Origin of the sequence: Epilithonimonas caeni DSM 17710 (genome assembly GCF_000426465.1) — a bacterium.
Classification (GTDB): domain Bacteria; phylum Bacteroidota; class Bacteroidia; order Flavobacteriales; family Weeksellaceae; genus Epilithonimonas; species Epilithonimonas caeni.
The window spans coordinates 115,344-173,014 of the sequence record NZ_AUFK01000013.1; the positions used below are offsets into that span (position 1 = coordinate 115,344).

General features: G+C 37.0%; 56 protein-coding genes and 1 tRNA gene (2 of these 57 cut by a window edge). 25 read left to right on the forward strand and 32 right to left on the reverse strand.

What is annotated here, in order from left to right:
• Nucleotides 1-232, reverse strand: partial view of a LytR/AlgR family response regulator transcription factor gene (locus K319_RS0106005; RefSeq protein ID WP_027382826.1) — the 5' end (the start) only. Its footprint begins 599 nt before the window's first position; the window shows 232 of its 831 coding nt (coding positions 1-232); it begins with the start codon at nucleotides 230-232; the stop codon falls past the left edge of the window.
• A 144-nt stretch (nucleotides 233-376) separates the two neighbouring features.
• Between K319_RS0106005 and K319_RS21745 the strand changes: the two genes are divergently transcribed.
• Both K319_RS21745 and K319_RS0106025 read left to right on the forward strand, forming a co-directional pair.
• On the forward strand, nucleotides 377-2,380 hold the full coding sequence (locus K319_RS21745; protein WP_235696081.1) for an alpha/beta hydrolase: 2,004 nt from the start codon (nucleotides 377-379) through the stop codon (nucleotides 2,378-2,380).
• A gap of 152 nt (nucleotides 2,381-2,532) precedes the next feature.
• Nucleotides 2,533-2,877: a hypothetical protein gene (locus K319_RS0106025; protein ID WP_027382827.1), complete on the forward strand. Its 345-nt coding sequence runs from the start codon at nucleotides 2,533-2,535 to the stop codon at nucleotides 2,875-2,877.
• A gap of 95 nt (nucleotides 2,878-2,972) precedes the next feature.
• On the opposite strand, the gene K319_RS0106030 is transcribed toward K319_RS0106025, so the two are convergent.
• Nucleotides 2,973-3,455, reverse strand: coding sequence for an SRPBCC family protein (locus tag K319_RS0106030; protein WP_027382828.1), 483 nt, complete (start codon nucleotides 3,453-3,455; stop codon nucleotides 2,973-2,975).
• A 189-nt stretch (nucleotides 3,456-3,644) separates the two neighbouring features.
• Here K319_RS0106030 and K319_RS0106035 point away from each other — a divergent pair, with 189 nt between their 5' ends.
• Genes K319_RS0106035 through K319_RS0106045 form a run of 3 tightly spaced genes read left to right on the forward strand, consistent with a single transcriptional unit; the run spans nucleotide 3,645 to nucleotide 6,323 of the window.
• Nucleotides 3,645-5,186, forward strand: a complete 1,542-nt coding sequence (locus tag K319_RS0106035) for a sensor histidine kinase (protein ID WP_027382829.1) — start codon at nucleotides 3,645-3,647, stop codon at nucleotides 5,184-5,186.
• A 29-nt stretch (nucleotides 5,187-5,215) separates the two neighbouring features.
• Complete coding sequence (locus K319_RS0106040; RefSeq protein ID WP_235696082.1) at nucleotides 5,216-5,602, forward strand: four helix bundle protein; 387 nt, start codon at nucleotides 5,216-5,218, stop codon at nucleotides 5,600-5,602.
• Nucleotides 5,603-5,633: 31 nt separating this feature from the next.
• Complete coding sequence (locus K319_RS0106045; protein ID WP_027382831.1) at nucleotides 5,634-6,323, forward strand: response regulator transcription factor; 690 nt, start codon at nucleotides 5,634-5,636, stop codon at nucleotides 6,321-6,323.
• A gap of 52 nt (nucleotides 6,324-6,375) precedes the next feature.
• Here the strand turns inward: K319_RS0106045 and K319_RS19900 are convergent, their stop codons facing one another.
• Nucleotides 6,376-7,170: a murein L,D-transpeptidase catalytic domain family protein gene (locus K319_RS19900; RefSeq protein WP_051230484.1), complete on the reverse strand. Its 795-nt coding sequence runs from the start codon at nucleotides 7,168-7,170 to the stop codon at nucleotides 6,376-6,378.
• Between the two features lie 364 nt (nucleotides 7,171-7,534).
• Between K319_RS19900 and K319_RS0106055 the strand changes: the two genes are divergently transcribed.
• Together K319_RS0106055 and K319_RS0106060 are read left to right on the forward strand one after the other, a co-directional pair.
• Nucleotides 7,535-8,296: an amidohydrolase gene (locus K319_RS0106055; RefSeq protein WP_027382832.1), complete on the forward strand. Its 762-nt coding sequence runs from the start codon at nucleotides 7,535-7,537 to the stop codon at nucleotides 8,294-8,296.
• 22 nt (nucleotides 8,297-8,318) lie between these two features.
• Nucleotides 8,319-8,732, forward strand: a complete 414-nt coding sequence (locus tag K319_RS0106060; RefSeq protein ID WP_156907058.1) for a hypothetical protein — start codon at nucleotides 8,319-8,321, stop codon at nucleotides 8,730-8,732.
• Here the strand turns inward: K319_RS0106060 and K319_RS0106065 are convergent.
• The 3 genes from K319_RS0106065 to K319_RS0106075 form a co-directional block, all read right to left on the reverse strand.
• Nucleotides 8,722-9,027, reverse strand: a complete 306-nt coding sequence (locus K319_RS0106065) for a thioredoxin family protein (RefSeq protein WP_027382834.1) — start codon at nucleotides 9,025-9,027, stop codon at nucleotides 8,722-8,724. The genes K319_RS0106060 and K319_RS0106065 overlap by 11 nt on opposite strands.
• Before the next feature lie 123 nt (nucleotides 9,028-9,150).
• The gene (locus tag K319_RS0106070) at nucleotides 9,151-10,560 is read right to left on the reverse strand and encodes an MBL fold metallo-hydrolase (RefSeq protein ID WP_027382835.1); all 1,410 of its coding nucleotides are present in this window, start codon (nucleotides 10,558-10,560) and stop codon (nucleotides 9,151-9,153) included.
• Nucleotides 10,561-10,785: 225 nt separating this feature from the next.
• Nucleotides 10,786-11,286 carry a hypothetical protein gene (locus tag K319_RS0106075; RefSeq protein WP_027382836.1) on the reverse strand — a complete coding sequence of 167 codons (501 nt, stop codon included), beginning with the start codon at nucleotides 11,284-11,286 and terminating at the stop codon, nucleotides 10,786-10,788.
• Nucleotides 11,287-11,415: 129 nt separating this feature from the next.
• Between K319_RS0106075 and K319_RS0106080 the strand changes: the two genes are divergently transcribed.
• Both K319_RS0106080 and mutS read left to right on the forward strand, forming a co-directional pair.
• Nucleotides 11,416-12,288: a cupin-like domain-containing protein gene (locus K319_RS0106080; RefSeq protein WP_027382837.1), complete on the forward strand. Its 873-nt coding sequence runs from the start codon at nucleotides 11,416-11,418 to the stop codon at nucleotides 12,286-12,288.
• A 95-nt stretch (nucleotides 12,289-12,383) separates the two neighbouring features.
• Nucleotides 12,384-14,939 carry a DNA mismatch repair protein MutS gene (gene mutS / locus K319_RS0106085; protein WP_034671554.1) on the forward strand — a complete coding sequence of 852 codons (2,556 nt, stop codon included), beginning with the start codon at nucleotides 12,384-12,386 and terminating at the stop codon, nucleotides 14,937-14,939.
• On the opposite strand, the gene K319_RS21500 is transcribed toward mutS, so the two are convergent.
• Together K319_RS21500 and K319_RS19905 are read right to left on the reverse strand one after the other, a co-directional pair.
• Nucleotides 14,940-15,116, reverse strand: coding sequence for a hypothetical protein (locus tag K319_RS21500; protein ID WP_156907059.1), 177 nt, complete (start codon nucleotides 15,114-15,116; stop codon nucleotides 14,940-14,942).
• Nucleotides 15,117-15,183: 67 nt separating this feature from the next.
• A complete protein-coding gene (locus K319_RS19905; RefSeq protein ID WP_027382839.1) occupies nucleotides 15,184-15,567 on the reverse strand; it encodes an energy transducer TonB in 384 nt (127 codons plus the stop codon).
• A gap of 72 nt (nucleotides 15,568-15,639) precedes the next feature.
• Between K319_RS19905 and K319_RS0106100 the strand changes: the two genes are divergently transcribed.
• From K319_RS0106100 to K319_RS0106110, 3 genes are read left to right on the forward strand one after another with little or no spacing between them, the layout of a single operon-like run.
• Entirely contained in the window at nucleotides 15,640-16,131 is a 492-nt protein-coding gene (locus tag K319_RS0106100; RefSeq protein ID WP_027382840.1) for a TlpA family protein disulfide reductase, read from the forward strand.
• 12 nt (nucleotides 16,132-16,143) lie between these two features.
• Nucleotides 16,144-16,761: a thioredoxin family protein gene (locus K319_RS0106105; RefSeq protein WP_027382841.1), complete on the forward strand. Its 618-nt coding sequence runs from the start codon at nucleotides 16,144-16,146 to the stop codon at nucleotides 16,759-16,761.
• 56 nt (nucleotides 16,762-16,817) lie between these two features.
• Nucleotides 16,818-17,231 (forward strand): ribosomal maturation YjgA family protein, encoded by a 414-nt coding sequence (locus K319_RS0106110; protein ID WP_316930910.1) that lies wholly within the window; start codon nucleotides 16,818-16,820, stop codon nucleotides 17,229-17,231.
• On the opposite strand, the gene K319_RS0106115 is transcribed toward K319_RS0106110, so the two are convergent.
• The gene (locus tag K319_RS0106115) at nucleotides 17,184-17,510 is read right to left on the reverse strand and encodes a bacteriophage spanin2 family protein (RefSeq protein WP_027382843.1); all 327 of its coding nucleotides are present in this window, start codon (nucleotides 17,508-17,510) and stop codon (nucleotides 17,184-17,186) included. The two genes, K319_RS0106110 and K319_RS0106115, sit on opposite strands and share 48 nt — an antisense overlap.
• A 49-nt stretch (nucleotides 17,511-17,559) precedes the next feature.
• On the reverse strand, nucleotides 17,560-18,771 hold the full coding sequence (locus K319_RS0106120; RefSeq protein WP_027382844.1) for a BaiN/RdsA family NAD(P)/FAD-dependent oxidoreductase: 1,212 nt from the start codon (nucleotides 18,769-18,771) through the stop codon (nucleotides 17,560-17,562).
• A gap of 111 nt (nucleotides 18,772-18,882) precedes the next feature.
• Between K319_RS0106120 and K319_RS0106125 the strand changes: the two genes are divergently transcribed.
• From K319_RS0106125 to K319_RS0106140, 4 genes are read left to right on the forward strand one after another with little or no spacing between them, the layout of a single operon-like run.
• Nucleotides 18,883-19,386 carry an acyl-CoA thioesterase gene (locus tag K319_RS0106125; RefSeq protein ID WP_027382845.1) on the forward strand — a complete coding sequence of 168 codons (504 nt, stop codon included), beginning with the start codon at nucleotides 18,883-18,885 and terminating at the stop codon, nucleotides 19,384-19,386.
• Between the two features lie 8 nt (nucleotides 19,387-19,394).
• Nucleotides 19,395-20,450 carry a thiamine-phosphate kinase gene (thiL, locus tag K319_RS0106130; RefSeq protein WP_027382846.1) on the forward strand — a complete coding sequence of 352 codons (1,056 nt, stop codon included), beginning with the start codon at nucleotides 19,395-19,397 and terminating at the stop codon, nucleotides 20,448-20,450.
• A gap of 47 nt (nucleotides 20,451-20,497) precedes the next feature.
• Entirely contained in the window at nucleotides 20,498-21,304 is an 807-nt protein-coding gene (locus tag K319_RS0106135; RefSeq protein WP_027382847.1) for a M48 family metallopeptidase, read from the forward strand.
• A gap of 34 nt (nucleotides 21,305-21,338) precedes the next feature.
• Complete coding sequence (locus K319_RS0106140) at nucleotides 21,339-21,614, forward strand: DUF1049 domain-containing protein (RefSeq protein WP_084403407.1); 276 nt, start codon at nucleotides 21,339-21,341, stop codon at nucleotides 21,612-21,614.
• Here the strand turns inward: K319_RS0106140 and K319_RS0106145 are convergent, their stop codons facing one another.
• The 12 genes from K319_RS0106145 to K319_RS0106200 all read right to left on the reverse strand — a co-directional run bounded on the left by K319_RS0106145 (nucleotide 21,615) and on the right by K319_RS0106200 (nucleotide 38,950).
• Nucleotides 21,615-22,460 carry an AraC family transcriptional regulator gene (locus K319_RS0106145; RefSeq protein WP_027382849.1) on the reverse strand — a complete coding sequence of 282 codons (846 nt, stop codon included), beginning with the start codon at nucleotides 22,458-22,460 and terminating at the stop codon, nucleotides 21,615-21,617.
• A 218-nt stretch (nucleotides 22,461-22,678) separates the two neighbouring features.
• Nucleotides 22,679-23,302: an outer membrane beta-barrel protein gene (locus tag K319_RS0106150; RefSeq protein ID WP_034671556.1), complete on the reverse strand. Its 624-nt coding sequence runs from the start codon at nucleotides 23,300-23,302 to the stop codon at nucleotides 22,679-22,681.
• A 7-nt stretch (nucleotides 23,303-23,309) separates the two neighbouring features.
• A complete protein-coding gene (locus tag K319_RS0106155; protein ID WP_034671503.1) occupies nucleotides 23,310-24,137 on the reverse strand; it encodes an ABC transporter ATP-binding protein in 828 nt (275 codons plus the stop codon).
• On the reverse strand, nucleotides 24,137-24,889 hold the full coding sequence (locus K319_RS0106160; RefSeq protein ID WP_027382852.1) for an MlaE family ABC transporter permease: 753 nt from the start codon (nucleotides 24,887-24,889) through the stop codon (nucleotides 24,137-24,139). Before K319_RS0106160 ends, K319_RS0106155 begins: the two co-directional genes overlap by 1 nt.
• Nucleotides 24,890-24,982: 93 nt before the next feature.
• Nucleotides 24,983-25,615: a 7-carboxy-7-deazaguanine synthase QueE gene (locus tag K319_RS0106165; protein ID WP_027382853.1), complete on the reverse strand. Its 633-nt coding sequence runs from the start codon at nucleotides 25,613-25,615 to the stop codon at nucleotides 24,983-24,985.
• Nucleotides 25,608-26,576, reverse strand: coding sequence for a bifunctional 5,10-methylenetetrahydrofolate dehydrogenase/5,10-methenyltetrahydrofolate cyclohydrolase (locus K319_RS0106170; RefSeq protein ID WP_316930918.1), 969 nt, complete (start codon nucleotides 26,574-26,576; stop codon nucleotides 25,608-25,610). The genes K319_RS0106165 and K319_RS0106170 overlap by 8 nt, the downstream gene beginning before the upstream one ends.
• Nucleotides 26,564-28,207 (reverse strand): glucose-6-phosphate isomerase, encoded by a 1,644-nt coding sequence (pgi, locus tag K319_RS0106175; RefSeq protein WP_027382855.1) that lies wholly within the window; start codon nucleotides 28,205-28,207, stop codon nucleotides 26,564-26,566. Before pgi ends, K319_RS0106170 begins: the two co-directional genes overlap by 13 nt.
• Nucleotides 28,208-28,652: 445 nt before the next feature.
• A complete protein-coding gene (locus tag K319_RS0106180; RefSeq protein ID WP_027382856.1) occupies nucleotides 28,653-29,087 on the reverse strand; it encodes a hypothetical protein in 435 nt (144 codons plus the stop codon).
• A 2-nt stretch (nucleotides 29,088-29,089) separates the two neighbouring features.
• Complete coding sequence (locus K319_RS19910; protein WP_084403408.1) at nucleotides 29,090-32,914, reverse strand: DUF6443 domain-containing protein; 3,825 nt, start codon at nucleotides 32,912-32,914, stop codon at nucleotides 29,090-29,092.
• Between the two features lie 21 nt (nucleotides 32,915-32,935).
• Nucleotides 32,936-33,586 carry a hypothetical protein gene (locus K319_RS21750; protein ID WP_235696083.1) on the reverse strand — a complete coding sequence of 217 codons (651 nt, stop codon included), beginning with the start codon at nucleotides 33,584-33,586 and terminating at the stop codon, nucleotides 32,936-32,938.
• Nucleotides 33,587-33,812: 226 nt separating this feature from the next.
• On the reverse strand, nucleotides 33,813-37,295 hold the full coding sequence (locus K319_RS0106195) for a hypothetical protein (RefSeq protein WP_156907060.1): 3,483 nt from the start codon (nucleotides 37,293-37,295) through the stop codon (nucleotides 33,813-33,815).
• Nucleotides 37,296-37,297: 2 nt separating this feature from the next.
• Nucleotides 37,298-38,950 (reverse strand): T9SS type A sorting domain-containing protein, encoded by a 1,653-nt coding sequence (locus tag K319_RS0106200; protein WP_027382858.1) that lies wholly within the window; start codon nucleotides 38,948-38,950, stop codon nucleotides 37,298-37,300.
• A gap of 594 nt (nucleotides 38,951-39,544) precedes the next feature.
• Between K319_RS0106200 and K319_RS0106205 the strand changes: the two genes are divergently transcribed.
• The 3 genes from K319_RS0106205 (at nucleotide 39,545) to K319_RS0106215 (ending at nucleotide 42,409) form a co-directional block, all read left to right on the forward strand.
• On the forward strand, nucleotides 39,545-40,888 hold the full coding sequence (locus tag K319_RS0106205) for a cytochrome ubiquinol oxidase subunit I (protein WP_027382859.1): 1,344 nt from the start codon (nucleotides 39,545-39,547) through the stop codon (nucleotides 40,886-40,888).
• Nucleotides 40,885-41,907 carry a cytochrome d ubiquinol oxidase subunit II gene (locus tag K319_RS0106210; RefSeq protein ID WP_027382860.1) on the forward strand — a complete coding sequence of 341 codons (1,023 nt, stop codon included), beginning with the start codon at nucleotides 40,885-40,887 and terminating at the stop codon, nucleotides 41,905-41,907. The genes K319_RS0106205 and K319_RS0106210 overlap by 4 nt, the downstream gene beginning before the upstream one ends.
• Nucleotides 41,908-41,986: 79 nt before the next feature.
• Nucleotides 41,987-42,409 (forward strand): DUF6646 family protein, encoded by a 423-nt coding sequence (locus K319_RS0106215; RefSeq protein WP_027382861.1) that lies wholly within the window; start codon nucleotides 41,987-41,989, stop codon nucleotides 42,407-42,409.
• Between the two features lie 68 nt (nucleotides 42,410-42,477).
• Here the strand turns inward: K319_RS0106215 and K319_RS21755 are convergent, their stop codons facing one another.
• Together K319_RS21755 and K319_RS0106230 are read right to left on the reverse strand one after the other, a co-directional pair.
• Nucleotides 42,478-42,657 carry a tetratricopeptide repeat protein gene (locus K319_RS21755; protein WP_027382862.1) on the reverse strand — a complete coding sequence of 60 codons (180 nt, stop codon included), beginning with the start codon at nucleotides 42,655-42,657 and terminating at the stop codon, nucleotides 42,478-42,480.
• Between the two features lie 640 nt (nucleotides 42,658-43,297).
• Entirely contained in the window at nucleotides 43,298-44,200 is a 903-nt protein-coding gene (locus tag K319_RS0106230; RefSeq protein ID WP_027382863.1) for a pirin family protein, read from the reverse strand.
• A gap of 268 nt (nucleotides 44,201-44,468) precedes the next feature.
• On the opposite strand from K319_RS0106230, the gene rseP reads away from it, so the two are divergent.
• Together rseP and K319_RS0106240 are read left to right on the forward strand one after the other, a co-directional pair.
• Nucleotides 44,469-45,968 (forward strand): RIP metalloprotease RseP, encoded by a 1,500-nt coding sequence (gene rseP / locus K319_RS0106235; protein WP_027382864.1) that lies wholly within the window; start codon nucleotides 44,469-44,471, stop codon nucleotides 45,966-45,968.
• Nucleotides 45,969-46,053: 85 nt separating this feature from the next.
• Nucleotides 46,054-46,127: transfer RNA gene (locus tag K319_RS0106240), tRNA-Asn, on the forward strand.
• A gap of 86 nt (nucleotides 46,128-46,213) precedes the next feature.
• On the opposite strand, the gene K319_RS0106245 is transcribed toward K319_RS0106240, so the two are convergent.
• From K319_RS0106245 to K319_RS0106260, 3 genes are all read right to left on the reverse strand, one after another.
• Nucleotides 46,214-46,873 carry a response regulator transcription factor gene (locus K319_RS0106245; protein ID WP_034671504.1) on the reverse strand — a complete coding sequence of 220 codons (660 nt, stop codon included), beginning with the start codon at nucleotides 46,871-46,873 and terminating at the stop codon, nucleotides 46,214-46,216.
• A gap of 14 nt (nucleotides 46,874-46,887) precedes the next feature.
• Nucleotides 46,888-47,646, reverse strand: coding sequence for a sensor histidine kinase (locus K319_RS0106250; RefSeq protein WP_027382866.1), 759 nt, complete (start codon nucleotides 47,644-47,646; stop codon nucleotides 46,888-46,890).
• Nucleotides 47,647-48,255: 609 nt separating this feature from the next.
• Nucleotides 48,256-48,894, reverse strand: coding sequence for a hypothetical protein (locus tag K319_RS0106260; RefSeq protein ID WP_027382868.1), 639 nt, complete (start codon nucleotides 48,892-48,894; stop codon nucleotides 48,256-48,258).
• 186 nt (nucleotides 48,895-49,080) lie between these two features.
• Here K319_RS0106260 and K319_RS0106265 point away from each other — a divergent pair, with 186 nt between their 5' ends.
• Both K319_RS0106265 and dcm read left to right on the forward strand, forming a co-directional pair.
• A complete protein-coding gene (locus K319_RS0106265; protein WP_027382869.1) occupies nucleotides 49,081-50,361 on the forward strand; it encodes a hypothetical protein in 1,281 nt (426 codons plus the stop codon).
• Nucleotides 50,362-50,516: 155 nt separating this feature from the next.
• On the forward strand, nucleotides 50,517-51,764 hold the full coding sequence (gene dcm, locus K319_RS0106270; RefSeq protein WP_027382870.1) for a DNA (cytosine-5-)-methyltransferase: 1,248 nt from the start codon (nucleotides 50,517-50,519) through the stop codon (nucleotides 51,762-51,764).
• On the opposite strand, the gene K319_RS0106275 is transcribed toward dcm, so the two are convergent.
• Both K319_RS0106275 and K319_RS0106280 read right to left on the reverse strand, forming a co-directional pair.
• Entirely contained in the window at nucleotides 51,752-52,363 is a 612-nt protein-coding gene (locus tag K319_RS0106275; protein ID WP_027382871.1) for a hypothetical protein, read from the reverse strand. The genes dcm and K319_RS0106275 overlap by 13 nt on opposite strands.
• Nucleotides 52,364-52,386: 23 nt before the next feature.
• Complete coding sequence (locus tag K319_RS0106280) at nucleotides 52,387-53,592, reverse strand: glycosyltransferase (protein WP_027382872.1); 1,206 nt, start codon at nucleotides 53,590-53,592, stop codon at nucleotides 52,387-52,389.
• Between the two features lie 205 nt (nucleotides 53,593-53,797).
• Between K319_RS0106280 and K319_RS0106285 the strand changes: the two genes are divergently transcribed.
• Both K319_RS0106285 and K319_RS0106290 read left to right on the forward strand, forming a co-directional pair.
• Entirely contained in the window at nucleotides 53,798-54,838 is a 1,041-nt protein-coding gene (locus tag K319_RS0106285) for a GMP reductase (RefSeq protein WP_027382873.1), read from the forward strand.
• 3 nt (nucleotides 54,839-54,841) lie between these two features.
• A complete protein-coding gene (locus K319_RS0106290; RefSeq protein WP_027382874.1) occupies nucleotides 54,842-55,576 on the forward strand; it encodes a DUF1835 domain-containing protein in 735 nt (244 codons plus the stop codon).
• Between the two features lie 32 nt (nucleotides 55,577-55,608).
• On the opposite strand, the gene K319_RS0106295 is transcribed toward K319_RS0106290, so the two are convergent.
• The 3 genes in view from K319_RS0106295 to K319_RS0106305 are tightly spaced (at most 27 nt apart) and all read right to left on the reverse strand, a layout consistent with a single transcriptional unit that may run on beyond the window.
• On the reverse strand, nucleotides 55,609-56,181 hold the full coding sequence (locus K319_RS0106295) for a 5'-methylthioadenosine/S-adenosylhomocysteine nucleosidase family protein (RefSeq protein WP_034671505.1): 573 nt from the start codon (nucleotides 56,179-56,181) through the stop codon (nucleotides 55,609-55,611).
• A gap of 27 nt (nucleotides 56,182-56,208) precedes the next feature.
• Complete coding sequence (locus K319_RS0106300) at nucleotides 56,209-57,612, reverse strand: radical SAM protein (protein ID WP_027382876.1); 1,404 nt, start codon at nucleotides 57,610-57,612, stop codon at nucleotides 56,209-56,211.
• An 11-nt stretch (nucleotides 57,613-57,623) separates the two neighbouring features.
• Nucleotides 57,624-57,671, reverse strand: the 3' end of a protein-coding gene (locus tag K319_RS0106305) for a hypothetical protein (protein ID WP_027382877.1). Its footprint extends 186 nt past the window's final position; the window shows 48 of its 234 coding nt (coding positions 187-234); the start codon falls outside the window, past its right edge; the stop codon is at nucleotides 57,624-57,626.

Here is a 57,671-nt window from a genome sequence, read left to right on the forward strand (position 1 = left end):
AGAAGCTGAAGTATTTTTTCTGATTGAAAAACTTCGGGAAGAGATAAAAAAGCGTGACATAAACCAATAACATCCTCGAAGGAAGACAGCATATCTGAATCAAAATATTACGGGAATAATTGTCATCCGAAACACCCCAAACCAATCCAAAAAACAGGACAAACGCTATCCAGTAGAAAACGTGTTTTATCCAAAATTTGGATTTGAAATGTTCAAAAACGGATTGGTTCATATTTTTAAGGTTACTCAAATTTAATTATTTATCTGAAATCAATTCTGGTGATTTGCTTTTTGTACAGAACAACCTGTCGTTTGTCCAAAAGGCTTGTAACAAAGAGAAAGTAGAAATAGTTTTGTTCAAAATTCAATCTAAAAAATGAAACTTTCAATTTCTTTTTCACTTCTGTTTTTAGCATTTCTCTTTCCGATTTTAGGATTTAGTCAGGAAAACAAAGCCACTCTTGAAGCCGTAGAATATCTGAAACAACATCCAAAAAGTCCGAAAGATTATCTCATTTCGAAATTCAAAAATTATCCTCTTGTACTTTTGGGTGAAGACCACGCTGTGAAAGAAAATCTAGATTTTGTCAAGAGCATTATCCCGGATTTATATAAGGCTGGCGTTTACAATCTCTGTATGGAATTTGGTGCTTTTGAAAAGCAGAAAGAGCTGGATGAATTGCTGAATTCTGATAAATTCGATGAAAGAAAAGCAAAAGATATGTTCTTTTATTACAATGTCGGCTGGGCTTATAAAGAATATTTTGATATCTACAAAGCGGTTTGGGAATTCAATAAAACCATAAAACCTAACGCCAAAAAATTCAGAATTGTCAACCTAAGCTATCAATACCGTTGGGAAAACTTCAAAGGTGGCGCAAGAACGCCCGAGAATATGAAAGCGGTTTTCAATCTGGGAACGCCAGACCAGTTCCGGACAGAAATTATCAAAAAGGAAATCATTGATAAAAATGAAAAGGCCTTGATCTACATGGGACACGTCCATGTTTTCACAAAGTACAAAATGCCAATCCTGAAAGTGAACAACGATGATTTTTGTGATTATGATGAAGGAATGGTCGGAAATCGTCTCTACAAATTAATGCCCGATAAGATTTTCAATATGATGTTTCATACGCCGATGTTTTCCAAGACGCAGCATAACCCGGCTTACGTTTCGCCTGCGAATGGAGAATTGGAAAATGCGCTTCGGAAACTCAACTATCCACAGATTGGATTCGATTTGATTAACACCCCTGTCGGGACATTGCGAGACAATAGTTTTTTCAGTTTTTGTCATTCTGATTTCAAAATGGAGGATTTTTTTGACGGTTATATTTTCCTTAAACCTTTCAAAGATTTGACTGGATGCACATACGATGACGATTTTTTCACTGGAAAGGATTGGAATTATATTGAGAATAATTTTCCGGACCCGGACTGGAGAAAACCTAAAAATCTGGAAGATTACAAAACAGAAATTAAGAAGTACGTCAAAATCAAAGACCGTTACAGAGATGTGATTCAGACTTCGGTTCCCGATGTGAGTTTAGGCAAAATCATCAGAATTAATCAATTTCCTTCGAAATATGTGGCGCCTAGAAATATAGATGTGTGGTTGCCTGAGAATTTTAACCCCAATAAAAAATACGCGGTTCTCTATATGCACGACGGTCAGATGCTTTTTGACCCGACAATCAACTGGAACAATTCCGAATGGAAAGTGGATGAAAATTATACAGAACTCAGCAAAAAAATCAAACTGAAAGATTGCATCATTGTCGGACTTTGGAATACAGGCGCAACCCGGCATTCGGAGTATTTTCCACAAAAAGCTTTTGAAAGTTTATCTAAAGAGTTACAAAATCAAACACTTGAAAAATACTTTCAAGGGAAAATCCAGTCCGGTAACTATTTGAAATTCATTGTAGAAGAGGTAAAACCTTTTATTGACAACAATTATCCAACGCTGAAAGACAGGGAGAACACTTACATCGCCGGTTCCAGTATGGGCGGATTGATATCGATGTACGCGATTTGCGAGTATCCCGAAATTTTCGGCGGCGCAGCTTGTCTTTCCACACATTGGGTTGGAATCACAGACCTTTTGAATGATGAAATTCCAACCGCTTTCGAAAATTATCTCAGACAAAGACTCCCGAGTCCGAAAACCCATAAAATCTATTTCGATTATGGAACTGAAGGATTGGACAGCCGTTATGAAAAACATCAGAACAAAGTTGATTTGATAATGAAAGAAAAAGGTTTTAGTAAAAATAACTGGACAACCAAAAAATTCGAATTGGCAGACCATAGCGAAAATGCCTGGAGCAAAAGATTCTCAATTCCATTGGAGTTTCTTTTTGAAGAAAAGTACTAAATTAGAAAAAGGTCTTAAAATACATTTTTGTACATTCGCAACAAATATAAGAGCTCCGGTTTAATTTCAACCGGAGTTTTTGACTTTGAATTTTCTATTTCAGAGTTAAGCAGAATTTGATAAAAAATTTGTAAGTATAATTTATACAGAAAATGACAGAATCCGAAATCTGGAAAAAGATAGAACACTTTTTTGAAGTTAATTTTCAAACCGAAAAAAATCCCCCAATCGAAACGATATTATTCTTGATTGGCATTCAGGAACTAGGAAGTGGTCAACAAAAATTCACGAAAGATGATAAGGTCAATCTAATTCATATTGCGGTTTGTAGATTGCTGGAGCCTTTTGGGTATTACAAATTCAGTCATTATAACGAAGGCTGGCCGGAGTTTGAAAAGCTGGAAGATTTGCCGGATCTGAAGCCCAACGAACAATCGCTTCTGATGAAAAAAGCGATTATACAGTATTTTATTGATGAAGAGATTGATTTGGAATAAAGTTTATACTCTCGCAGATTCGACAGATTTAGAAGATGATAAACTTAAAAAATCTGCAATTCACTTAATCTGCGAGAACTAAAATTAAATTATTTCTAAACCAAAATATCCTCCAACTGATTCAATCCCATTTTGAAGCCTTCTTCAAAACCCATTTCGATGAGCTGATTCATTTCTTCTTTGGAGTTGAAATGCAGATTGAAAGTCATTCTTGTGCCTTCATCAATTCCTGTGAACCCGATTAGCCAAGAAGTTTGTGGCAAATCTGTTCTTACTTTCCCTTTATCATCAGCGAAAGCATCTGTCCACGCAATACTTCTGTGGGGCATTATTTCACCGTAATTTGCTAGTGCCATTTCTTTTTCGCCGTCCGGACCTTTCATTGCGTACAGCCAATTTCCGTTTTCCCGAAAATCCATTTTTTCGGTTTCGCATTTCCAAGGTTTTGGCGCCCACCATTGGTCAATCAGTTCGGATTTTGTGAAATAATCCCAAAGCGTGGAAACATCGGCTCTGTAAACCTTCATCACGTAAACCCCAGTGTCGGCATCTTTATTAAAAACAATTTCTGAGTTCATAACATTTTCTTTTTTCTAAAATTAATATTAAAAAATCGAACCAAAGTTTTCCTATGGCAATATATTTGATATTCACAATAAAATGTTAAATCTTTTAATTTTAAGAAATATTTAATAATTACAATCCGTTATTATTGTTGAGATATTCTTAAAAAGAGTAATTTTAACTTTTCAAACTTAAAAAAACATATGAACAACAAGTTTATTCCTATTATATCTGTTTTTATGACAATTTCCCTGGTGGTTTTCGTCTCTTTGCAGCTATATTGGATTAAAGAATTATATACATCTCTCGAGCAGGATTTCTCTAATAAAGTTTATTCCGCATTAGAAACTTCGACTCAGAAAGTAAATCAAATCGAGGTCAACAAATATTGGAATGAAACTTATAATAATGTTGGAAAAGAGGTTTTAGCCTCTAAAAACCAACCAACTAAGACCTATATCCAGCAAAGTTCCGACTCTGCGAATCGTTCGAATATTCTTTTCCAGACAAGCATCGTTGAAAAGCAAAACATTCCGGTTTCAGCAAAGGGCGACACGTTATACACGACGAAACTTTACAAAGACGAAGGACAATTAAAGCTGAAAAGAAGCAGTCCTGAACCTTTGACAACCAACATCAGCCGAGACCTTGATAATAATTCTTATCAGATGAAGGAGTTTGCACGTTTGAGCGCGACCAATCTTCCGATAGAAAAACGTGTTGACAGCAAAACGATTGATTCCGTCATTTCAAAAGAATTGAGACTCAAAGGGATTGATACAAAATTTGGATTTGGGGTCATCAATAAAACCAATCAGTTAACAACGGTTGCAAACAACATCTATCTCGACCAAAAAGATAAAACGAACTACACTTATCCACTTTTTACAGACAGCAAAGACAGAACACTTTATACGCTGGCTTTGGTTTTTCCAAGAAAAGATTACTCTCTGGTGAAGCACAATTTGCCTATGTTGTTGGGAACTTTCATTTCATTACTGACGATTTTGGGGATTTATATCATCTCTATCAATTATATGATGAGACAGAAAAAAATTGCGGAGATCAAGACCGACTTTATCAATAATATGTCTCACGAGTTCAAGACACCCTTGGCAACGATTTCCGTTGCAACAGATTCTTTAGCAAATGATAAAATCGCTACCGACCCGGATAAGGTCAAATACTATTCAGGATTGATAAAACAGGAAAATCTGAGGATGAAAAAACAGGTAGAGACCGTTTTGAATATGTCCAAACTGGAACGAAACGAAATGCCTCTTCACCTGAAAGAAACTAACGTTCGCGAATTAATAAAAAGTATTGCAGAATCTTTCCGATTAATTGTTAATGAAAGAAACGGAATTTTAACAACAGAATTTAATGCTACGAAATATAATTTCTTAATTGATGAATTTCATATTTCGAATGCATTAATCAATCTGCTAGATAATGCCAACAAATATTCTCCTGAAACACCGGAAATAAAGGTTAGCACGAGAAATGAAGGAAACTGGTACGTGATAGAAATTTCCGACAAAGGAATGGGAATGGAATCGACGAATAAAAATAAAATCTTTGAAAAATTCTTCCGCGAAGAAACCGGAAATATCCATAATGTAAAAGGACAAGGTCTTGGATTGTCTTACGTGAAAAAAATTATCGAAAATCACAAAGGGCAAATCCACGTAGATTCCCACAAAGGAAAAGGAAGCACATTTACAATAAAACTTCCGATAGTTTAATTAATAATGAAAAATTAATAATTAAGATTTTGGAGAATATTGAATTTAGGAGAAATATTATTAGAGATAAATCATTCGATTTTTCTGTAAGAATTATTAATCTTTTTAAATTATTAACCTCAGAAAGGAAAGAGTTTGTTTTATCAAAACAATTATTAAGGTCAGCAACATCGATTGGTGCAAATATAGAAGAAGGGATTGCTGCTTTTAGCAAAAAAGAGTTTGTTGTGAAACTTCAAATCTCTTACAAAGAAGCTTTTGAAGCATATTATTGGATAAAATTATTACATAAAACAGAATTTATAAATGAAGCAGAATTCAAATCATTGGAAAAAGATGTAGAGGAAATCATTAAATTATTGACAACTATTTTAAAAACCACTAAACAAAATATTAACGACACGAAGAAATATTAATTCTTCATTTTTAATTATTAATTACAAAGCTATGAGCAACAGAATATTATTAGTAGAAGACGACCAGAGTTTTGGCGCAGTTCTTAAGGATTATTTGACAATCAACAACTTCGAGGTTACATTGGCAACCGATGGAGAAATGGGACTGAAAGAGTTTACGGAAAAAGAATTTGACATCTGTATTTTCGATGTGATGATGCCGAAAAAAGATGGATTTTCTTTGGCAGAAGATGTGAAGAAAATTGATAAAAACACGCCAATCATTTTCCTGACAGCAAGAAATATGCGTGAGGATATTTTAAAAGGCTATCAATTAGGAGCAGATGATTATATCACAAAGCCATTTGATACCGAGTTGCTTCTTTATAAAATAAAAGCGATTCTACAAAGAAGTGCCGTTTTGGAAAATGAAGACCAAGAGCAGTTTAAAATCAGTAATATCTTCTTCGATTCTATGTTGAGACAACTAAGAGTCGGCGAGAATGAATACAAGCTTTCTCCAAAAGAAAACGAACTTTTGAAATTACTTTGCATCCACAGAAACGACTTTATGCCGAGAGATCTGGCATTAAGAAAAATCTGGAAAAAAGAGAATTATTTCACCGCAAGAAGTATGGATGTTTACATCGCAAAATTGAGAAAACTTCTGAAAGATGATGAAGGTCTGGAAATCATCAACGTTCATGGAGAAGGTTTCAGATTATTAGTGAAAAACCCATAAAAACAAAACCCCTTCAGAGTTTCTGAAGGGGTTTTTAATTTTTATTCTGAAGCTAATTCGTTGCCATATTCTGCCTTGGAGAACCAAGAATAGAATCGGTTTTCTCAGTATTTTTCAGCCATTGAGAACTTGCCAGATAATTCTGGTCCGGGAAATAAATAAACAGACACGTTCTGTTTTTTATGGTATTGATGATTGGTTTCGCCAAACTAGTTGGAACCGCTGGACAACCCCAGCTTCTTCCTAATCTCTTCTCGGATTTGATGAAATCTTCGCTCACGTACTTGGCGCCATGCATTACGATACATCTTTCCAAAGCTGCATCGTTATAACCTCTATCCATGCCGAACAATCGCAAAGAATAGCCATTGTCGCCATTATAGGTCTGTTCTGTGACGTAGAAGCCCATACTCGACTGATGCGAATCCTCTGTGTTGGAAAAGTTGGTTGCGAACTCTTCACCTGTTCCTTTTCCGTGCGCAACTAATGTATTGAATAACACTTTTTTCTCACCCAAATCTATGACCCAAAGGCGCTTCCTGTTGGAAGATAAACTAAAATCACAAACCGAAAGCAATTTGGCCGTCGGTTCCAGTTTTCCGGAACTCTTTAAATTTTGGAATCCTAAAAACGCTTTTTCAAAGACTTCAAAATTCAATGTCTCATCCGTAAACTGAAGCTCTTTGTAGATTTCTTCTGCAGGATTTTGTGGCGAGAAATTCTTTTTTGGACTTAGTTTGATTTCTTTTATTATCGTTTTGGCGTGAGAATGGCTCTCAGAACTCGCAGGATAAAAAGAGGTGGTCACCAAATAAACTAAGCATAACAATAATGGGAATTTCTTCATTAATTAATAATATTAGATTTTTATTTTTAGTGGAGCAAAATTATATATAAATCATTTTCAATAGATTACAAAAATATTTTTTAACGATTTTTTAGTAAACTTTAACGCAATTGCTTATTATTTGAACGATTTTTATTAAGATTTTATTATGTTTTTCTGAACACTAAGGCCACGAAAGTTCTAGATTGTAAATTTTTAAGTTCATAAGTACTCCGACAAGCTCAGTATAAACTCAAAAATTAACAAAGTAATAGTTGTTTTTTTAAACGAAGTGCCTTTGTAAGCCTTAAAATCAATATCTTTTTTAAATAATCTTTGTGAACTTAGTGTTCAAAAATCATAAATTGCATTAAACTTTTGAAGTATGTCAACACTTAAAATTGCGGGGCTCAATCTCGATATTTCCTGGAAAAACAAAGAACAGAATTTCAAGCAAATTGAAAAAGAATTCAGTTCCATTGGTGCAGATTTGTTTTTACTTCCTGAGATGTTTTCTACCGGATTTTGTATGGAAGCCGAAGAGGTTGCGGACAGAAATGAGGAATCCTTAACCTGGATGAAATCCTTTGCCAAAAGCAAAAATTCGGCAGTTGCTGGAAGTGTTTCTGTGGAAGAAAATGGAAAATTCTATAACCGATTTTATTTTGTTTTTCCAGATGAAAGTTTTGAATATTACGACAAAAGGCATCTGTTTTCCTATTCTAGTGAAGACAAAATTTATACTGCCGGAACTGAACGAAAAATTATTGATTACAAAGGATTTAAAATTCTATTACAAGTATGTTTTGACTTGCGTTTTCCGGTTTTCTCCAGGAATCAGGGTGATTATGATGCGGTTTTGTACGTTGCCAACTGGCCAAAATCCAGAGTCGATGCCTGGAAATCACTTCTAAAAGCACGTGCGATTGAAAATCAGGCTTTTCTATTTGGATTAAATAGAATTGGAACAGACGGTTACAACCTTGAATATGAGGAAAGTTCATTAGTGCATTTCCCTGATGGAAGAGAAATCTCTGAAAGAAAAAGTAATGTTGTTCTTTCAGAATGGAATTTGGAGAAATTAAAGGAATTTAGAAATAAGTTTCCCTTTTTGAATGAGCGAGATGAGTTTGAGATTATTTCTTAGTTCTGTAAAAAACTTTAATCCAATGAAAAAATCGATAACTTTACTTTTAGCATTTCTAACCTGTACAATCTGTTTTTCTCAAAATAAAACTTTAACTTATAAATTTAAATACGCTTATTATATCTATGAAGATTATAAAAATAAAGAGCGTACCTATGTTCCTACAGGAAGCGACGTTACTATAACTTACGATACTTTTTTCAAAAAATATTTTGTTTTGTGGACAGATTCAAAAAATATCCGTGCCGGTAATAATTTCTACTATATTCCATCAAATGACGAGAATGGAATTACTTCTGCGTCTGATGATAATGGTAATTATTATTATATTGTTGATAAAATAAAGGACTATAGCAAATTATTCATTACTATGAAAAAACAGACACATAACTTTATGGTGACAATATTATTAACAGATGAATTAATTACGAATTAATATATTGCTCCAGCAAACCAACCAAAGAGTTAACGTCGTGAACACCACTTTCTTTCCAAAGCAATTCTCCATTTTTGAAAATCGCTAAAGTAGGAACACCACGAACGCCATTTTCTGATGCAATTGACGGAAACTGGTCTACATCAATTTTTACGATCCTTGCTTTTTCGCCAACTTGCTCTTTTACAGAATTCAAAACGGAAGACTGAACTTTGCACGGCTGACACCAAGTGGCAAAAAAATCAATAAGAACCGGACGTTCGGATTGTATTAGTTCTTGAAATTTCTGTGACATAATAAAAGAGATGTTAAAGATTAGATTTTAGCTATCAGATCCTTCGACAGGTCAGAATGACATTTTAAGATACTGAAATTAACCCTGCACTGTCAGGCTGAGGCTCTCGAAGCCCTTTTAATTCTACAAAGTTTTACTTTGACAAACAAAATTGCTCAATGGAAATTTCTCTGTTTTCTTGATTGCATTGAACCCGCCATCAATCTCAGTGAAATTCCTATAACCTCTTGACTGCAAAATACTTGCCGCAATCATACTTCTGTAACCTCCCGCACAATGGATATAAAAATGCTCCGAATTGTCTAAAGAATTCACCCAGTCATTAATGTAAGCAAGAGGTTTACTGTAGGCTTCATTGATATGCTCTGCCTCGTATTCTGTTTCCTTTCTTACATCAATAACTTTCATATTTTCAGAAAATTCATCAGTAAACTCTTCTGCAGAAATTCTTCTAATCTCATCTGTTTCTTTACCCGAATTTTTCCAAGCTTCGAAACTTCCGTCCAAATAACCTAAAACATTATCAAATCCTACTCTGCTCAACCTGGTAATTACTTCTTCTTCTGTTCCTTCATCAGAAACCAAAAGAATCGGCTGTTGAACATCCACGATCATGGCTCCAACCCAAGGTGCAAAATCACCCCTGATCCCGATATTAATAGAATTTGGAACAAAGCCTTTATGAAAAACCGCCGCACTTCTTGTATCCAGGATCAAAGCTCCGGTTTCTTCAGCAGCAGTTTCGAATTCTTCTACAGACAAAGGATTGTTTCCTTTTTTCAGAACCTGGTCGAAGCTTTCATAGCCACCTTTGTTCATGGCGACATTCATCCCGAAATATTTTGGTGGCGCCGTTAATCCGTCCAGAACTTCATTAATGAAAGATTCTTTATCCGGTTGATTAAGAGCATAATTCTTTTTTTTCTGGTTTCCCAAAGTATCCACTGTTTCTTTCTGCATATTTTTTCCGCAGGCAGAGCCAGCGCCGTGAGCCGGATAAACTGTAATGGAATCATCTAAAGGCAGAATCTTGCTTTGAAGACTATCATATAACATTCCTGCCAAATCTTTTTCATCGATTTCGCCAGCCTTTTGTGCTAAGTCAGGTCTTCCAACATCACCCAAAAACAAAGTATCGCCAGAGAAAATGGCCGTTTCTTTTCCATCTTCATCAATCAGTAGAAAAGTGGAGCTTTCCAAAGTATGGCCTGGCGTATGAAGAACTTTAATTTTAATTTTTCCAATTTCAAAGATCTGATCATCCTCTGCAATGATCGCTTCAAAATCAGGTTTAGCTGTTGGTCCGAAAACAATTGGAGCGTTGGTTTTTTTAGACAGATCCAAATGCCCCGAAACAAAATCGGCATGGAAATGCGTTTCAAAAATATATTTGAGTTTGACTTTGTCCTTCTCCAAACGTTCAAGGTAAGGTTTCACTTCTCTCAGCGGATCGATGATCGCCGCTTCATTTTCAGAAACAATGTAATACGCCCCTTGCGCAAGACAGCCTGTATATATTTGTTCAACCTTCATTTGGATATCGATAGATTTTAATCAAACTTTATTTAAGATGTTATTTGGTTACAGTTTACAAATACAAATATGAGGTTATTTGGATTAACTATAAATAGTTTTTCGAAAGATATTATGAATAATTTCGATTTGAAATTAAACAAACGTTCAAACCCCCGCTGAATATCAAAAATAAGCCGCATCAATTTGCGGCTTTATAATATATGGCAGAATCTGTTTTCACCTTTATCGTACCAATGCCCAGATTCCAATACCAACACCAGCATAAGCAACAACTGTAATGATATCGGCCACTGGCTGGGAGAAACGTCTTTCTGCAATTGTTGACTGATCAATCTGGTTCTTATGGAATTTGAGGATCTTTTTTGGCTTATGGATAACGTGGGCAACCAAAGTATCACTCTCCCATTTATCAACCTGGATCTTATACGGCTTACCCCCAACTTCTATTTTGAAGTATTTGTTGATCTCCAACTTTTCCTGGACGCTCATCGATCTCGGTGCCTTATCTTTTGTAATTCTATTTCTTTTAGTGCTACCAGGTTCAATCGCAGATACATTTGCCTGAACATTTGCAATAGCTTTTGTAGCAACAGGTTCATCCATTTTTTTTGTACGTACTTCTCGCGTGTTTTGTGCTGTTGCTTCATTTTCTGATTTAATTCTATAAGTATAGCAGCTTATAAGAGAAAATGATGATATAAGGAGGTAAAGATATTTTTTCATTAGCCAAATTTAAGAATTAAACGTATAATTTTTGATTTTCTTTTAATGAATCTTATTTTTTGGAATTTTTACAAAAGAACATTTTATTAAAACTGATTTTTATTATTTTTATTGACCAAAACCATTAATATGATCCTGAATCCTGTTGACGTTGTAGAACACATTGATAAAGAAGACTTTCAAAAGAAATATTTCAAACCGCACAGGCCACTTTTGATAAGAGGTTTTGCAAAACAATGGGGCGCTTACGAGAAATGGAACCTTGATTACATCCGGGAAAAAGCGGGTGAACAGGTTGTTCCCATCTATGACAACAAACCCGCCGATGCTAACAAAAGCTCTGACACACCGGCAACTAAAATGAAAATGAAGGATTACATTGATACCATAAAAAGTAAACCTTCTGACCTCAGGATATTTTTTTATATCATTACCGATAAACTTCCGGAATTATTACAGGATTTCACTTACCCAGATCTGGGAATGAAATTCTTCAAGCGCCTTCCCACTTTATTTTTCGGAGGAAGTGAAGCGCATGTTCTGATGCATTACGACGTTGATCTGGGGGATTTTTTCCATATTCATTTTGGAGGAAAGAAAAGGATTTTACTTTTTGACCAGAAGCAAAACGAAATGCTTTACAAAGTCCCGCTGTCTGTCCACACAATAGAAGAAATTGATTACGATAACCCGGACTATGAAAAATATCCTGCTTTGAAACGTGCCACAGGAACAGAAATCCTGATGGAACACGGCGACGCTTTGTTTATTCCTGGTGCTTTCTGGCATTACAATCGTTACCTGGAACCTGGCTTTTCTTTGTCTATCAGAGCGTTGCCCAATCGTCCTTCAAAATTCCTAAGTATGCTTTATCATGTTTTCATTATGCGATACACAGACAAGCTGATGCGAAAAATCTTCAAGGCAAAATGGGTAAAATATAAGGAAGAATGGGCTTACAGAAAAAGTTCCAAAGCTTTGGAAAAGTTGAATAAAAAATAAACTTCCGCAAAACATCCTTCTTTTTTCTGTATATTAATTTCGTATTTTAGCGCTTCTAAAAATTCAGGAAATTGGCAAAGAAAGAAACTCCGTTAATGACGCAATACAATACCATCAAAGGAAAATATCCTGATGCATTATTGCTGTTCCGCGTGGGAGATTTCTACGAAACTTTTGGACAGGATGCGATAAAAACTTCGCAGATCCTTGGAATCGTTCTGACCAAAAGAGCCAATGGTGAAGGTCACATCGAACTGGCAGGATTTCCGCATCATTCTGTGGATTCTTATCTGCCAAAGTTGGTAAGGGCAGGAATGCGAGTTGCGATCTGTGACCAGTTGGAAGACCCAAAATCGGTAAAAGGTATTGTAAAACGTGGTGTGACAGAATTGGTTACGCCGGGAGTTACATTCAACGACCAGGTTCTGACTTCTAAGAAAAACAATTTCCTGCTTTCTCTTCATAAGGAAAAAGAAAAGTATGGAATGGCGCTTGTGGATGTTTCAACAGGTGAATTTCTTGTAAGCGAGGGAAATTTGGAGAAATTACTTCACATTGTTCACACCTTCGACCCGAGCGAGATCATTTATCAGAGAACTCTGGAGATTCCAAATCAGTTGAAAAATAAAAATGTTTTCAAGCTGGAGGATTGGGCGTTCAAATATCCTTATGCTTACGAAAAACTGACTTCTCATTTCAAGACACAATCTCTGAAAGGTTTCGGGATCGAGGAACATAAACTGGGAATTACTGCAGCGGGAGCGATTTTCGCTTATTTGGTTGAAGACACACATCATTCACTTTTACAGCATATTACAAGAATCCAAGTGATTCCTCAGGATGATTATCTGATGATGGATAATTTCACATTAAGGAATCTTGAAATTGTCTATTCTGCCAACCATCAAGGGAAATCGCTTCTCGATATTATCGACAAAACCTGCACGCCGATGGGCGGAAGATTGTTGAGAAGACGTTTGATCCTGCCCTTGAAAAATATCGGTGATATCAACCGAAGGCTAAGCCTTATTGAGTTTCTGAATAATGAAGATTCTTTGAAATACGACATCAAAGATCTGCTGAAAGGTATCTCGGATCTGGATAGATTGATTGGAAAATTAGCCGCTGAAAAAATCTCACCGAAAGAATTAGGTTATCTTCGTCAAAGCATTATCAACATAAATGAGATTAGAAAAAAACTTCTGAGTTTCCCGGATGTTCTGGCTTGGATCGACCCTTTTATCAACCTTGAGGAATTGATCAATTTAATTAATGAGCATCTGAATGACGAACTTCCTGTGAACATCAGCAAAGGTAATGTCATCAGAGAAGGAATCTCGGAAGAATTGGACCATTTGAGAAATCTGCAAAGCAAAGGTCGCGGTTTCCTGGACGAAATGTGTCAGCGTGAAATCGAAAGAACAGGAATCTCGAGTTTGAAAATTGATTTCAATGGGGTTTTCGGATATTATATCGAGGTTAGAAATACGCATAAAGATAAAGTTCCAGAGGATTGGATTCGTAAACAGACTTTGGTAAACGCGGAACGTTATATTACTGAAGAACTGAAAGAATATGAAAATCAGATTCTTGGCGCTGAAGAAAAAATCGGCAAATTAGAATCAGAACTTTACAGGAATGTCTGCGAAAATGTTCTGATCTACATCGACCAATTGCAGGAAAACTCAAAGCTGGTCGGAGAACTGGATTGTGCAGTTGGTTTATCCGAGCTATCTGTTGAAGATAATTATACCAAACCGATTCTGAACGATTCTTTCTCGATTGACATCCAGGAAGGGCGACATCCGATCATCGAAAAATCTTTACCCCTTGGCGAATCTTATATTCCAAACGATGTTTTTCTGGATAGAGATTCTCAGCAAATCATCATGGTAACCGGACCGAATATGGCGGGTAAATCTGCAATTCTGAGACAAACAGCAATCATTTCTTTGCTGGCTCAGATCGGAAGTTTTGTTCCGGCAAAACATGCGGAGATTGGAACATTGGACAAGATTTTCACGAGAGTTGGTGCGACAGATAATTTGTCTGCCGGCGAATCAACTTTTATGGTGGAAATGAATGAGGCCGCAAATATCCTTAATAATATTTCGGAGAGAAGTTTGATTTTGTTGGACGAAATCGGACGTGGAACTTCCACTTATGACGGTGTTTCCATTGCCTGGGCCATTGCAGAATATCTTCATCAGCATCCGACGCAGCCGAAAACTTTATTCGCCACGCATTATCACGAGTTGAACGAAATGTCTGTGAACTTCGAAAGAATCAAGAATTTTCACGTCTCCATCCAGGAGGCGAAAGGTAATATTATTTTCCTCAGAAAACTGATTTCCGGAGGAAGTGAACATAGTTTCGGTATTCACGTAGCGAAGTTGGCAGGTATGCCTTCCAAAGTAGTCAATCGAGCGAATGAAATCCTTAAAACTTTGGAATCCAGCAGAGCAACACAAGATTCCGGTGAAAAAATAAAACGGGTAACCGAAGAAAATCTTCAGCTTTCATTTTTCCAGTTGGATGACCCTGTACTTGAAAATATCCGTGAAGAATTGACGAAAATCGACATCAATACATTGACACCGATTGAAGCTTTAATGAAACTGAATGCGATCAAGAAGATGATCGGACGGTAGTTATTTTACACTAACAGTATCCACTTTTTTATCCGTAGAAAGTGCTGCTGAATCTACACCTTCATTTCTCATGTGTTCTGCACTCAGATTATCTTTACGCTGTTCCCGTTTGTCTTTATCAGGAATACAACTGATGATTAATGACGATAATACGCCGATAAATAATAGCTTTTTCATAACAATAAGATTGGATTAGGATTTTCTTTTCAAAAATTGAACCGAAGATTATTTTATCAAAAAATAATTAGTTCATAAAATTCATAGTCATAGGGAATTTAAATCGACTTTTTACTCGATTTCCATTGACTTTTGCAGGATTCCATTTTCCTTTGATTTTCTTTATTGCATTAATTGCTAAGTTATTAAAAGAATCATTATTACCTGTTGCAAACACTTGACTTATTATACCATTCTCATCAACTATGAACGTAATAAGTGTCTGATAAGTTCCAGTTCCTTTAAAACTATTTTTGGGATCAAAGTTTTTTTGAAAGCCTTCTCTAAATTTATTAATTCCTCCCTCATATTCTGCAGCTACATCAGTTTTATCATAAATAATATCTTTTGTTTCTTGAGAAAAAGCTGCAATACTAAAAAGTAAAACAAATAGCAGTAATAATTTCTTCATAGTTATTTTTTTCCAAAGATATTCATTAGAACAATTTAATTCAAGTGTCAAAAGTATTTTTTAAATTTGAATATGAAGACTTTAGTAAAATTTTTGTTGTTGATTTTTCCTTTTGTGATGAATGCACAAATCCAAACTGATGTTTCTTTGATCAAATATGAAGATTTGGAAAAACGCATCAGTCAGGAAAAAGATAAGTTTGTTGTGGTTAATTTCTGGGCGACAACTTGTGCGCCTTGTGTAAAAGAATTACCACATTTCATCGAGGTCAACAACAAATATTCTCAGAATCCGAATTTCAAAATGCTGTTGGTTTCACTAGATATGGCAAGGGATAAACAGAAAGTTATCAACTTCATCAAAAATAAAAACCTGACTGCAGAAGTTATGATTCTGGATGATAATAAGAGGATGAATACTTGGATTCCGAAATTCCAGAACGATTGGGAAGGCGAGATTCCTGTGACTTTATTTTATAAAAACGGCGAAAAAGTGTTCTTCAACAATGGCGAAATGTCCTTGGAAGAATTAGAATCGGCAATTACTAAAAGTTACAATCCATAAAATATTAATATTATGAAAAAAATAAAATGGTTTTCTTTCGGACTGATCCTGATTTTGGGATTATTGAGTTTTACCACAATTTATAATTCCGGTTATCAGATTGGCGATGAAGCTACAGATTTCAAACTGAAAAACGTGGACGGAAAAATGGTTTCCTTAAGTGATTTCAAATCTGCAAAAGGCTTCATTGTTGTCTTTACCTGCAACCACTGCCCATATGCGAAAAAATATGAAGATAGGATCATTGCGCTGGACAAAATGTACAAAGACAAAGGTTATCCTGTGATTGCCATCAATCCAAACGACCCGGCAGTTCAGCCACAGGACGGCTTTGCCGAGATGCAGACCCGAGCAAAGGAAAAAGGATTCACGTTTCCTTATTTGGTGGATGAAGGTCAGAAAATCTATCCGATCTATGGCGCAACCAAAACACCCCACGTTTACATTTTGAAAAAAGAGAACGGAAAGAATATCGTGAAATATATTGGTACGATTGATAACAACTACGAAAATCCGAATGACGTTTCCGAATATTATGTTCAGGATGCCGTGGACCGGCTTTTGAAAAATGAACCAGTTAAAACAGAGAAAACCGTTGCAATTGGCTGTACGATAAAAGTGAAAAAATAAAAAATCGAGGTAATAATTACCTCGATTTTTTGTTATGTTTTATAAAATCCAATTCCGTGAAAATTAATTTTAAATTCGATTACAAAAACTTTCTTATTGCAGTTTTCATTTTCCTTATAGAAGTTTTAATTGCTACCAAGCTCAAAGACATATTCTTTGTGAGAGCCTATCTAGGAGATGTCATCGTAGTAATGCTGATCTATTATTTCATCAAAACTTTCTTTAAAATCGAATCAACAAAATTAATTATTGGGATTTTCATTTTTTCATGTCTCATAGAAGCTCTACAGCATTTCAAATTTGCAGAAGTACTTGGTTTTCAAAAGAACCCCATCATGATGACGGTTTTGGGAAACTCATTCAGCTGGATCGATATCCTTTGTTATTTCACCGGATGCATAATTTTGTTTCTGATCACAAAATTAGATTGGAACAAAAACAACAGCAGCCACGGCCGCAAGGCCAATTAAGATAGATAGAACAATATCTGGCTTCTTGATATCCCTTACTTCGCTTCGCTCGATCTCTACCATTTCTCCTGCTTTGTTCTTTCCATAGATCTTCTTAGCATCTACTTTTATGACCTCTATTTTTTGAGATTTGGCGTCTTTGGTTTGGATCGTATACCTTTTATAAAGCTGCAAAGTATTGTCATACATCGGCTTATTAGGTGTTACAACTTTGGTCTGGCAAGAGATCATTGTAATCAGAATTGATAAAACCAAAAAAAATGTTTTAGAAAGTTTCATTATGTTATAAGATAAATAAATATGGGTTCAAATTTAATAAAATATTTCATCATCCAACATTAATATGTTGAGCTATCAACCAAGCTTCGCTCCAACACGCCTGAAAATTAAAACCACCAGTAAGAGCATCTATATCAAGAACTTCGCCAGCAATATAAAAATCAGGAAGAATTTTTGAGGACATATTTTTAAAATTAATTTCTTTAAGATCTACACCCCCTGCAGTCACAAACTCATCTTTGAAGGTTGATTTTCCAGTAACCGCAAATCTTTTTTGACAAATATACTCAAAGATCTGATCCATTTCCCTTTTTGAAAGATTTGCCATTTGTTTTTCAGGATCTATTTTATTAACCTCAAGGACCTTGTTCCAAAAACGGTTTGTTATGTCAAATATTTTGGCCTGACCAACAGATTTTTTAGGATTTTCATTCTTAAAGTTTTTCAGTAATTCTTCTGCTTCTGAAATCGGTTTTGAAATAAAGTTGACCTCGATATCAATTTTATATTTCATTTTGGCCAGAGTTCTTGCCTCCCAAGCCGAAAGTTTCAGAACAGCAGGCCCGGAAAGCCCCCAATGCGTTATCAAAAGAGGCCCGGACTCTTCCGTTTTAAGACTCGGGATTGTGATTTCAGCATTTGCGAAACTTGTACCGGGAAGATCCTTTAGGAGATCGTCTTTGATATTAAATGTAAAAAGAGATGGAACGGGCTCTATGATCTTATGCCCAAGACTCCCAATGATCTTTAAAGATTTTGGAGAACTCCCCGTTGTATAAACAACAATATCAGCTGTGTAACTTTCTGATTTTGTTTTAATAAAATAAAGACCATCCTCTTTGATGATCTCAGAAACAGAAACCTGATTCCTGATCTCAAAACCTTTATTTCTTACCTCATTGATCAAAACATTGATAATGCTTTGAGAAGAATCCGTCGTTGGAAAAATCCTGTTATCTTTTTCAATTTTCAAAGGAACATTCCTGGACTCGAACCAATCCATGGTATCACCAGGCTGAAATTTGGTGAACACACTCAGCAGCTCTCGGTTTCCTCTGGGATAAAAATTCACCAACTCCCTAGGATCAAAGCAAGCATGGGTCACATTGCAACGTCCACCTCCGGAGATCTTAACTTTTTGTAAAACATCCGAATTTTGTTCGAGAATTGTGACATAGAATTTATTCTCGTCAAGATTGGCGGCCGTGAAAAAGCCAGCCGCTCCTCCTCCAATAATGATTACTCTTTTCTTTTTTGACATTAATTGTAATTTCTACAAAAACATTGTGTCGTTTTGTATTCGATGCACAAAATTACATTTTTAATATCCACCTCAAATGGTTATTTTTGAACAATATTAAAATCGAAAAGAATGTCTGTTTATTATCATAAATTCGAAGTAAGGTGGAGCGATATAGACGCCAACCGTCATCTTGGAAACTCGACTTACGTTGACTATTGTTCCCAAACGCGAATGGCTTTCCTCAACAAAAATAAAATCGGTCTGACACAGCTTAACCGGTGGGGCGTTGGTCCTGTAATGTTGCATGAGAGATATTCTTTCTTCAAAGAAATCTATGCCGATCAGACGGTTTTCGTGGGATTAGAAGTTGCAGCGATGTCAGAGGACGGGATGATCTATCAATTCGTCCACAAGTTTTATCTGCCGGATGGAACACATTGTGCAACGGCCGAAGCGACCGGTGTCTGGATCGATATGATGTTGAGAAAAACAACTACTCCGCCGGAAGACATTATCTTGGTTATGAATGAATTCAAATCTGAAAATGTGCAGACGATCTCCAGAGAATTCTTAAAGACATTGCCCTTCCGGCCAGAAAACGTGGATATTTCACTTTTCGAAAACCTTAAATAATTTAAATTATGCTCGAAGATAAATCACAAGAACTAACACCGATTTCCAAGCTTGGGGAATTTGGATTGATAAAACATTTGACGGAAAATTTTCCAATTGTTCAGAACTCTACAAAACTTTCAATCGGTGATGATGCTGCCATTATCGACTCTGAGAATCAAAAAGTTGTGGTTTCAACGGATATGCTGGCAGAAGGTGTCCATTTCAATTTGGGTTATGTTCCTTTAAAACATTTGGGTTACAAAGCGGTTGTTGTCAACCTCAGCGATATTGCTGCGATGAATGCTGTTCCGACTCAGATTTTAGTCTCCGTTGCTGTTTCCAATCGTTTTCCTGTGGAGGCTTTGGAAGAGATCTATGCGGGAATTGCATTGGCCTGCAACAGATACAAAGTAGACTTAATCGGCGGAGACACAACAAGCTCCAACGCCGGATTAGTGATAAGCGTGACAGCAATAGGACTTGAAAATGAAGAAAAGATTGTTAAAAGAAGTGGTGCAAAGCCAAATGATCTCTTAGTTGTGACCGGAGACCTTGGCGGTGCATATTTAGGCCTTCAGATTTTGGAAAGAGAGCATTCTGTCTATTTGGCAAATCCGAATATGCAGCCTGAAATGGAAGGTTATGATTATATTCTCGAAAGACAATTAAAGCCTGAGGCAAGAACAGACATCAAGAAAAAATTAGAAGAACTGGGTGTTCTGCCAACTTCTATGATCGATATTTCTGATGGATTAGCTTCGGAAGTTTTACATCTTTCCGATCAATCGAAAGTCAGTTTCAATGTCTATGAAGAGAAATTGCCGATGGACGAGACCATGATCCATGCATCCGATGAATTGAACCTTAACCCTGCTATGGCAGCACTTAACGGAGGCGAAGATTATGAGTTGTTGTTCACAATCTCTCCTGAGGACTTCGACAAGATCAGGAATCATCCGGACTTTACAATTATTGGCCATGCAACAGAAGAAGGGCAAGGTAATTTCCTTGTCGCAAGAGGTTCCAATCAATTGATACCGTTAACTGCGCAGGGCTGGGATGCTTTCCTTAATAAAGAATAACTTTTGGAATAAAACTTGTAAAACACAATCATATTAAAAAAAAGACGATGAAAATTTTAAAAATTTCTTCTTATGCTTTGGTGGTATTGGGTCTCACTGCTTGTGTTACCAATCCGATCACAGGCAGATCTTCTATCCAAATCGCAAATAATTCTGAGATAGCAACAGCTGCCGCATCAGAATACAAAACTACATTATCTTCTTCTAAAGTCATTACCGGAACAGCAGATGCCAATAGAGTGAAAAATGTGGGTGCGAGGATTAAAAATGCGGCCTATACCTATTATAAAAGTATCGGTAGAGAAGCCGATCTTGCAAATTACAATTGGGAATTCAACCTTATCCAGGACTCTCAGCTGAATGCCTGGTGCATGCCTGGGGGGAAGGTGGCTTTCTATACAGGAATCATGCCTGTTTGTAAAGACGATAACGGTGTCGCTGTAGTGATGGGACATGAGGTTTCCCACGCCTTAGCAGGACACGGAAACGAAAGAATCTCTCAGGCTATGATCGCACAATATGGCGGAAGTATCCTTAGTGGATCGATGTCGAACAGCCAATGGGCCGGTGTTTTTGAAAAAGTTTATCCTGTAGGGGCGCAGGTCGGACTTTTGGCCTATGGGAGAAAACAAGAGTCTGAGGCGGATAAAATGGGATTGATATTGATGTCGATCGCAGGATATGACCCTAGAACTTCAACCACTTTCTGGCAAAGAATGCAAGCCTCATCATCAGGCAGCAAAACTCCGGAATTCTTATCTACCCACCCAAATCCGGAGAACAGAATCGCCGACCTGAATGCAGAAATGCCAAAAGCTCTCGAATATTATAAGAAAGCAGGTGGAAAGCTATAAATTTTTGCTTAATTTTAACTAACAAAATTTTGAAATGATGAAAAGTTTAGTTGTAATTGGGCTGATACTATTAGGGCTTGGAGCGTTGCTTTTTTATCTGAATGATATGGCCATTGACCTGAGAGTAGTGTACGGCGCTCTTTCCGGAATTGGAATTGGATTGATTATCGGCGGACTGGTGGGATACGTCAGCAAAGGTGCTTCCGTAAAAGAAGCAAAGATCAGACAAGAGTTGAAACAACTTCAAAAAGAAAAAGCCGAGCTGGAAAAACAACAGCTGGACAATAGTCTAAATAATGGGAATGTATAATTAAAGACTTCTGATGAACTGACCAGGTGTTGTCTTCGTATATTTCTTAAATATCTTATTAAAATAAGTAATATTATTAAAACCTGTAGCATAGCAGCTTTCTGCTATGCTTTTTTCTTGAGACAATAGTATGCAGGCTTTGTCGATTCTATATCTGTTGACAAACTCAACAAAGGTTAGCGATGTTGCCTTTTTGAAAAAATTGCAAAAAGCAGGTTTAGTGAGGTTTGCAAGTTCCGCTGCCTGCTGTATATCCACTTCATTTTGATATCCATTTTCCACATAGGTAAAAACAGCTTCCAATCTTGTTCTGTTTCTTGAAACAATGGTATATGGCATTATTTCGGTATTCATCAGTTCAAAATCTTCTGTTTTTGACAGCTCAAAGAGAAGGTCAAGAAGCAAAAGATATCTCGCATAACCTTCCGCCTGGGTAATCGACTCCAGTTTAGGAATGATCTTCTCTTTGACATCAGAAGAAAAGAGAACGCCATATCTTGACATTTCCAGGAGCTTTTTTACCATGCTGCTGTCAGGTTCACCTTCCGGCAATGATAAGATCTCTTCCCGGAACTGAATCACAATCTCTTCGTGGGGATCGGTCGCATTAAGGCCTAATCCGGAGTGGGGAATATTGGAACCGATCAATGCTAAAGCACCATCTTCGAAATGGCTTTTATGGTAACCAACATGTCTTGTTCCTTTGCCTTTCAATACACAAACAATCTCAATTTCAGGATGGTAGTGGTATTGCCAGTTGAGTTCTGAGATCGGAATATCTTTGATGTGCAATACCCGGAAAGAGCTGTTTTCGTCCGGCGAAATATGTTCAAGAATGACTTTCATTCCAGTTAATATTAATTTTAAACAAAAATAAGCAAAACATATTAATATTGTTCTGTTTTTTATTTATTATGTTAAAAGAAAATTGAAGTATAGCTTATACATTTGTACAACAAAATCAATCTCTCACAAGAATTGACTTTGTAAATTTTTAAGGTCTATATATGAAGAAGGCTGGAAATTAACTTTCCAGCCTTCTTATTTTATGGGTATAAGGGAAATTAATTAAAATTATAACCAATACCTAATATGAACATGCTTGGACGATTGTCATATCTGATTTCGGTATTATCTCCAGCCACAGTACTGATGAATTTTCTGGAATCTTTAGAAAAAGCACCTTCAAATCTTGCATTAACTACAAATTTAGATAAAGTAGCCTGCGCTCCAAACTGATAACCTACAGTAAATTCTTTGGTTGCATTTTCCTTAAAATTTTGGAAGGTATTATCTGTTGTAAGATTATAGGATGCAACAGGTCCTACAAACGCAGCGAGTTTTCCCAATAGGAAATTATGTCCAACCATTACTGGAACATCAATTCTGTTGCTTTTGGCTTCGATGTTTACAGAAGTTCCGTTAACATTAGCAGTTGCCTCATTTTTAATGGAAGTGTAATAAATTTCCGGCATTACAAACCAGCCGCCAACCGGTGACCCGATTTTAAAAGCAAGACCTGCATTGAAACCGGTGTTTTCCTTCTCGCCGTTTACAGTTCCTTTAAAGTTATCCCAGCTGGCAGAAGATGTATTGAAAAGCGCATTGGCTCTCAGTCCTACTGTTACTTGCGAATAAGCCATCATTCCTAAAAATACGGCTAGTGTACTAATTAGTTTTTTACTCATTTTATTTTTATTTTTGAATTTTTGAATCTTCGATCTCATTGTCCTCAGGTTTATCATTAATTAAACTTGTCTGATTATTTTCCAGCATAAAATCGCGTAACTGCTTAAACAGTTCTGAAGAATAAACGAAATCTATCAGGTGTTTATTCTTTGCGGTTGCCAGTATATCCTTGTTACCTTCCCATTCTTTGATCCCTAACCTCAGATAAAGGATCTTTTCTCCAATCGTCATCACAGAGTTCATATCATGTGTATTGATGATCGTGGTCGTATTATATTCTTTGGTGATCTCCAAAAGAAGATCATCTATTACGTTTGAAGTGTATGGATCTAATCCTGAATTGGGCTCATCACAAAAGAGATATTTTGGATTATTCACAATTGCTCTTGCAATAGCAACCCTTTTCTGCATCCCTCCGGATATCTCGGAAGGATATTTCTTATTGGCATTCTGGAGGTTCACTCTACCGATCACTTCCAGGACTTTTCTTTTTTTCTCGCGAAAACTAAGATTAGTGAACATATCCAAGGGAAAACTGATATTCTCTTCCACGGTCATAGAATCGAAAAGTGCACTTCCCTGGAAAACCGTACCAATCTCAGAGCGAAGGGTTTGCTTCTCTTCCCGGGACATTTTCATGATATCCCGTCCATCAAACAAAATACTGCCGCTGGAGGGTTCGTACACATTCAGAAGGGATTTTAGGAAAACGGTTTTCCCAGATCCACTCTGCCCAATGATGAGATTGACCTTCCCGGTATCAAATGTTGTGGTAATCCCTTTCAGAACCTCAACCTCTTCAAAGCTTTTCCTTAATTCTTTTACTTCTATCATTAGCTTAGGAACATCTGGGTTAGTAATAAATTCATGATGATTACTGCAATCATCGTCCACACTACGGCTTGTGTACTTGCACGGCCTACTTCCAATGAACCTCCTTTCACATTATAGCCAAAATAGGCAGGAATTGTCGCGATCAGAAATGCAAAAGCAGCTGTCTTCAGGAAAGCATACCAAATAAAATAAGAAGGCATGTACATTTGTATTCCCGTGATGTAATCTGCCTTTGTCCAGTTTCCTGTAGCAACGCCCGCAATATAGCCACCATAAATGCCTACAACGATGCTAATGGCAATCAATATTGGATTGAAAACCACACTTGCCACGATCTTCGGTAATATCAAAAAGTTAGGGGAATTGACCCCCATGATATCCAGTGCATCTATTTGCTCTGTAACACGCATTGTTCCAATACTGGATGCGATATAGGAACCGACCTTCCCTGCAAGGATCACCGAAATAATTGTCGGGGAAAATTCTAAGATCAGAACAACCTTGGTGGCATAACCCACAAAACTATTCGGAATCGGAAACGAGGATGCATCGAAGTTATTGAACATCTGGATCGCAACAACCGCCCCTACAAAGAAAGAGGTAAACAATACCAATCCGAAAGAGTTAACTCCCAGGTCATAAAATTCCCTTACGAGAAGTTTCATATAGACGCTTCTTTTCTGTGGTTTGCTTATAGCCTTTCCCAACAGCAAGAAATATTCTCCAATAGATTCAAATAATCTTTTTAACATAAAGCTAAATTAGTTTTTTTTATCATAGCCTTCTATTTTCTAACAGCATTTAGGTAAAAATAATTGGAAAACCATAAGCTTATCAGACAAAAATTAGGGTATATTAAGGTATTTGTGTGTTTGTATAGAAGACCTCCATTTTGGATTTTCCAATATAAAGTCTGTGATCTTCGGATACATCACATCGCGTTTGCTCCACTCACTTTGAAGATAAAGCTCGCAGTTGTCATTGACTTTATCACCTTGTTCCTGAGCAAATTTAAAATCATTGTTATTGAATATGATCATTTTAAGTTCACTCGCTTTGGAATAGATCTCCTCCAAAGGAAGACCTGTTTTTTTGGGAGAAAGCGTGATCCAGTCCAGATGGCCGCTCATGGGATAAGCCCCGGAAGTCTCAATATGGATCGTACAACCCAATTCTTTCAGTTTTGAAGTTAAGATTTCGAGATTCCACATCAGAGGTTCTCCACCAGTAAGAACAATTGTCTTACAATATTTTGCAGCCGTTTCTGCAATTTCAACAGTGTTCATCAAGGGATGGAGTTTTGGGTCCCAACTTTCTTTTACGTCGCACCAATGGCAGCCCACATCACATCCGCCCAGACGAATAAAATAAGCTGCTTTTCCGGCGTGGTATCCCTCGCCTTGAATAGTGTAAAAATGCTCCATTACGGGGAGCATTTTACCTTCATTTAATAAAATATTTTCTTCTTCCTTAGTCATTATAAACAGAAGTTTTATAGGCAATGATGGTATTTTTCATCAGCATTGCCCGCGTCATTGGCCCAACTCCTCCCGGAACCGGCGTGATCCAACTCGCTTTTTCTGCGCAGCTTTCAAAATCCACATCGCCCGCAAGATGATATCCTTTTTCAGAATCATCATCTACTCTTGTGATTCCTACATCTACAATAACCGCTCCATCTTTGATCATTTCCTTTTTCAGAAAATTCGGATCTCCCAGAGCTGTTATTACGATGTCGGCCTGTTTTGTATATTCTTCTATATGTTGTGTATAAGAGTGTGTCAAAGTCACCGTAGAGTTCCCAGGGAAATCTTTTCTTCCCATCAGGATGCTCATTGGTTTTCCAACAATTCTGCTTCTTCCGATGATCACACAATTCTTACCTTTTGTCTCGATATTATATCGCTCCAATAATGTCAATATCCCAAATGGCGTGGCAGGTAAAAATGTATCCATTTCCAGGGCCATTTTCCCAAAATTCTCAGGATGGAAACCATCCACATCTTTTCTAGGGTCGATCGCCATAATGATTTTCTCCTGATCGATCTGCTTTGGCAGAGGCAATTGGACAATGAAGCCATCCACAGCTTTTGATTTATTAAGCTCATCGATCTTCTCCAATAATTCCGATTCTGAAACAGTGCTTGGAAATTTGATCAACGAAGAACTGAACCCAACTTCCTCACAATCTTTCACTTTGCTGTTTACATAAGCTTTGCTTGCACCATTATTTCCAACCAAAATCGCGACCAGATGTGGTGCTCTTCTATTGTTGGCCAGAATTTTTTGAACCTCTTCTTTAATTTCAGCTTTTACCTCTTTTGAGACCTTGAGTCCGTCTAGAATTTGTGCCATTTTTTCTTTCTTTTTACTTTTAGATTTATTTGAAAAATACCGTATTCCTTTCCCAACACGATATTTATATTTTATCGGTTTGATTTATAATAATTGATCAATCCGTTCGTAGAGCTGTCATGTGTTTCCACTTTACCTTCAGTTTCCAGTTCCGGAAGGATTTTCCCTGCTAGAACCTTTCCCAGCTCAACACCAAACTGGTCAAAGCTGAAGATATTCCAGATCACACCCTGAACAAATATCTTATGTTCATACAATGCGATCAGCTGACCCAATGTAAAAGGCGTCAATTCTTTGAATAAGAATGAATTGGTTGGCGTATTTCCAGCGAATATTTTGTAATTCAACAATTTTTCGACCTCCTCTTCTGACTTGCCAGATGATCTCAACTCAGCAAAAACCTCATCTTCTGTTTTCCCAAAAGCCAGGGCTTCTGTCTGTGCAAAATAGTTGGCCAAAAGAATATCCTGATGCTCGCCTACTTCATTCGGAGATTTTGCATAGGCGATAAAATCTGCAGGGATCAATTCTGTTCCCTGATGAATGAGTTGATAAAAAGCATGTTGACCATTGGTTCCTGGTTCGCCCCAAATGATAGGTCCCGTTTCATATTCCACAAATTCACCATTTCTGTCAACCGATTTTCCGTTACTTTCCATATCGCCTTGCTGCAAATAAGCTGAAAAACGGTCAAGATACTGGGAATAAGGCAAAATCGCATAAGTTCCTGCTGCATAGAAATTTCGATACCAAACCCCTAGAACACCCATCAAAACAGGGACATTTTCTTTGAGATCTTTGGTTTGGAAATGAACATCTGTATCGTTCGCGCCTTTTAATAATTGTTCAAAATTATCATAACCCACAGACAAAACGATGCTTAATCCAATGGCACTCCAAAGTGAATAACGACCGCCAACCCAATCCCAGAATTCGAAGATATTCTCTTCTGCAATTCCGAATTTTTTAACAGCCTCAATATTAGTTGATAATGCTACGAAATGTTTTGCAACATCTTCATTTTTAGCGCCAGATCTCAGAAACCATTCTTTTGCAGAATTGGCATTGGTCATGGTTTCCTGGGTTGTGAATGTTTTGGAAGCAATGATGAATAAAGTGGTTTCCGGATCTAGGTCTTTTACAACCTCGGCCATATGATTCCCATCCACATTGGACACAAAATGAACATCCAGTCTTGTTTTGAAATGCTTAAGCGCAGAACAAACCATCACTGGTCCAAGATCAGAACCTCCAATCCCGATGTTTACGACATCAGTGATCTCTTTTCCTGTAAAACCCTTGTGAGAACCAGAAATGACGGATTCTGAGAAAGCTTTCATATGCTCCAAAACCTTTTTGATTCCAGGTTTGATATTTTCTCCATCAACCAAGATCTCTTTGTCAGAAAAATCTCTCAAAGCCGTGTGGAGAACTGCTCTCCCTTCTGTTTCGTTGATCTTGTCACCTGAAAACATCTTACCAATTGCCTCTTTCAACTGAGTTTGTTCAGCCAATTGCAACAATAACTCCAGCGTTTTGGCATCAACCAGATTTTTAGAATAATCGAAAAGATAGTTTTCTGTTTCTAGTGAAAACTCCTTGAAGCGATTCGGGTTATATTGGAACAACGTCCTCAATTCGAAATCATTGTTAGCAAATTGCTGATCAAGAGCTTTCCATGCAGAAGTTTGGATTGGATTTATTTTTGGCAACATTCTTTAAGATTTTTAAATTTAAATACCTTATTAGAAACTCTAATAAGACCTGCAAATTTAAGAAAAATTAGCCAGTTGATTTCAATTAGTTTTTTAACATAATGTAACTATTGTCTTGAGAAAAAGAATAGCGTTTTCGAGGATTATTTCTCATCACTAATTCTGTTACACCTGTTATGACATTCAATCATTTACGATATGTTTTTCTGTAAAAATAAACGAGAACAGGTAATTCCTGTTCTCGTTTTATTAATTGCTAATTACTATTTAACTTGATTTTCAACGATTTAATATTGGAAATCATATCTATCACTAAGTTTGATACATAACCAAAATCCTCGACATCCAAAAACTAAAAGAGAACGACAGACAACACGTCTTCGCTCTCCTTGATGCTTTCCTCAAACAAACTAAACTGCAATCGATAATGTAATAACAAAGCCACTCAATGAGTGGCTTTGTTATTTAAATATTCCTTAGAATAAGGTCCTGTTTGATTTTTTCTAGCACGTTGGTCCATCCAATATATTGAGTGTACAAAACTCAATAATATTAATAATATAACACTCCAGACCAATATACCTCCCTTTCTATTCTTACTCTTCGGAAGGGTTTCAAAATAATCAATATATTCTCTCCAAACAGTTTCTTTTAAAAGAAAATAATTGGAAACAAACAACATTAATATCAAACAAGCTAAAAAGACACTTTTATCTCCAAAGCTTATGTCAAAATAAAAAAAGACTGATGAAACCGCAAATAATACAAGCAAGTCTATAGATAATGAGGCTTTAACATCGCTCCAAAACCTAGGAACCGATATATATTCCCAAAATTTATATAATTTATAAAATAGATAGTAATAACTTTTTAAAAACATAGCTATTGTTTTAATGCTGAATTACTGAAAAGCGAATGCCCTGTCATTGCACGTTCATTATTCTCTGTTTTTGCTGCTGTTTCGGCAGCTCCTTCCCAACCTCCAGGATAAAATGAATCAACACCAAAATATAATAAAGATGGAATCGTTCCAACACCTGTTAAACCATAAACTGCCATTCCTGTATTTAGACCAGCTTTTGCAGGGTGAACAGCATTTGGCGATTTAGGGTTATTATAATGTTCACTAACACCATAAATATCTAATCCTATTCCTATTACTACCGTTCCTTTTCCAACAATTTTTCCCGCTTTGATTAAACTGCTTTGTTTTAAAAACGTCCTACCATTTCCATAATAATTAGTTCCTAAATAATTGAATGGAGTATTTCTCCTAGCCGTACCAATATACATTCTGTCAGAAAGAGCTGACATATAAGTTCCATTAAAAGACAACAATGTATTTCCTTGCCCTAATGGAGAGTAAATATTTTGCTGTTGATTGTCAGTCTTTTTAGTTGCTGTAATCAAGGCAGACTCTTGAACACCATCATTCTTGAAGTTTTCTCCAGAACCCTCTTCACCTTTTGTATAACTTACGTGATTACTCTTATCATTGATAGAGAATGAACCATCTTTGTTTTTAGTAATAGAACCACTAATATCGTGTTCTCTTCTGTATTCCCTCGCTTCTTTTCTTGATTCAAATAAACCAAATGGGTCTGTATACATTACGGGGCTATTAAAACCATAGCGATATGGAGTAAGATTAACACCTTTCTCAGCTAATGGGTCTATAACGCCCCATCTCCCAATATCCGGCATATAAAATCTTGCACCATAATCATACATTCCGGTCTCTTGGAGTTCTTTTCCGTTGTACTTGTAATTATACGGTATCGCCATCGGGTCATATAAAGAGACCTGTCCAAAAGGTTTCAGGAAACTCATCCCGAAAGGATAATAATCATTCCTGTCCCTTATCTCAAGGTCATTGCCATTTTTCACATAGCTTACCCTCACGTTCCCAAGGTGGTCCTTGTACTGGTAAATATACCGAAAATTCTCATAATCATAATAGCCCTCCGATGTCGGGAAAAAAGATAGGACCATATTCTCCACCTCTGGTGTTCCCGGATCTACGACCGCTACGACCTCCCTTTCCAGATCAGGGGCGAACGCCTCCTCTTCACCGGCCGTAGAGGCTGCCATGGTGGCATCGTCCGGCTCTTCCAGTGCTTTCCTCAACGGGTCCGTATTCGGGGTAGAATACTGGAAACCGTCCAGATATTCGGTATTGATGGTCTTTGTCCCTGATGAGTTGGTCAGGACAAATCTTTTTTTAACTTTAACACCATCGGCCCGGTAATAGTAATTCGTGACATTGGCATTCTGGTCGATCTGTTTAGGAAGATTCAAAAAGTTGTACGCAATGGCAGAAATGTTCTTGTCCGGCATTGCCGTGGTATTTCCGTTGGCATCGTAGGTCATGGTTTGTCCTCCTCCCTCGTAGCCACTGCTATTGCCGGAAGCATCTGTGATATTCGTAACTCTGTTTCCTACGTACTGGTAGCCCAGATTATCAATCACAACCGGAGTATAATATTTTCCATGCTTGGAGTTTCTAACCAAGGTTTTGATGTTTCCGTTGAGGTCATAGGTCAGGGCTTCGTCGTTGATGTGGGTTTCCGGCACTGTGCTTCCCGGATCCTGATAGTTGCCCTTAAGCAGCCTGTTCAGCCTGTCATATTGATAACCGTAACGTTTGAGGGGATTGTCCTTATATATCCAATCAATCTCCGCAATATTGCCATTGTATTTTGCTGTGCCTAAAGACGGATTATTAGGATCGTTATATCTGATATTGTATCCGAACAGTTTTCCGTTGTTCAGGACATGAGATTCATCGGAAGGGCTGTAGGCAATGTCTGCACTGTTGATGCCCGTCATCCAGCCCCGGATGTTATAGGAGAGGTCCACCTTTTGCAGGTAGCTGCCGGAAACACCTCCGACCTTCTTCCAGTCCAGCTGCCCGATCTCATTGTAATGATTCTCCACCAGAAGTTCCTTGGGAGTTTTTCCAACAACTTCGTGTGTGTGGGTTAGCAGTCGGTTCTGGTGGTCATAGCCGAACTCTTCCCGGACCACCAGTTCCACATCCGCACTTTTACGTTTATGCCGGGTCTCTGTTTTTTGTACCACGCCCGCAAAGTCAAGATAGGATTCTGTCTGGGTATATCCCCCCAGGTGATTCCTGGAATAGGTGGCAATAGCCCTGCCTTTCCCATCATAATAGCTATAGCCCTTCGTCCAGCCATTGGTCTCAACATTGTTGATGTAAGATGCCGTAGGGAGGCCTTTGGTGTTGATGCTGTTGGTCGCAGTATCGGAAATAAAGGTCTGCCCAAAATTCAATGTCGAAAGGTTTGGCGTATCAGTTGGGTAAGTGTCATAATAATTGACCGAAAGTAATTTCGTGATTGTATTCGGGTAATTATTGGCTGTAAGGTTATCGTAATATACCAAAACTCCCGGCTGTGCAAAACCGGAGCTTGTTCTTTCCACATTATTGCTGCCCTTACCATTTACCTGTCCCTGCTCATAATTTCTCCCTATACTTCCATAGTCTTGTGAACTGGTATAGATCCCGGTATAGGCCACCCTTCCGAACTGGTCATATTTTGTGAAAAGCCACTTCTTTTCAACTCCCATATTCGCATCCTGTGTCATCACCAGCCTATCCTGGTTATCATAGACCAGATATTCCCAGCCTTTGCCCGGTATTTTCTTTTCGGCAAGACGGTTTCTGCCATCATATCGGTACTGAAAGCACAATTCATCTAAATCAGTCTGTGTAAGGCTTGTTTTGGCAGCAGCCTCCGGTTGAATAACAAATGCGAGCTGATTATACTCATTATAAACATAGTAGGTATCTGAATCTTTTGTGCCGTCATTTTTTCTGACAAGTAATGTTTGCCCCTCTCCGTTTTTGAATTCAATGGTTGTATTCTGATCTTCATCAGTAACTGTATTTTTGTAAAGCTGGGCTGCCCCGTAATTTCCGGACTGTGTGAGGACAGAACTCGTCGCATTATTCGGCCAGGTGGTGGTGGTCACAAACTTTTTGACCTCGGTAGCGGTATTGGTCTCATAGCCGAAGGCGACCGGCTTGCTGCTCCAGGCGTTTCCCACCTGCACCTGCTGCTGGATGCGGTCCAATGGCGAGCTTTCAAGTACTTTTTTGGAATAAAAAGTGGTCTCTCCAGGGAATATGACGGGGAGAACGGGATTGCTCACCGGAGGGTCGGACTGGGAATCCTGCAGATAGATCGCCCCATTGGAGCTTCCCGATTGCGGGAGGGGAAGATAATCCTGGACCTGTCTTCCAAAGCCGTCATAAATAATAGGCGTTACCAGGTCTTTTCCGACGGGTGTCGATTTGATGGCTATATTCTGCTTCGGTCTGCCCAACCCATCGAAATAAGTAATGCTCTGTACCTGCGGTGCATAATTATTACTTGCTGTGACAGGTGCCAGATAAGTTCTCGTGTAGATGTAATTCTCACCGCTTGCAGGGCTGTATGCTACCGGTGGATCTGTTATAACAGGATCCGGATTGTTGGGATCGTAATTTTTATACTTCGCAACGAATGCAGCACCATTGTTATAATATATATTCTTCGAATCTGCATGGAAGCCGGGAAGCATCCGTACCTCAACATTCATAACCGTCTGCGGCGGCTGATAACTATCGGTAAGATTGGTCGTCTGGGAAAAACCTGAAATACTCCAGGCCGACCCCATTAGGATAAGTATCTTCTTGTGCATAAGATGACTTTTTGTGGTTAGTTAGTTTTTTGTCTTTTCTAGTCGCTCAACCCGCTCCAACAGAGATCTGATCTGCTGATTCTCCTGCTCTAATTGCTTGATCTTTTCTTCTTGCTGTCTATTCTGTTTATTCTGCTCGATCGTATACAATGTCAGCTCCTCGATCTTTTGCAGCAGCTTGATCTGGAACTCACCGACATTCACCCCGTCCTTTTCCATCTCCCTGGCCGAAGCAATTTCCGGCAAGTGCTTTCTCTCTTTGATGTGTTTTTCAACATCTTCGAGTTTTGGAAGATCATAAGTTTCTTCAAAGACAAAATCTGCGGTCGGGCTTTGGGTGACCTTGACCTCTGTAGCCTCCAGTTTTCCATTGACAGCAATATTTCCGTTATTATTGAATACGGTCTGTTTTGCCCAGTCAAACTGACCGTTTCCCAACCCCGGGGCTATATGGAGGGTCTTACGCGTATCATCGGGCGTATGGAAGATCCAGCTGTTGGTGCCATCACTGATGATATCACTGGCATTTATATTTCCTGAGGTCTTTATAGTGCCACTTACATCCAATGTGGCATTGGGACTTTCCGTATTGATGCCGATATTACCTGATTCAGATATATATACCGTTCCGTATCTGGACTTGAGATTGATGAAACTTTGGATCGCATTCATCTTTATCCCGCCGAACCAGGCTATGTCCAGACCCCATTTGCCCCCAAAGCCAGTCTGGGTATTTGAGATATGATAATTGGGCTGCTCCGCGGAAGAACCTAGCCCTCCTTTAGCGAACAGGTTCGTGAAGAATATATGATCATAGGACGCATCCTGTGCCTTTACAGAGATCATTGAAAACGTCAGGATCGATGCCATTAGTATCTTTTTCATAGTTCTTAATTTTTTATTGTTTGTAATTGTATTTGTATTCCTTTAAGATGTGTCCGTTGATGTCTACAACTTTTTCTAACTTATTAGCTGTATCGTAAATATAATTTTCTCTAACTCCGCTTGGTGGCGTGATGCTCCTCACACCTATCAACGGATCGTACGTGTAGGTGGTGATTTGATACTTGGTCATTGCCGGATCTTTCCTGAAATTATCTAAAGCTATTAATAGTGCAGACTCATCATTCCCTGATCCCTGAGATGCGTCCGTATCTGAAGCTGCGACTATTAAATCTATTAATGTTTGTGGGATGTCTGTAGATTTAGGATCACCTGGCTTAGGATATGTGGCTCCTTCAACTTTCGCAATTGGTTGGTTCTTATTGTAACCCCAGATGATAGCTATAGGGGTTCCTCTCTCTCCATTATGATCGGAAGAGGTTTTGTATTGTAATAGATTTCCTTTAGAATCGTATCTATTGTAATAAATATCAATTTTCTCACTCTGTGAACCGGGACCATAAGATCCAGTCATATATGGTAAGGGCAAGCCGGATGTCATATTCTGTGCATCATAGGCTGACTCTGGATAATAATTTTCTACTCTAGACAATGGTTTAGTTACACCATTGACAGTTTTCTTTGTTTCAACCACCAAAGGTATACCAGTGATGTCTTTCTGATTTAAATAGTAATTGCCGACTTCTCCAGTATATTTGTATTCTGTAGAAATTATACTGTTGTCAAAGATCTCTTCTTTTCTCTTAACCAATCCTAGATTGTTATACTCAAAATGCTGTCTTGTTTTTAAAATCTTTCCATCTAAATTTTCCTTAGTAATTAATGAATCTATTTTATAAGATGTATGTTGCAAAGGAGTCATATAGTAGGTAAATTTGGGATAACATTTTCCATTATTTTTTGAAATACAAAATGGGGTTTCATTTAAATAATTTTTATAGGATTGGATACTAATGAAATCTTCAGTATTTAAAATATTTTTATAGACATATTTCTTTTCTATAATATTTTTATTATCGTCTTTTACTATTTCGTTTAACAAAAGACCATTCAGTGCATTTTTTCTAACAGGGAATAGTATATTAGTGTTATTCCCCACGTTCCAATAATTATAATTGACACTACCTTTTACTGCACCGGAATCAGTATCTACATCCTTTATTTCAACACCAGAATAAGTTACATAACTATTAATATCCGAGCCTCCAATAGTATAATATGTTATATCAATAGGAAGCGGTTGTGTTGGTGCAAACTCATAAACATAATGAGGTGTTATAAACTCAAATTTATTGTTTATAATTCCATCAGAATATGAGTAATTTTTATGTTGTAATAATTTATTATCAGAATCGTAATTCTTAACATTTGCAATACGAACACCTAATTGTGTACTAATGGTTTGAGTAGGTTGGGCATAATACCGAAGTGTTGATTTAACACCTGCCAAATGATAGAGATCAGTTGAAGAATACAAATTATTATTAATATATAACACAATCCTGTAATTTCCAGGGCTTAAAAATATTTCTTCTTCCCATCTTGCATAATTTGTGGTCTCAAATGTTGTACCTAGTACGGAAGTTAAATCCCAATTTCTCATTATACTCAGCACCTCATTTCCACTTTGATTATTAGTTACAGTATATAATTTTATACTAGCTCCTGCGTTTACCATTTGATTATATGTATACGCCTGTGTCTGCATTGGTGCATTTGGAATTCCTCTAAAAATCTCATTAGAAAATTTTACTTTTAAGCCCTGAGTTAGATTGAAATTATGTACAGGATTAGGATTCTGGGTACCTCCGGTTCCATTATGATTCAAAAAAATAATTTTTGATAAACTACCTTCTTCTTGCATAGTAGGAACATAAGGATATTTAAATGTATTAGACTCATACTCGAAAGCTGTATAACCTTTTGTAGGATAAGTAATTTTATTTAGCATATATGTATCCTTATATAAGTTATTTGCAAATTTGTTATTTGCACTTTCGTTATATGTAGATTTTAATGGTTTTCCACCAGTATATCCTAAGTTGATAAAATAATCCATAACCGGGGTTAGTGATCTGCCTGATGATCCATTATAAAAACCCCAAAAATCTTTTGAAAATGATAATTTTGCTGGAAGCTTATAGGTAGTATTATAATCAAAGCTATGAACTTGGGTCTTATCAGAATCGATTGTCCCATCACCACGATAAAAAATTTCTGATACATTATTTAATTTTAGCCTCTTTCCAAATACATCCTTATTAGGTAAAACATTTGTTGGCAAATTTACATTTGGAAATCCATCTTCACTATAGGGGAAATAATCGTAATTAAAAACATGGGATTTAATTTTTTTTCCGCTTGATGTTGATATAATATCAATTGAGCCAATTCTTTTTAGGGGTTTGTTGGTAGGATAAGTATCTTCTCTATTCTCCAGATTGAACTCTACAATTACATTATCCGTCCTTATTCGTTTTAAAATTTTAGTATCACTACTGTAGTTGTGTGAGATTGGAGGATGATAGATGTAACTTATAAGTTGTAACGCGTCATATCCTCCAAGATTAGACTCATAATTATTATCTTGAGTATAATAGATATTATAATATTCGCCATCAATGTAATCGAAAAAAATCTCTTTCCCATTTATTAATCTGATTTTCGAAAGTTTGTAAGTATAATTATCGAATTGAGGTTGGGCTTGATTCCCATTATAATGGATCACCTCTTTGTCATCAAAATAATATTTTGTGCCATCATTTGTTGTTGCAAGGTAACGATATGGACCTATTATTTGTTGCCATCCTATTTCTTCTTTTTTATTTAATTGAACTAGTTCTTTTGTATTAGGATTAATATAAAATTCACCTTCATGCCCTAAAAAAGAAAAATTAAAAATATCAGGCTGCCCATGTCCTTCTTCTAATCTCAATAATGCACTCTCGCCATCTTGAGGAAGTTGAAAGGATGGACCATCATTCATGCAGACCACATATTGACCATTTCCAATACTGCAATTTGTTTGTACAGTCTTTAACCCTATTTGGTTATCTGTTTTTTGTATTCCTAAAGGGGCAATTACTTTCAATCTATCATAAAGTGTTTGATATTCTGGAACAGATGAATTATTAAGCATTCCAAATTCATCATTTCTTCCACGCACTTCTTGTGTAATGATGCCTTCTGGTCTTAACTCCCATCCTAGTCCTACCCAAGTTGCTTGATCACTAACTCTTATCCCTGAACTTGTATAGGCGAGATTTATTGGTATTTCTATTCCCCCCTCTTTGATAGTATAGATTGGTATTGAGGGAGATGCATTGCCACTGAAATTGTTGACAGGAACATTTCCATATTGTACAAACTTTGCAACTTCTGGAGAAGTTGGCATATTGGGCGTCTGGTATTGTGGAGCATTTTGACATAACAATATTTGAAAACCAAATATTAGTAAAAATAAAAATTCTCTTTTCATTACTATTCTTTCACAATTTTAGTAGTTAATTTTTTGTTTTTCTGGTTCGGGATACTCGCTTTGATGATGTAAACTCCCTGTGGCAGCCCTGAGGTATCGACCTTTGTTATCTTATTTTTTGTTTGCAGTTGCTGGATGACCTTTCCCGTCATATCATAAACATAGATATCTGCTTGGTCGAAGTCCAGCCCTATCTCTACATAAGCATAATCCTTAACAGGATTTGGGTAGATGCGGATGTCTTTATTCTCCACCAGATCTTCCACATCACCGTCCAACAGCTTCACCACCTTCCAGTTCTCTTTGCCAAGTTCCTCTGCACTCGTCCCCGCCAAAAGGAAGCTTCCATCACTCTGCAATTTTGCAGATACAAGCCGTTCCTCATTTTTCTTTTCTTTTCCTTCCACATACTTGCGCCATTCCTCTTTCCCGTTCACATCGATGTAAAGCATCCAGAACTTCTCATCATCTTTCTTCATCTTTCCTTCTGCCTGGGTATAACCTCCCAACAGAAAACCTCTGTCCTCACTGAAATTGTCCTTATTCGTCCTTTCGATAACATCAACGCTCATCGCAACATCCCTATTTCCGAAATTGTAACTTCTTTGCCATACCTCATTACCGGTTTTGTCAAGGTTCAAAACCCAGATATCTGTTCCTTCCTTGATGTTGTCCTTCTTGTTACCGGATGATTGGCTTACGCTTTCACCTGAAACGATATAGCCGTTATGGGCATTAGCAATTGCTTTTGGACGGTCATCGCCACTCCCGCCATAGGTCTTCTGCCACTCGACATTGGAGTTCTTGTCCAATTTTATCACCCAATAATCTCCACTTCCATAATTATCTTCAGACTTACCAATGAATGTTTTTACCATTGAAGTTAGTTCTAGTTTCGTTGCGTTTTGAGAACTATTACCTTGAGCAGAATTTTGACTTTCAATATTATTCAGATTTTCGGATTTGCCGGAAGTTGAATAAACCAGTACAACAGCACCTCCGTCCGGTGTTGGAATCATATCCGTGACTTCATCCAAAGACCGCCCTCCGAGAATAGTGGTTTTAATTAATTTGCCGTCTTTATCCAATTTTGAGACAAACACATCCTTTGAACCGAACAGTTTCTTGTTATCGAGGATATTACCTGCTACAAAGAATCCCTGATCTGTTGACTGGACTATTGCCGAGGCCTCATCATTGTTTTTAGTTCCAATGGTCTTCTGCCAAAGTTCTTCGCCTGTTTCGGAAAGACGGACTATCCAGACATCGCTCCCACCGAGGTTATTCTCTTTTTTATCTCCCGAAATATTGGAAAACGAAGTCCCTACCAAAGCGAATCCACCTTCCTGAGTGGTAATAGAGTTCATCAGATAATCGTGTTTTGAGCCTCCAGAGTACTTCTCCCAGACCTTCTGGCCCTGCTGGTCAAGCTTCAGGATGTGGTAATCGTAGCCTTGATTGGTTGATTGTCCTCTGCCTGTTGAGGGATTCTGATTGATGGAGGAGCCTGAGACCAGATATTGGCCATCCATGGTGACCGTTAGCCCCGAAAGGAAATCCTGGGTCCCGGATTGGATATCCCTTTGCCAGCTCACCTTTTGGGCATGGACATGGCACAGGACAAGAATGCCCATGCTGATGCTGAGTCTTTTCATGTTATGAGTTTTTTAATTGTTATTCTCTCAATGCAATGATAGCAAGGAGATGCGACAAAACTTGTCGCTTTTTATTTTTTCCTAAAATTAATTGTTTTTTTACTGCATTCAAAATATTTTTTATTATTTTTTATTATGTTAAATAGTTCCAATGGGCTTTTTTAATGAAATGGCAAGCCTAAATCACATGACCATCGAACGAACATCGAACAAGGGATATACATCGGATATAGAATGGATATAGAAAAGATATGGAACAGATATACAGGGGATATACAAACCCCATATTATGTTAACAGAAAATCATAGAAACAAATAAATCTGCCCAGATCATGGAGATCTGCGAGAAAACAAAACCTGTGACCTGTTAAAACTTCATGTGCCATTCATAAAAAAATCCAAAATAAAAAATAACACGTCAACTTCTGTCGTATCACCATAATACATTTACCGCATCAGCTGATAAAAAACAATATTTATAAATTGGATTTCTATTTTCCATTATTTTTTAGTTTAGAAATATGATTTTTCTCTTCACTTTTTAGAAGAGAATCTAAACATAAAAAACTTAACTTTACGATCAAAATAGGGATTATGGATGATTTTCTAGCTGCCAGGTCTCAAATGGCTGTGTCTCTCGGGTTTCACATTATATTTTCCTGTGTCGGGATGGTGATGCCTTTTCTAATGGCTTTTTCACATTACAAATATCTTACGACCAAAGACGAAGTTTATAAAGGGCTTACAAAAGCATGGAGCAAAGGGGTGGCAATCCTTTTTGCAACAGGTGCCGTTTCTGGTACGATGCTGTCTTTTGAACTCGGTCTGCTTTGGCCAAAGTTCATGGAACATGCAGGCCCGATCTTTGGGATGCCTTTTTCGCTGGAAGGAACCGCCTTTTTCATCGAGGCCATTGCCATTGGTTTTTTTCTTTATGGTTGGGAAAAATTCAATAAATGGTTTCATTGGTTCTGCGGTGTTGTTGTCGGAGTGAGTGGATTGGCTTCGGGGATTCTGGTTGTTGCCGCCAATGCCTGGATGAACAGTCCGACTGGTTTCGATCACATCAATGGAAAATATCTGAACATCGACCCGATAAAGGCAATGTTCAATGAAGCCTGGTTTCCGCAGGCATTTCATATGACCGTTGCAGCTTTTGCAGCCACTGGATTTGCCGTTGCTGGGATCCACGCTCTAATGGTTTTGAAAAAACGAAATGTCAATTTCCATACAAAAGCCTTTCGAATCTCTGCCGGGTTTGCAATTATCGGAGCTTTGCTGGCTCCCATAAGTGGTGATATCGCTGCAAAATCTGTTGCCGTAAGACAACCTGTAAAATTAGCTGCAATGGAAGCCCATTTCGAGACCGAAAAAGGAGCAAGTTTTGTGATCGGTGGGATTCCTGATGAAGAAAATGAACAAATAAAATACGCAATCAAAGTTCCAAAGGTTTTGAGTTTTCTCGCATGGGGCGATTTTGATGCGGAAGTAAAAGGCCTGAAAGATTTCCCGAAAGATCATTGGCCTCCGGTTGCGGTGGTTCATTATGCCTTTCAGATCATGATATTTTTCGGAAGTATAATGATGGTGATCGGAATGATCTACCTCATCGCCACATTCTGGAAAAAAGAATGGCTTACGAAAACCTGGTATCTGAAAACCTTCGTTGCAGCCATTCCTTTTGGCTATATAGCACTGGAAGCAGGTTGGACAGTGACAGAAGTAGGGAGACAACCCTGGATCATCTACGGAATCATGAAAACCATAGATGCTGTAACACCAATGCCGGGAATACAGTACTCATTCTACTTTTTTACATTGATTTTCATATCTTTATCTTTGATCATCATTTTTTTATTGCTTCGCCAGATCAAAATGGTCCCGAAGTTATACGATCCGACCGACCCTAGTTATAATCCTAAAAACAAGAAATCATGATCTACGTAGTTATAGCTTTTCTTTGGATTTCAATCTGTCTATATATCATTACGGGCGGTGCAGATTTCGGAGCAGGGATCATCGAGTTGTTTTCCAGAAAATCTTACCGTGACAAAACGAAAAAGATCATGTCCAAATCCATCGCACCAATCTGGGAAGCCAATCATATGTGGCTGATCATTGCCGTTGTGGTTTTGTTCGTTGGGTTTCCCACGATTTATACGACTGTTTCTACTTACCTTCATATTCCTTTGGTTTTGATGTTGATAGGAATCATTGCAAGGGGAACGGCCTTTACTTTTCGGAATTATGATGCAGTAGACGATAGCTGGCAAAAAATTTATACACAGATCTTCTATTATTCCAGTCTGCTGACACCGTTTTTCTTAGGAATAATTGCTGCAGCAACCATTTCAAGGAGCATCGATACCGAGGCGGAAGATTTTTTAAGTCTTTATATTTTTAGCTGGCTAAATCTTTTTGGCGTTTGCGTAGGCTTTTTCACAGTAGCTCTTTGCGCTTACCTGGCATCATTATTTTCCCTTCACGAAGCGAGATTCAGTGATGCTTTGTCAATTATGATAAAAAAATCGAGAGAAACCGCTGTTTATGTTGTGGTTACCGGGCTTTTGGTTTTTGTAAGCGCTTATTATTCTGATATCCCTTTACTGAAATGGATATTTTCCAAAGCTTTAGGAATCATCGTAATTACTGCCGCGACGATCAGTCTTCTTTTTACGAATGAGGCCATCAAAAGAAGTAACTTTCTCCTTGTGAGGTTTCTTGGAGGCTTTCAGATCGTAATGATCTTGGTGGCGGCCACATACCAGCACAACCCGAATATCATTCTTTTTGCAAACGGAACTCATCTTTCTTTGTTTGACGCCAGCGCAGCTCCTAAGACCATCGAGGCCCTGGGCTGGGCTCTTCTCCTGGGAAGTATTTTTATTTTGCCGTTTCTTTTTTACTTGTTACTTTCATTTGGGAATCAGAGCAAAGCGAATCATTACAAACAATAATCATATCCTGAAAACCGTTATTTTCTGCGTGATGGTTTTATTTTTGATATGGAAACCAATTTAAATTCAATAAATAAATATGAAAAAGTTGCTATTGACAATTGGTCTGTTTGCCGGAGTTCTGTCCTATTCACAGGCCTGGAGCGGAGCAGGTGACCAGAAGGTGCAGGGAGGTTTTAACATTTGGGGATTCGGGACAGGAGTTGCCGGTAGTTATGATTACGGGATCAATAGTCTGATCTCTCTTGGTGGGGGTGCCAATGTTTATTTCAACGAGGATGAAGACAATCCTTTTGTTTTCGGGCGTATCGGCTTTCATTTGCAGGAAACTCTGGCCCTGCCTTCGGAATTGGACATCTATCCGGGCGTGAATATGGGAGTTGCGGGCAGAAACTTTGGTTTGGGCATTTATATCGGCGCAAGATATTTTTTTACAGAAAATTGGGGCGCTTTTGTAGAAGCAGGAAACAATGGAAGTCTCGGGGTTTCTTATTCTTTTTAAACTCAATTACAAATAAAAAAAGCATTCCGGAAATTTGGAATGCTTTTTTTGAAATATTATTTGGGAAATTAATTTCCCAATTCTTTCTCAATTTTTTCTATCATTTTTTCTGCGTTTCCATTGGTTCCGCCAAGACTGATTGCTTTTTTATAACTATCCAATGCCAGATCGTATTGCTTATTGGTATAATAGCCCTCTCCTAAGCTATCGAAAAGGTTGGCATCTTTAGGAAACTCATTGGTAGCCAATTTAAATATTGTTATGGATTCATTGATTTTTCCGAGCTTTAATAGTTCATAGCCTAATTTATTAAGTTCGCCCGGGTTATCAAAGCTATATTCATTTTTAGAATTTTTTTTGAGTAAATAACCTGAATTCGGGATAAGGAAATTATTAAATTATTGATTTTACAATGCTCAATTGTTTTTATCGCAAAGAAAAACAAAGGAATATACTCTCTAAAATGATTTTAAGTTAAACAATGCCACTTCGTTTATCAAAGTAAAACAAAATTTTTGTCTCACTTTGATAAGTTTTACGCCCTTGTCTTTCTAAATTATTGAAAATCAAATAATCAATTTTTTGTTTGGCTTTGCGATTTATAAATCCTTAACCCGAACTCACGTTAAATAGTAAGTCTCTATAGCTTTATTTACATCATTGACGGTTTCTTTTCTTATCGCTTGATAAACAGATTTTTTAGGAATTTCATAATCTTTTCCTAACATTAAATTATGAATAATATGCCCTAAATCCCAAACCCTATTCAGATTATTGGACACTAGAATTATTGTGATATTATTTTTAAAATCGTTTAAAAAGATGGATTAAAATGATGCAACAAGAAAAAAGAAAAGCACTCCAAAACGTTGGAATGCTTTTTATAATTTACTCTTTTAATTTAAGATTCTTGTTCTGTGCCGGAAGCGGAACGTAGCCATCGTCATTGATGACTTTTGGAAACTCGTGATTGGCCCATTTTGTTTTGGCATCTTCTATTATTTCTCGGGAGGTTCCAACGAAATTCCAGTAGATATATCTTGGTTCCGGAAAAGGTTCGCCTCCGAAAATATAAACTGTCGAATCGGGCTTCAAAATAAAATGACAAAGTTTGGAATCTTTCGCGATCAGAATATGTTTTGGATTGTAAAGATTGCCTTCGCTTTCAATATTACCTTCCAAAATGTAAAGTGATGATTCTCCAAAAAGGTAATCTCCCAGAATGATTTCCCGGTCTTCCTGAAGCGTATTTTTAACTTCCAGGAAATAAAGCGGCGAATAAGTCGGAACAGGAGATTTGCGTCCCAGGATCTCGCCTGCGATGAGTTTATAATCTACGCCATTATCTTTCCAGCTTGGGATATCTTCTTTGTTGATATGGAAAAACTCAGGTTCCATTGTTTCCAGTTCTTTGGGAAGTGCTACCCAGATCTGCAGTCCATGAAGGTTTTTATCGGTTGTTCGCAGATATTCCGGTGTTCTTTCGGAATGGGCAACGCCTTTTCCAGCGGTCATCCAATTCACTGCGCCTTCTTTGATCTCAATCTCTGTCCCAAGTGAATCCCGGTGCATGATACCGCCTTCAAACAAAAAAGTGAGTGTAGAAAGTCCGATATGCGGATGTGGTGGGACATCCAGGTTTTCATAATCTTTGAGCGCAGCAGGCCCCATGTGGTCGATAAACACAAATGGTCCAACGCTTCTTTTCTGAGTAAACGGCAACAATCTGCCAACTAAAAAGTTGCCGATATCCGCTGCTCTTTCCTCAATTATCATCTCGATATTTGACATAATTTCATTTTTAAATTTGATTTAAAATTAAGGATTTAACTTTTAAGAATGAATTAATAATTTTCAAACTTAAGGTATGTAAAGTTTTTTTAGAATCTAATTCCTTGTAGTTCCTAGAAAAGCTCAGGCTAAACTACAAGTAGATTAAGCTGTCCAAATGAATTGATTATTCGAAGTCAATAAATGACTTTTTGACAAAGATCTTTCATTGGTACAGTTTATGACTGAAATGATTACCTTTGCGTACCTATAATTTTAAAACATATTAATGGAATTAGCATTAAAGATATTTCAGTTTGTACTGAGCATCTCTATTCTTGTAACTTTACACGAAATCGGGCACTTTTTGCCAGCGAAATGGTTTAAAACCAAAGTAGACAAATTCTTTTTATTCTTTGACCCTTATTTTTCCATCTTCGCCATGAAGAAGATCAATGGAAAATGGCAATATAAATTCCTTTCCAAAAACCAACCTACTGAAGAAGAGGTGGAAATTGATGGGAAAAAAGTTCTTCAACCAATCGATATTTCTACACTTCCGGAAGATGACTGGAGAAAGCATGAAGGTGTGAAGTACGGAATCGGCTGGCTTCCTTTCGGAGGTTATGTGAAAATCGCCGGAATGGTGGATGAAAGTATGGACACCGAACAACTGAAAAAACCGGCGCAACCGTGGGAGTTCCGTGCAAAACCGGCCTGGCAGAGACTGATCATTATGCTTGGTGGTGTAACGGTGAATTTCTTTTTGGCCTGGGCAATCTATTCCTCGCTTTCCTATTTCAATGGCGAAACCTATCACGATAATTCGAAGTTCGAAAACGGGATCGCGGTTTCAGAACCAGCACAGCTATTAGGGTTCAAAAACGGAGACAAAATTTTAAAAATCGACGGCAAACCAGAAGAGAGACTGGAAGATAGTTTCCTCGATATTCTTTTGAGTAATGAAATAACAGTTTTAAGGGACGGAAAAGAAGTTAATTTTGCTCCGAATGAAGATGGAATTGCGCACATCTTAGGTGCTAATGAAGCTAAAGCTTATATCACTCCAAGATTCCCGGCCGTAGTTGACAGTTTAGCACCAAATATGCCCGCGATAAAAGCAGGACTGAAGAAAGGGGATAAAATAGTTGGCATTAACGGTGAAAAAATCGAATTCTATGACCAGGTTGGTGATATTCTAAAAGCAAGCAAGGGAGGAAAAGTTTCGTTGGATATTGTTAGAAATGATCAAACTTTGAATGTCATTTCAGATGTCAACAAAGAAGGAAAAATCGGGTTTACACCAAACTTAAAGCTCGCTCAAAGTTATCTTGACAAAACTGAAGTAACAAAAGATTATACTTTCTTACAAGCGATTCCAAGAGGCTTTGACAGAAGTATTGCTTCTTTGACAAAGCAGGTTAAGCAGTTCAAGCTTATCTTCCATAAAAAAATACAAGGTTATAAAAAAGTTGGGGGCCCTATCGCTATTGTCAACAATATGCACGTTGATAAAAGCAAAGACGGAAGCTTGTCCATAAATTGGGAGTTTTTCTGGAGCTTTACAGCTATGTTTTCGGTTTGGCTGGCTTTCCTTAATCTGATACCGATCCCTGGATTAGATGGCGGCCACGTTCTGTTTACATTATGGGAGATCATTACAAGAAAACCTGTACCGCAGAAAATATTGGAAAATGCACAAATGGTGGGTGTAATCTTCTTATTAGGGCTTATGGCGTTAATATTTGGAAATGATATAGTTAAGCTGATAGCGCAGGCTTTGGGCTAAAAAAATTAAAAAAAGTTTCAAAAAAAGTTTTGGAGTTTTTAAAAAAGTTTCTATATTTGCACACGCTTAAAGCAAAAAGAAATATTCCTCTTTAGCTCAGTTGGTTAGAGCATCTGACTGTTAATCAGAGGGTCGCTGGTTCGAGCCCAGCAAGAGGAGCAAAACCATCACAGAAATGTGGTGGTTTTTGTTTTTTATATCATTTACGTTTATAGATTCGTAAGATGCAATATAATTTATGACATTTAAAATTCAGTAAAGGGTGGCGTCAATTTATTTTGAAAAGAAAAGAGAACAAGACCTACCTTCGACTTTATGTTAAATCTTTCAAAAAGAGCATTACGATATACATCTACTGATTTAACCGACACATTCATTTCGGATGCGATTTGTTCATAAGTAAGTTCTTTCCCATCGCAAACCAAACTAAGGAAATGGAATTCTCTATCAGACAGTTTTATATCTTGAAAATTGTCATTTTTCTTTCCATAATTTTTAATCCGCCTAAGAATATCTGTTATATTACTATATCCAACTGAAAGAATATCTTCAATACATACCTTTAGTTCAGTGGCTGTACAATTTTTGTGTAAAAATCCTCTGGCACCATGCTGATACGCCCTATCAATAATATCTTCTTCCAAATGTTGTGTCAATAAAAGAACTTTATATTCTTCAGCACGTTGTTCGAGTTTCTCTAAAATTTCTATTCCATTAAGATTGGGCATCGAATAGTCCAAAATAAACAGATCCGGTTTTTCTTTCAAAGGTAGCGAGTCAATAAAAGACTGTCCATTTTTAAATTCGTAGATAATTTTAAAGTTTCCCAATTTTTCAATAAGCTCCTTAAGACCTTCTCGGACTATTTGGTGATCATCTATAATTGCAATAGTAAAATTTTTCAAATGATATATTTTTATTAAACTATGTTTTCAAAAATCTGGATAGTTGTTCCTTTTTGTAATTCGCTAAAAACCTTTAATTCCAAATTAATGATTTCTGCTCTTTTTTTGAGTGTGTTCAAACCCAATTTATCGTTATTTTGGTTGATGGCGAACCCTTTTCCGTTATCTGTAATTTGTAATAAAAAAGGATGGAACCTAAGCTCAATATCTACTTTGTCTGCAAAAGAATGCTTTAAAATATTATTAATGATTTCCTGATACATCCTGTACAGAATATGCGAATGATCCAAAGCTAGTTCAGAGGAATAAGCTGGATATTTGTATGAAAAATCTATGCTGTGACTCTGTTTAAGATACTCCAGATCTTTTTGGATCCGTTTTTCAATGCGTTCTTTATCCGAAAATGATGGGTGTAATCTATGACTTGTGGAACGTACAGATTGTGACAGTTTTGCTAAAGAAGAAGAAAGATTTTCCAATGGAACATCAACTTCCGGAAAGTCGAGCTTTAAGTTTTCCACCTGAAAATTGAGAACCGTAATTTGTTGCCCAATATCATCATGAAGGTCGCCAGCAATTGTGGATCGGATTTCCTCCTGACTTTCTATGATACTTTTGGTAAGTGTTTTCTGGAAATCAAGGTCTTTTTGATATATACTTTTTTGATAACTTGTTATCTTATAAATATGGAGCCTTATCAAAATCACACAGAATAGTACCAGCAAACATACCAGCAATAGTACAATGATGATTCCAAGTGCTATTTTATACATATCCCCTATTTTCTCTATAAATATAACAATTTATCAAAAAATAATAAATAATATTGACAAAATAACAAATAATAACATACAAACTCACATTATCAATGATTTTTATATGAAATAGGGATGATGTATCAAAAGCAAACAGTAAACTCATCCCCGTAAAAAACAAAACCGGAGAAGAAAGTATTATATAACTATTGGAAAGGAAAAAACTGAAATCTTCCTTCTTCAAATTTTGAAAACTGAAAACAATAAAATTTGAAACGTAGATAAATGTTCCCAAAACAAAGGAATAGTAATTAAGAGATCTTGCACCTTCTATATAAAGAAAATCAATTAAGCAAAAAATACTATAGAGAGGAATGATATATTTCAATGCTTTTTCCTTATTTACCATTTTGAATAAAAGAAAAAACCATAATATAAAATGGATATAGCAGTATAATACCGTAATCTCTATCAAATTATTATTGAAAGAGAAAAATGTTTCTGCAGCTGCATTCAGCAAAAGAATAGATAATAAGCCATTATTTCTCTTTTTCAGAAAAATAATGGCCACTAAAAATGTAAGAATTTCTATATAGCTGATAATCGTAAAATCCATTTGAATTTTATTTATTTTCCTGGTGGGATATGTGATAAATTATAGTAAACATATCTATTTCCATTCTTATCCGGCTGTTTAAGTTCTACTGCAAATAGCGCTTCTATGTAATAGCCGTCTTGTGTCGAGCAGTTATTCCTTTCTCTCAGCTCAGATGCATCTATTTTCTCTTTACCTTTTGTAATTACAAAACGCTTAATATTAGAGTCATTCAATATATTTTTGAATAGGTCACAATGATAAATAGAAACCCTGTCACCAAACTCACAAAAATCATCAGTCGTTGTGAATTCGAAATCATTTGCAGCTTTAGTTCTCGGAAAGGTTATTCTGATAAGTTTTTTACCCGAATTATCTGCTTCATTTAAGGCTGCCAGAAGTTTTTGATTTTGTGCCAATGGTAATACCCAATAACGACTTTTATTAATATTCAATTCTTTGAGATAAGATGCAACGCATTCTTCAAAAACCTCTTCCTTTATCAGATGTCTTTCCAAAACTGTATCATTATTTTTCTGTGTTTCTGTTGTAGCAGACAAAGCAGCAATCTTAAAAGTTGGCGGAGCCGGATTTTCATAAGTTTTTTTGAACTTCACGGTAGAGCAATTCCAAAGGAAGACCAAAAGACAAAGTAAAATTAATTTTCTCATAGTTTAATATTTTAATTGTTTAAACAAATTTCTCTGCATTTAATTTTTCTCACAATAGGAAAAAACCTAATTCTTACTTTCTTTTTCCTAATTCCTTCCAGAAAATCACCCATATAAAAATAGCCTTTTTCGTATTGATTAACAAATACTTAAGAGATTATTTTTGGACTAACTAAAATATACATTATGAAAACAAAATTATTATTACTGCTTTTGCTTTGGGCTGGAATAGCGCAAGGACAACTTTTTAATATCGCTTTTACGAAAGATAGTTTGATTGTAAATAAGAATAATAAAAACGAAGTTATTATTCCTATAGAGATCAATACGCAATTGGGAAAGGAAGATCTATGGAAAGATTATACACTAGGATTTAAAATTGAAAAAAGCTCACTCCCAGCGAGTGATTATGAGATTGATCTCAGTGCAAAGGAATTTTCAAAGATAAGAGACAAGGAAACATTGTATGTTAAAATAAAAATGGATTCATTGGTTGATAGGGAAAGACGTTTGATCTTGAGCTTAATTACTAAAGAAAATGACAAAGATGTAGGTGAGCAGAATATAAGTGATAGAAAAAAATTCATTCTTATTGTAAAATCTCATATGCCGGAAAATATATCAGAAAATTATAAAGTTCTCTCTTACATAGGTACTAATTTTGATATGGCGGAAGGAAAAACGAAAGCACAAAATCTTTTTTTTGCCACTAATGTTTTTGTTCCTCCGATAAATGGTAAAAATAGATTTGGTTTTTATCTAAGCTTATATGGTAATCGAACGATGAGCAGAACTGATTCCACATCATATAGTAACCGTACTATCAAGGTTCAACCAATCACAGATTCAATTTACTTTCGACAAAGAGGTTCAGGAGCGCTTCTGACAACAACCACATCTGACAATATAGGAGCTTTTTTTAGTCCGCTTATAAAAATAAACAAAAGAGTGGATCATAATTTTAATCTTTACTATGCTCCATCACTCGAATTTATCTGGAGACGCATCAATTTGCAACGAGTCTTTGGAACACCGACTGTTACAGATACCGTACAATCATCAGGATATGTTCCAAATACAATTATTCTGGATCAAAATACTAGATCAGAATTTAATGAGTTTGATTTTAATTTGGGATTAATTGGTGTTTTTATGGTCTACGAGACAAAAGAAGTAAGTGTAAGAGAGCAAAGCTCGGTAGGTTATTTGGCAAGATTTTATAGTGACCCTAGTAAAAAAATAAATTTCAATGCTCTTGGTAGTGAGGCTTATCCACCAATGGCTAAAAAAGATAAAATCTTTTATTTAGGAAGAGCATGGATAACCGAAGCTGTGACAGGAATTACATTACAAGCAGAAGTAAGCAATCAGCTTAAAAACTCAAGACCATTTTTCGGAGTAACTCTATCGAAAGCATTCAAATTAGATAAACTTGGGACTGTATTTAAATCATTAATAGATCAATAAGCTTAAACCGCCAAGAAAAATAAAAGATTATTTTTTATTATTTGCAACATTAAAACAAAAATCGGATCAAAGAATTTTTCAAGCAAAAGATTCCGTTTCATCAATACATTGAATTCATATTGTACTCCATTATTTTATTTTTATTTTTGTGTACAATGAAAAAGATAAAAGTAATCGAACTTTTTGCCGGCGTTGGTGGTTTTAGAATCGGTTTACAGAACAGTAACAAAGTTTCTTCCAAAGAGAACTTCGAGATTATCTGGAGCAACCAGTGGGAACCGTCCACAAAATCACAGCATGCTTCTTTGGTCTATGAATCAAGATTCGGTAAAAAAGGGCATTCTAACCAAGATATTTCCGCTGTCCCAAGCGAGGAGATCCCGGAACATGATATGTTAGTAGGCGGGTTTCCTTGTCAGGATTATTCGGTAGCAACAACCTTGAAAAATTCTAAAGGCCTGCAAGGCAAAAAGGGTGTTCTCTGGTGGGAGATCTATAGAATTTTGGATGAGAAAAAAAACAAACCAAAATTCCTTTTCCTGGAGAATGTGGATAGACTTTTAAAGTCACCAACCGCACAGCGAGGAAGAGATTTCGCGATCATGCTAAAATGTTTGTCCGACCTTGGATACGCTGTAGAATGGAGGGTCGTCAATGCCGCAGATTATGGGATGCCGCAAAAAAGGAGAAGAATTTTTATCTTAGGTTATTTGAAAGATTCGGAAATTTATAATTCATTGATAAAAACTCCAGAAATTGATTGGCTTTTGGATGAAGGTGTTTTTGCCAAAACCTTTGAAGTTGATCAGGTTTCCGACCTCAAAACTTTTGACCTTGATCAAAGTGTGGAAGAAATATCGAGTTCATTTAACAAAGAAAAAGGAGATTCACCTTTTCAAAATTCCGGAATGATCCTGGATGGCAAGGTGACAACTTTGAAAACCTCTCCGAATTACGAAGGAAAAAGGACCTTGCTAAAAGATATTCTGATTCCTGTAGATGAAGTTCCGCAAGAATATTTCATTGATGAAAGCGAAATTGATAAATGGAACTATCTGAAAGGTGCCAAAAAAGAAGTGCGACAGTCGGCAGATGGTTTCTCATATAATTACGGCGAAGGTGCGATGATCTTTCCGGATAATCTGGAAAGTCCGTCCAGGACAATCATCACAGGCGAGGGCGGAAAATCGGCTTCCCGATTCAAACATGTGGTGAGAACCAGCAAAGGACTAAGGAGATTAACACCGATCGAACTGGAAAGGCTTAATATGTTCCCTGATGATCATACATTGTTGGAAGGCGTAAGCGATGTTAAACGGGCTTTCTTCATGGGAAATGCCCTGGTTGTGGGAGTGATTGAAAAAGTAGGTGAAACGCTTTTGAAATTTGGTCAAAAAGGATAGATCTTTTTTGCTGCTCTGATCTCGATGAGCCATTTGAGGTATAACTTAAGGTTCAAAGGTTTTTCATCCTTCTGAACAGAAAAATACAAGCATCCTTCTTCCTTTTCTTTAAGGTCGCGAAGAGGGATATTTTTTTCCTGGTCAGAGTTCCTGATCTGTGCATCCAGATCATTCAAAGTATCCCAATCAAGTCCAATGTTTTCAAGATATGTTCTAAGTTTGTTCGTATTGACACTTGTGATGGAGCAGCTTTTGAAACCCTCTTCGATATTTTGAGTTTTTATTTTTATATCCGTGATCAGAAAATAATGGTCCGTAATTTTGTTTTCATCAAATAGCCAGCCTTTTTTCCATTGTCCATTTTTAAGATAACTTAGTTCAAAAGTAAATGTTGGCAAAGAATGACCGAGATAATCGAGTTGCGCTTTTTCATCGATGTAATATTCTTTCACATTATGATCAATGATGAGATCTATACCTTTATTCTGAAGATCTGATTCATGGATTCTTCTAAAATCATAATTGAGCTGCGCATAAATTTCATCCAAAAATTGACCTAATAAATATTCTTTATTCAGGTCCTGATCAAATGTTGACATCGATTTGTGTTTGAATAAAGATACTAATTTTTCCTGTTTTTCTCCTCGATCCACCGGCTCATATATTTTGTCGAATTCAGTTGGTGGTGCTGTAGAATCTTTCCGAGATAATTTTTGGTTCTGTGATCGTCCAGATTTTCTCTGATTCCAGAGACTCTACTAATGAAAGAATCCGCAAACAAATCTTTCATAAACATAGCTTCCAAAATGTGATACCCATTTTCCCGAGCCTTATTCCAAATATTTTCATTCTGATAAAGTTCAGCAGCTTTCTCAACAAAACCTTCATCAGAATTTTCTATAAAACCGTTCCAGGGCAGATCTTTGTGCATCGCTTCTGCTCCTGTTGAACTCGTCACATTGGGTAAACCGAATTTCATGCTTTCCCAGAGTTTCCCTTTCAATCCTGCTCCGAAAGGAATTGGTGCCAGCAGAACTTTCACTTTGTTAAAGATATCTTCTACAGAATCTGCTCTTCCCTTTACCAGAAAACCTTCTTTCTCATTATGAAGTCCAAAAACCTTCTGACTAGTATAAGCACCATAAATATGAAGCTCAGCTTGCGGGATTTTTTTCTTGATCGATCCCCAGATCTGTTTCAATTTCAAAACCGTTTGCCAATTGGGTTCATGAAGGAAATTACCGATGCTTACAAAATGTTGTCTTTCTTGAAAAGTAGTTTTATTTTTTTCAATTTTTTCAGTCAAAAACGGAATATAAAACAGAATATCAGGATCGATTTTAAATTTATCCGTCAGTAACTGATACTCGAATTCAGAAATAATTAACGACAGATCACAACGCAGAATCGAAGCGATCTCTCTCTTGAAAACATCATTTACCAGATCTTCATCACTGATCTCTCTTTTCTCAACAAAAGCTTTTCGTCGCGCTTCTCTCAGGAAGTGTAAATCCTCTGTATCAATCAATTTGATGGCTTGAGGACAATTCTCGGAAACGCGCCAGCCAAATTGTTCTTCGGTCACATACCGGTCAAAAAGAACAACGTCCGGATTGAGATTTCTAATCTTCTCATCAAAACTCTCATTATTGATTTCAATCTTCTGAATCTCAATCTTTTCTGAAAATTCGATGTTATTTGAGACGGTCAGGAAAGTAATTTTATAATTTGCTTCAGAAAATAGTTTTATCAATTGCATCATCCGATGACCAGCAGCAGTAGATGCAGGTTCAGGAATCACGAGACCTATAATGACTAGATGTTTCACAAAAACAAAAATAGAGATTCTTATTTGATAATTTATTGCAATAAATGTTTTGAATTCTTCTAAATCTCAGACTGACCGTGCAGAATTTTCTTAGAAATTTAAAACATTATCGAGTTCAGTATTAGGGATGTCATGCTGAGGCTCTCGAAGCATTTTTACTAAAAGAATCTTCCATTTTCAAAAAAAATTATATTAATTTTGAAGTATGCGAATAGAAAACGAAATCAAGTTGGGATTCAAAGATGTGATGTTTCGTCCGAAGCGTTCCACACTCAAATCCCGTTCAGAAGTGACTATAGAAAGGGAATTCACTTTTCTTCATACTCAGAAAAAATGGAGCGGCGTTCCGTTGATAGCAGCCAATATGGACACGGTCGGAACTTTCGAAATGGCGGAAGCTTTATCCAAAGACAAAATCATTACCGCTGTTCATAAGCATTATTCTGTACAGGAATGGTCTGATTTTCTGAAAGATAAAAGTGATGACTTCTACCAGTACATAGCATTGAGCACCGGAACAGGAAAAGCGGATGAAGAGAAGATCAAAACGATTCTGGATGCCAATCCAAAGATTCAGTTCCTTTGTATTGATGTTGCAAATGGCTACTCCGAACATTTCGTAGAATTTGTGAAAAAAGCGCGTCAGAATTTCCCTGACAAAATCATTATGGCCGGCAATGTCGTTACCGGCGAAATGGTGGAAGAATTGATCCTCGCCGGCGCAGATATTATCAAAGTCGGAATCGGGCCAGGTTCAGTTTGTACGACCCGTGTGAAAACCGGTGTCGGTTACCCTCAACTCTCCGCTATTATCGAATGTGCTGATGCAGCGCACGGTTTGGGTGGTCAAATCATTGGCGACGGTGGTTGTAAAGTTCCGGGCGATGTTGCAAAAGCTTTTGGCGGCGGTTCAGATTTTGTGATGCTGGGCGGAATGTTCGCCGGACACGACGAAAGTGGTGGTGAACTCATCACAGAAAATGGGAAAACCTTCAGATTATTTTATGGTATGAGTTCTCAAACAGCAATGGATAAACATTCCGGAGGTGTTGCCGAATATCGTGCTTCGGAAGGAAAAACCGTGAAAGTTCCTTATAAAGGTCCGGTTGCGGAAACGGTAAAAGATATCTTAGGAGGTGTTCGTTCAACTTGTACTTATGTCGGAGCATCTAAACTGAAAGAACTTTCTAAGAGAACAACTTTCATCAGAGTTCAAGAGCAGGAAAATCAAGTTTTTAACGGATAGCAGTTGAAGCATATCTTTCACATAACCAATGGCGATTATCTTGCTGAAGATTTGAAGAAAACTTCAATCGATGGCGAGATTATTGTCTGCCGGGAAGCTTTGGTCTCTGGGGATTTGAAAGCAAATTCACTGGAGGAATTCTGGGAAATTAGAGTCAAATCAGTTTCTCAGGATTATAATGTTTCTAAGGAAAGCTATTATGAAAAATCTGTTTCGGAGTTTGAAAAGATTCTAAATATTCCGGAAGGTTCCGAAGTTAATCTCTGGTTTGAAAATGATTTGTTTTGTCAGGTTAATTTGTGGTTTTGTATTTCTTTACTCTCAAATATTAAAGATTTAAAAATCTATAGAATTTTTCCGAAAACAACTACAGAAAATCTTTGGAAAGGTTTTTCAGATTCTGATAATTCTGATTTGGAAGAATCGTTGAAATCCAAAATTTTATTTAATGAAAACGATATAGAATTAGCTATCAATCTTTGGAAAGCTTATCAAAATAATGACATCGATTCTCTAAAACAATTATCAGAACATCAATCAGATTGCTTCCATTTTTTGAAGGAAATTGTTGACGCTTATATCAATATTAAGCCGGAAGATTTCATCAGGAACCAAATTGAAAACGGATTGACAGATTTTGAATCAGTCTTTAAACAATTCCAAGAAGAATTAGGGATTTTTGGTTTTGGAGATTTGCAGGTCAAGAAAATCTATGACAAAGTTTTAATTCAGAAATAAAAAAAACCAGCCGAAATTGGCTGGTTTTTTTATTAAAGATTATCTAGTTCTTTTCTTAACGCAATCGAAGCTTTTTTAACTTCTTGCGTCCAATCATCGGCGGCATTTCCGTCTGCACCGTCAGAAATATATTTCAGGGACAGAAAATCGATTCCTTCTTGCTCAGCCACTTTCGCAAGGGCAAAAGCTTCCATATCGATGACATTATATTCCGGGTTGATATGCTCCAGCTCGAACTGGTCTCCGGAACCGCAGATGCCGTTGGGAAGATTTTCTATAATTAATCCATATTCCAGGAGAATTGGTTCATTGGAAAATGGTGTTTCAAATTTCCGAAAACCTAAAGCTCTGACATCCATATCCCTCTGAATAAAACGACTGCAATTCACAACGCTTCCTCTGTCAAAAGTTGTGCTTCCGGCAGTTCCAAGATTGATAATCAAATCCGGATTAGTTTTCTGAATGGCTTTTGTAAGATTGTAAGTCGCTTTGGCTTTCCCTATTCCTACAAAGACTTTATTATATTTTTCGAATTCTTTTCCAGCTTCGGATTCCAAAGCAAAAACCAATAAAATATTGCTGTAATTCTTTCCGTTGATTATCATAATTAATTTGAGTTCTATCCAAATAATTTAAAACAAAACCTTGTCTTCTTTTCTTAATTCTTCCAGATATTTGCTTTTATCATCCCGATAAAAGAGATTCATCGTCTCAAACGGAATCATCTTCAAATCTTTGTTGACAATATGGGCACAGGATTTTTTAACCGCTCTTACATCAAAATCGTGAGCATCCATAAAATTCATAATGATGATTCTGAACAGATTATCATAATCCAGATCAGGAGCACAAACTTCTGGAAGACAACATAATAACTGATTCACTTTAGGTTTCACTTTATCCACTGAAATCCCAGTACTGAAAATATCCAGAAGCTGCATCTGCAATCCTGTATCTTGTTCGTAAACGATCGTATTTCGGGTTTCGTTATTCAGTAAATCAGCAGGATTGATATATCTTGTCAAAGGAATCGTTTCGCTTTCCAGTTTCAAAATATAACCCATTGCCAAAGCATCCGGATTACAAGGAACCGGAATGATATCATCCGAATTGAGAAGTGGAAACTGATTAAGAATCTCTTGTCTTACCTCTGTCAAAGTTATTTTTTCGCAAGCCGAATCTTCCCGGTTTCTTCCTGCAATTTCAACAGGTTGAAAAGTGATTCCTCGCACACATTTTTGTTTCAGAGCAAACTCGATTATTTTTCCAATTTCATCAATATTCTTATCTTTTTGAAGGACAATCACAAGTGTCGTCGAAAGATTCAAAGCATTGAGTTTTTCCAAAGCTCTCATTCTAACATCCGTCAAATCCTTTCCTCGGAAATCCTCCAAAACCTCTGGTTTAAAAGAATCAAACTGGAGATAAATTTCAAATTCGGGTGCATAAGTTGCCAGCTTTTCAGCAAAACCAGGGTCATTGGCTATTCTTACACCGTTTGTATTCAGCATCAGATGTTTAATCGGTTTTGACTTCGCAATGTCCATTATTTTGAAAAACTCGGGATGAATCGTAGGTTCGCCTCCACTGATTTGAACCACATCCGGTTCACCTTCATTTTTAACAATGACATCAAACATCGCTTCAATTTCTTCCAGACTTCTGTGGCTTCCGTAATGTGGCGAGGACATTGCATAACACGTTGGACAAGTCAGATTACATCGGTCAGTCACCTCCACGATTGAAAGACAGCTGTGTTGTTCGTGGTCTACACATAATCCACAATCGTAAGGACAGCCATATTCTACATCTGTTCCGAAATGCACCGGCATTTCAGACGCTTTGTTGTAGTTTCGGATGTTTTTGTAGTAATGAACATCAGAAGCAATTTTGGTCTTGAAAAATCCGTGGTCGGGACATCTTTTGGCCATAAAAACCGATTCATCCTCGATGATAATTTTGGCTCCTACTCTTTTCAGACATTCCGGACAGAGACTGATGGTGTAATCGTAATAAGTATAATTTCTTATTGGCATAATTCAAATTCTTACATTCCTCCACAAACAAAGCCACTTATCAAACCACAAATCAATAA

Excerpts from the sequence above, each read along its gene's own strand:
- K319_RS21745 (WP_235696081.1), top strand. The coding sequence starts at position 377 with ATGAAACTTTCAATTTCTTTTTCACTTCTGTTTTTAGCATTTCTCTTT.
- K319_RS0106215 (WP_027382861.1), top strand. The coding sequence starts at position 41,987 with ATGAAAAAGTTGCTATTGACAATTGGTCTGTTTGCCGGAGTTCTGTCC.
- K319_RS21500 (WP_156907059.1), bottom strand. The coding sequence starts at position 15,116 with ATGAAAAAGCTATTATTTATCGGCGTATTATCGTCATTAATCATCAGT.
- K319_RS0106075 (WP_027382836.1), bottom strand. The coding sequence starts at position 11,286 with ATGAAAAAATATCTTTACCTCCTTATATCATCATTTTCTCTTATAAGC.
- K319_RS0106070 (WP_027382835.1), bottom strand. The coding sequence starts at position 10,560 with ATGAAGGTTGAACAAATATATACAGGCTGTCTTGCGCAAGGGGCGTAT.
- K319_RS0106105 (WP_027382841.1), top strand. The coding sequence starts at position 16,144 with ATGAAAAAAATAAAATGGTTTTCTTTCGGACTGATCCTGATTTTGGGA.
- K319_RS0106140 (WP_084403407.1), top strand. The coding sequence starts at position 21,339 with ATGATGAAAAGTTTAGTTGTAATTGGGCTGATACTATTAGGGCTTGGA.
- K319_RS0106025 (WP_027382827.1), top strand. The coding sequence starts at position 2,533 with ATGACAGAATCCGAAATCTGGAAAAAGATAGAACACTTTTTTGAAGTT.
- K319_RS0106055 (WP_027382832.1), top strand. The coding sequence starts at position 7,535 with ATGTCAACACTTAAAATTGCGGGGCTCAATCTCGATATTTCCTGGAAA.
- K319_RS21750 (WP_235696083.1), bottom strand. The coding sequence starts at position 33,586 with ATGAATGCGATCCAAAGTTTCATCAATCTCAAGTCCAGATACGGAACG.
- K319_RS0106210 (WP_027382860.1), top strand. The coding sequence starts at position 40,885 with ATGATCTACGTAGTTATAGCTTTTCTTTGGATTTCAATCTGTCTATAT.
- K319_RS0106180 (WP_027382856.1), bottom strand. The coding sequence starts at position 29,087 with ATGTTTTTAAAAAGTTATTACTATCTATTTTATAAATTATATAAATTT.
- K319_RS0106300 (WP_027382876.1), bottom strand. The coding sequence starts at position 57,612 with ATGCCAATAAGAAATTATACTTATTACGATTACACCATCAGTCTCTGT.
- K319_RS0106200 (WP_027382858.1), bottom strand. The coding sequence starts at position 38,950 with ATGAAAAGACTCAGCATCAGCATGGGCATTCTTGTCCTGTGCCATGTC.
- K319_RS0106230 (WP_027382863.1), bottom strand. The coding sequence starts at position 44,200 with ATGTCAAATATCGAGATGATAATTGAGGAAAGAGCAGCGGATATCGGC.
- K319_RS0106060 (WP_156907058.1), top strand. The coding sequence starts at position 8,319 with ATGAAAAAATCGATAACTTTACTTTTAGCATTTCTAACCTGTACAATC.
- K319_RS19910 (WP_084403408.1), bottom strand. The coding sequence starts at position 32,914 with ATGCACAAGAAGATACTTATCCTAATGGGGTCGGCCTGGAGTATTTCA.
- K319_RS0106160 (WP_027382852.1), bottom strand. The coding sequence starts at position 24,889 with ATGTTAAAAAGATTATTTGAATCTATTGGAGAATATTTCTTGCTGTTG.
- K319_RS0106115 (WP_027382843.1), bottom strand. The coding sequence starts at position 17,510 with ATGAAACTTTCTAAAACATTTTTTTTGGTTTTATCAATTCTGATTACA.
- K319_RS19900 (WP_051230484.1), bottom strand. The coding sequence starts at position 7,170 with ATGAAGAAATTCCCATTATTGTTATGCTTAGTTTATTTGGTGACCACC.
- K319_RS0106275 (WP_027382871.1), bottom strand. The coding sequence starts at position 52,363 with ATGTCAACATTTGATCAGGACCTGAATAAAGAATATTTATTAGGTCAA.
- K319_RS0106125 (WP_027382845.1), top strand. The coding sequence starts at position 18,883 with ATGTCTGTTTATTATCATAAATTCGAAGTAAGGTGGAGCGATATAGAC.
- K319_RS0106145 (WP_027382849.1), bottom strand. The coding sequence starts at position 22,460 with ATGAAAGTCATTCTTGAACATATTTCGCCGGACGAAAACAGCTCTTTC.
- K319_RS0106285 (WP_027382873.1), top strand. The coding sequence starts at position 53,798 with ATGCGAATAGAAAACGAAATCAAGTTGGGATTCAAAGATGTGATGTTT.
- K319_RS0106030 (WP_027382828.1), bottom strand. The coding sequence starts at position 3,455 with ATGAACTCAGAAATTGTTTTTAATAAAGATGCCGACACTGGGGTTTAC.
- K319_RS0106120 (WP_027382844.1), bottom strand. The coding sequence starts at position 18,771 with ATGTCAAAAAAGAAAAGAGTAATCATTATTGGAGGAGGAGCGGCTGGC.
- K319_RS19905 (WP_027382839.1), bottom strand. The coding sequence starts at position 15,567 with ATGAAGAAATTATTACTGCTATTTGTTTTACTTTTTAGTATTGCAGCT.
- K319_RS0106265 (WP_027382869.1), top strand. The coding sequence starts at position 49,081 with ATGAAAACAAAATTATTATTACTGCTTTTGCTTTGGGCTGGAATAGCG.
- K319_RS0106100 (WP_027382840.1), top strand. The coding sequence starts at position 15,640 with ATGAAGACTTTAGTAAAATTTTTGTTGTTGATTTTTCCTTTTGTGATG.
- K319_RS0106065 (WP_027382834.1), bottom strand. The coding sequence starts at position 9,027 with ATGTCACAGAAATTTCAAGAACTAATACAATCCGAACGTCCGGTTCTT.
- K319_RS0106080 (WP_027382837.1), top strand. The coding sequence starts at position 11,416 with ATGATCCTGAATCCTGTTGACGTTGTAGAACACATTGATAAAGAAGAC.
- K319_RS0106150 (WP_034671556.1), bottom strand. The coding sequence starts at position 23,302 with ATGAGTAAAAAACTAATTAGTACACTAGCCGTATTTTTAGGAATGATG.
- mutS (WP_034671554.1), top strand. The coding sequence starts at position 12,384 with ATGACGCAATACAATACCATCAAAGGAAAATATCCTGATGCATTATTG.
- K319_RS0106035 (WP_027382829.1), top strand. The coding sequence starts at position 3,645 with ATGAACAACAAGTTTATTCCTATTATATCTGTTTTTATGACAATTTCC.
- K319_RS0106165 (WP_027382853.1), bottom strand. The coding sequence starts at position 25,615 with ATGACTAAGGAAGAAGAAAATATTTTATTAAATGAAGGTAAAATGCTC.
- dcm (WP_027382870.1), top strand. The coding sequence starts at position 50,517 with ATGAAAAAGATAAAAGTAATCGAACTTTTTGCCGGCGTTGGTGGTTTT.
- K319_RS0106260 (WP_027382868.1), bottom strand. The coding sequence starts at position 48,894 with ATGAGAAAATTAATTTTACTTTGTCTTTTGGTCTTCCTTTGGAATTGC.
- K319_RS0106205 (WP_027382859.1), top strand. The coding sequence starts at position 39,545 with ATGGATGATTTTCTAGCTGCCAGGTCTCAAATGGCTGTGTCTCTCGGG.
- K319_RS0106135 (WP_027382847.1), top strand. The coding sequence starts at position 20,498 with ATGAAAATTTTAAAAATTTCTTCTTATGCTTTGGTGGTATTGGGTCTC.
- rseP (WP_027382864.1), top strand. The coding sequence starts at position 44,469 with ATGGAATTAGCATTAAAGATATTTCAGTTTGTACTGAGCATCTCTATT.
- K319_RS0106195 (WP_156907060.1), bottom strand. The coding sequence starts at position 37,295 with ATGAAAAGAGAATTTTTATTTTTACTAATATTTGGTTTTCAAATATTG.
- pgi (WP_027382855.1), bottom strand. The coding sequence starts at position 28,207 with ATGTTGCCAAAAATAAATCCAATCCAAACTTCTGCATGGAAAGCTCTT.
- K319_RS0106045 (WP_027382831.1), top strand. The coding sequence starts at position 5,634 with ATGAGCAACAGAATATTATTAGTAGAAGACGACCAGAGTTTTGGCGCA.
- K319_RS0106250 (WP_027382866.1), bottom strand. The coding sequence starts at position 47,646 with ATGTATAAAATAGCACTTGGAATCATCATTGTACTATTGCTGGTATGT.
- K319_RS0106295 (WP_034671505.1), bottom strand. The coding sequence starts at position 56,181 with ATGATAATCAACGGAAAGAATTACAGCAATATTTTATTGGTTTTTGCT.
- thiL (WP_027382846.1), top strand. The coding sequence starts at position 19,395 with ATGCTCGAAGATAAATCACAAGAACTAACACCGATTTCCAAGCTTGGG.
- K319_RS0106155 (WP_034671503.1), bottom strand. The coding sequence starts at position 24,137 with ATGATAGAAGTAAAAGAATTAAGGAAAAGCTTTGAAGAGGTTGAGGTT.